The organism is Actinocorallia sp. API 0066 (assembly GCF_020991275.1).
Classification (GTDB): Bacteria; Actinomycetota; Actinomycetes; order Streptosporangiales; family Streptosporangiaceae; genus Actinocorallia.
On the sequence record NZ_JAJLQY010000007.1, the window covers coordinates 172444 to 227940 of the forward strand.

60 protein-coding genes and 1 tRNA gene are annotated in these 55497 nt (G+C 71.0%); 42 read left to right on the forward strand and 19 right to left on the reverse strand.

Features of this window, described 5'->3' with window-relative positions:
• Positions 1-4 precede the first annotated feature (4 nt).
• Both nagA and LO762_RS19120 read right to left on the reverse strand, forming a co-directional pair.
• On the reverse strand, positions 5-1114 hold the full coding sequence (nagA, locus tag LO762_RS19115; protein WP_230616940.1) for an N-acetylglucosamine-6-phosphate deacetylase: 1110 nt from the start codon (positions 1112-1114) through the stop codon (positions 5-7).
• Between the two features lie 23 nt (positions 1115-1137).
• Positions 1138-1740, reverse strand: coding sequence for a hypothetical protein (locus LO762_RS19120; protein WP_230616941.1), 603 nt, complete (start codon positions 1738-1740; stop codon positions 1138-1140).
• A 374-nt stretch (positions 1741-2114) separates the two neighbouring features.
• Between LO762_RS19120 and LO762_RS19125 the strand changes: the two genes are divergently transcribed.
• The 9 genes from LO762_RS19125 to LO762_RS19165 all read left to right on the forward strand — a co-directional run bounded on the left by LO762_RS19125 (position 2115) and on the right by LO762_RS19165 (position 13233).
• Positions 2115-2726: a response regulator transcription factor gene (locus tag LO762_RS19125; RefSeq protein ID WP_230616943.1), complete on the forward strand. Its 612-nt coding sequence runs from the start codon at positions 2115-2117 to the stop codon at positions 2724-2726.
• A gap of 82 nt (positions 2727-2808) precedes the next feature.
• Positions 2809-4797: a hypothetical protein gene (locus LO762_RS19130; RefSeq protein WP_230616944.1), complete on the forward strand. Its 1989-nt coding sequence runs from the start codon at positions 2809-2811 to the stop codon at positions 4795-4797.
• Complete coding sequence (gene pelF / locus LO762_RS19135; protein WP_230616946.1) at positions 4794-6257, forward strand: GT4 family glycosyltransferase PelF; 1464 nt, start codon at positions 4794-4796, stop codon at positions 6255-6257. Before LO762_RS19130 ends, pelF begins: the two co-directional genes overlap by 4 nt.
• Positions 6254-7648 (forward strand): hypothetical protein, encoded by a 1395-nt coding sequence (locus tag LO762_RS19140; RefSeq protein WP_230616948.1) that lies wholly within the window; start codon positions 6254-6256, stop codon positions 7646-7648. The genes pelF and LO762_RS19140 overlap by 4 nt, the downstream gene beginning before the upstream one ends.
• 35 nt (positions 7649-7683) lie before the next feature.
• Positions 7684-8670 (forward strand): GDP-mannose 4,6-dehydratase, encoded by a 987-nt coding sequence (locus tag LO762_RS19145; RefSeq protein ID WP_230616950.1) that lies wholly within the window; start codon positions 7684-7686, stop codon positions 8668-8670.
• A gap of 29 nt (positions 8671-8699) precedes the next feature.
• The gene (locus LO762_RS19150) at positions 8700-9413 is read left to right on the forward strand and encodes a sugar phosphate nucleotidyltransferase (protein WP_230616952.1); all 714 of its coding nucleotides are present in this window, start codon (positions 8700-8702) and stop codon (positions 9411-9413) included.
• Positions 9410-10276, forward strand: coding sequence for an NAD(P)-dependent oxidoreductase (locus LO762_RS19155; protein ID WP_230616954.1), 867 nt, complete (start codon positions 9410-9412; stop codon positions 10274-10276). Before LO762_RS19150 ends, LO762_RS19155 begins: the two co-directional genes overlap by 4 nt.
• Complete coding sequence (locus LO762_RS19160; protein WP_230616956.1) at positions 10270-10995, forward strand: spherulation-specific family 4 protein; 726 nt, start codon at positions 10270-10272, stop codon at positions 10993-10995. Before LO762_RS19155 ends, LO762_RS19160 begins: the two co-directional genes overlap by 7 nt.
• A gap of 30 nt (positions 10996-11025) precedes the next feature.
• Positions 11026-13233 (forward strand): hypothetical protein, encoded by a 2208-nt coding sequence (locus LO762_RS19165; protein ID WP_230616958.1) that lies wholly within the window; start codon positions 11026-11028, stop codon positions 13231-13233.
• 9 nt (positions 13234-13242) lie between these two features.
• On the opposite strand, the gene LO762_RS19170 is transcribed toward LO762_RS19165, so the two are convergent.
• The 5 genes from LO762_RS19170 to LO762_RS19190 form a co-directional block, all read right to left on the reverse strand.
• Positions 13243-13764 carry a hypothetical protein gene (locus LO762_RS19170; protein ID WP_230616961.1) on the reverse strand — a complete coding sequence of 174 codons (522 nt, stop codon included), beginning with the start codon at positions 13762-13764 and terminating at the stop codon, positions 13243-13245.
• 336 nt (positions 13765-14100) lie between these two features.
• Complete coding sequence (locus LO762_RS19175; RefSeq protein WP_230616963.1) at positions 14101-14700, reverse strand: hypothetical protein; 600 nt, start codon at positions 14698-14700, stop codon at positions 14101-14103.
• A 369-nt stretch (positions 14701-15069) separates the two neighbouring features.
• On the reverse strand, positions 15070-15378 hold the full coding sequence (gene mihF, locus LO762_RS19180; protein ID WP_230616965.1) for an integration host factor, actinobacterial type: 309 nt from the start codon (positions 15376-15378) through the stop codon (positions 15070-15072).
• 225 nt (positions 15379-15603) lie between these two features.
• Positions 15604-16152, reverse strand: coding sequence for a DUF4232 domain-containing protein (locus tag LO762_RS19185; RefSeq protein ID WP_230616967.1), 549 nt, complete (start codon positions 16150-16152; stop codon positions 15604-15606).
• A gap of 210 nt (positions 16153-16362) precedes the next feature.
• Positions 16363-16434: transfer RNA gene (locus tag LO762_RS19190), tRNA-Arg, on the reverse strand.
• Between the two features lie 126 nt (positions 16435-16560).
• On the opposite strand from LO762_RS19190, the gene LO762_RS19195 reads away from it, so the two are divergent.
• The 13 genes from LO762_RS19195 (at position 16561) to LO762_RS19255 (ending at position 30183) form a co-directional block, all read left to right on the forward strand.
• Positions 16561-16980 carry a response regulator transcription factor gene (locus LO762_RS19195; protein ID WP_230617394.1) on the forward strand — a complete coding sequence of 140 codons (420 nt, stop codon included), beginning with the start codon at positions 16561-16563 and terminating at the stop codon, positions 16978-16980.
• A 99-nt stretch (positions 16981-17079) separates the two neighbouring features.
• Positions 17080-17730, forward strand: coding sequence for an anticodon-binding protein (locus LO762_RS19200; protein ID WP_230616969.1), 651 nt, complete (start codon positions 17080-17082; stop codon positions 17728-17730).
• Complete coding sequence (gene lysA / locus LO762_RS19205) at positions 17727-19121, forward strand: diaminopimelate decarboxylase (RefSeq protein ID WP_230616971.1); 1395 nt, start codon at positions 17727-17729, stop codon at positions 19119-19121. Before LO762_RS19200 ends, lysA begins: the two co-directional genes overlap by 4 nt.
• The gene (locus LO762_RS19210) at positions 19118-20401 is read left to right on the forward strand and encodes a homoserine dehydrogenase (protein ID WP_230616973.1); all 1284 of its coding nucleotides are present in this window, start codon (positions 19118-19120) and stop codon (positions 20399-20401) included. The genes lysA and LO762_RS19210 overlap by 4 nt, the downstream gene beginning before the upstream one ends.
• 115 nt (positions 20402-20516) lie before the next feature.
• A complete protein-coding gene (gene thrC, locus LO762_RS19215; RefSeq protein ID WP_230616975.1) occupies positions 20517-21572 on the forward strand; it encodes a threonine synthase in 1056 nt (351 codons plus the stop codon).
• 37 nt (positions 21573-21609) lie between these two features.
• Complete coding sequence (gene thrB / locus LO762_RS19220) at positions 21610-22518, forward strand: homoserine kinase (protein ID WP_230616977.1); 909 nt, start codon at positions 21610-21612, stop codon at positions 22516-22518.
• Between the two features lie 284 nt (positions 22519-22802).
• On the forward strand, positions 22803-24701 hold the full coding sequence (gene rho, locus LO762_RS19225) for a transcription termination factor Rho (RefSeq protein WP_230616979.1): 1899 nt from the start codon (positions 22803-22805) through the stop codon (positions 24699-24701).
• 226 nt (positions 24702-24927) lie between these two features.
• Positions 24928-26163, forward strand: a complete 1236-nt coding sequence (locus tag LO762_RS19230) for a sensor histidine kinase (protein WP_230617396.1) — start codon at positions 24928-24930, stop codon at positions 26161-26163.
• 103 nt (positions 26164-26266) lie between these two features.
• Positions 26267-26893 carry a response regulator transcription factor gene (locus LO762_RS19235; protein ID WP_230616981.1) on the forward strand — a complete coding sequence of 209 codons (627 nt, stop codon included), beginning with the start codon at positions 26267-26269 and terminating at the stop codon, positions 26891-26893.
• A 157-nt stretch (positions 26894-27050) separates the two neighbouring features.
• Positions 27051-27272 (forward strand): 50S ribosomal protein L31, encoded by a 222-nt coding sequence (gene rpmE, locus LO762_RS19240; RefSeq protein ID WP_230616983.1) that lies wholly within the window; start codon positions 27051-27053, stop codon positions 27270-27272.
• A gap of 94 nt (positions 27273-27366) precedes the next feature.
• Positions 27367-28416 carry a peptide chain release factor 1 gene (prfA, locus tag LO762_RS19245; RefSeq protein ID WP_230617398.1) on the forward strand — a complete coding sequence of 350 codons (1050 nt, stop codon included), beginning with the start codon at positions 27367-27369 and terminating at the stop codon, positions 28414-28416.
• The gene (prmC, locus tag LO762_RS19250; RefSeq protein ID WP_230616985.1) at positions 28416-29282 is read left to right on the forward strand and encodes a peptide chain release factor N(5)-glutamine methyltransferase; all 867 of its coding nucleotides are present in this window, start codon (positions 28416-28418) and stop codon (positions 29280-29282) included. The genes prfA and prmC overlap by 1 nt, the downstream gene beginning before the upstream one ends.
• Before the next feature lie 7 nt (positions 29283-29289).
• The gene (locus tag LO762_RS19255) at positions 29290-30183 is read left to right on the forward strand and encodes an L-threonylcarbamoyladenylate synthase (protein WP_230616987.1); all 894 of its coding nucleotides are present in this window, start codon (positions 29290-29292) and stop codon (positions 30181-30183) included.
• A gap of 116 nt (positions 30184-30299) precedes the next feature.
• Here the strand turns inward: LO762_RS19255 and LO762_RS19260 are convergent, their stop codons facing one another.
• Positions 30300-31250, reverse strand: coding sequence for a DUF2207 domain-containing protein (locus LO762_RS19260; protein WP_230617400.1), 951 nt, complete (start codon positions 31248-31250; stop codon positions 30300-30302).
• Between the two features lie 348 nt (positions 31251-31598).
• On the opposite strand from LO762_RS19260, the gene LO762_RS19265 reads away from it, so the two are divergent.
• From LO762_RS19265 to LO762_RS19340, 16 genes are all read left to right on the forward strand, one after another.
• Entirely contained in the window at positions 31599-32063 is a 465-nt protein-coding gene (locus LO762_RS19265) for a hypothetical protein (RefSeq protein ID WP_230616989.1), read from the forward strand.
• Between the two features lie 192 nt (positions 32064-32255).
• Positions 32256-32699, forward strand: coding sequence for a hypothetical protein (locus LO762_RS19270; protein ID WP_230616991.1), 444 nt, complete (start codon positions 32256-32258; stop codon positions 32697-32699).
• Between the two features lie 46 nt (positions 32700-32745).
• On the forward strand, positions 32746-33837 hold the full coding sequence (locus LO762_RS19275) for a hypothetical protein (protein ID WP_230616993.1): 1092 nt from the start codon (positions 32746-32748) through the stop codon (positions 33835-33837).
• Positions 33838-34005: 168 nt separating this feature from the next.
• Positions 34006-35184 carry an MraY family glycosyltransferase gene (locus LO762_RS19280; RefSeq protein WP_230616995.1) on the forward strand — a complete coding sequence of 393 codons (1179 nt, stop codon included), beginning with the start codon at positions 34006-34008 and terminating at the stop codon, positions 35182-35184.
• A gap of 110 nt (positions 35185-35294) precedes the next feature.
• Complete coding sequence (locus LO762_RS19285; protein WP_230616997.1) at positions 35295-35750, forward strand: hypothetical protein; 456 nt, start codon at positions 35295-35297, stop codon at positions 35748-35750.
• Positions 35751-35786: 36 nt separating this feature from the next.
• The gene (locus LO762_RS19290) at positions 35787-36002 is read left to right on the forward strand and encodes a hypothetical protein (RefSeq protein ID WP_230616999.1); all 216 of its coding nucleotides are present in this window, start codon (positions 35787-35789) and stop codon (positions 36000-36002) included.
• 111 nt (positions 36003-36113) lie between these two features.
• The gene (gene atpB, locus LO762_RS19295) at positions 36114-36908 is read left to right on the forward strand and encodes a F0F1 ATP synthase subunit A (RefSeq protein ID WP_230617001.1); all 795 of its coding nucleotides are present in this window, start codon (positions 36114-36116) and stop codon (positions 36906-36908) included.
• A gap of 62 nt (positions 36909-36970) precedes the next feature.
• Positions 36971-37210: an ATP synthase F0 subunit C gene (gene atpE / locus LO762_RS19300; protein WP_230617002.1), complete on the forward strand. Its 240-nt coding sequence runs from the start codon at positions 36971-36973 to the stop codon at positions 37208-37210.
• A 39-nt stretch (positions 37211-37249) separates the two neighbouring features.
• Entirely contained in the window at positions 37250-37804 is a 555-nt protein-coding gene (locus tag LO762_RS19305; protein ID WP_230617004.1) for a F0F1 ATP synthase subunit B, read from the forward strand.
• Positions 37804-38613, forward strand: a complete 810-nt coding sequence (locus tag LO762_RS19310) for a F0F1 ATP synthase subunit delta (RefSeq protein ID WP_230617006.1) — start codon at positions 37804-37806, stop codon at positions 38611-38613. Before LO762_RS19305 ends, LO762_RS19310 begins: the two co-directional genes overlap by 1 nt.
• Positions 38614-38630: 17 nt before the next feature.
• Positions 38631-40268, forward strand: a complete 1638-nt coding sequence (atpA, locus tag LO762_RS19315) for a F0F1 ATP synthase subunit alpha (protein WP_230617008.1) — start codon at positions 38631-38633, stop codon at positions 40266-40268.
• Positions 40269-40271: 3 nt separating this feature from the next.
• Positions 40272-41174 (forward strand): F0F1 ATP synthase subunit gamma, encoded by a 903-nt coding sequence (locus tag LO762_RS19320; RefSeq protein ID WP_230617010.1) that lies wholly within the window; start codon positions 40272-40274, stop codon positions 41172-41174.
• Between the two features lie 8 nt (positions 41175-41182).
• Complete coding sequence (gene atpD / locus LO762_RS19325) at positions 41183-42610, forward strand: F0F1 ATP synthase subunit beta (RefSeq protein ID WP_230617012.1); 1428 nt, start codon at positions 41183-41185, stop codon at positions 42608-42610.
• 67 nt (positions 42611-42677) lie between these two features.
• The gene (locus LO762_RS19330) at positions 42678-43067 is read left to right on the forward strand and encodes a F0F1 ATP synthase subunit epsilon (RefSeq protein ID WP_230617014.1); all 390 of its coding nucleotides are present in this window, start codon (positions 42678-42680) and stop codon (positions 43065-43067) included.
• 13 nt (positions 43068-43080) lie between these two features.
• The gene (locus tag LO762_RS19335) at positions 43081-43533 is read left to right on the forward strand and encodes a DUF2550 domain-containing protein (RefSeq protein WP_230617016.1); all 453 of its coding nucleotides are present in this window, start codon (positions 43081-43083) and stop codon (positions 43531-43533) included.
• A gap of 25 nt (positions 43534-43558) precedes the next feature.
• Positions 43559-44140, forward strand: coding sequence for a cob(I)yrinic acid a,c-diamide adenosyltransferase (locus tag LO762_RS19340; protein WP_230617017.1), 582 nt, complete (start codon positions 43559-43561; stop codon positions 44138-44140).
• A gap of 5 nt (positions 44141-44145) precedes the next feature.
• On the opposite strand, the gene LO762_RS19345 is transcribed toward LO762_RS19340, so the two are convergent.
• The 9 genes from LO762_RS19345 to LO762_RS19385 all read right to left on the reverse strand — a co-directional run bounded on the left by LO762_RS19345 (position 44146) and on the right by LO762_RS19385 (position 50643).
• On the reverse strand, positions 44146-44631 hold the full coding sequence (locus LO762_RS19345) for a GNAT family N-acetyltransferase (protein ID WP_230617018.1): 486 nt from the start codon (positions 44629-44631) through the stop codon (positions 44146-44148).
• A gap of 541 nt (positions 44632-45172) precedes the next feature.
• Complete coding sequence (locus LO762_RS19350) at positions 45173-45724, reverse strand: NUDIX hydrolase (protein WP_230617020.1); 552 nt, start codon at positions 45722-45724, stop codon at positions 45173-45175.
• Positions 45721-46848: an adenosylhomocysteinase gene (locus LO762_RS19355; RefSeq protein ID WP_230617022.1), complete on the reverse strand. Its 1128-nt coding sequence runs from the start codon at positions 46846-46848 to the stop codon at positions 45721-45723. The genes LO762_RS19350 and LO762_RS19355 overlap by 4 nt, the downstream gene beginning before the upstream one ends.
• 249 nt (positions 46849-47097) lie before the next feature.
• The gene (locus LO762_RS19360; RefSeq protein WP_230617025.1) at positions 47098-47946 is read right to left on the reverse strand and encodes a helix-turn-helix transcriptional regulator; all 849 of its coding nucleotides are present in this window, start codon (positions 47944-47946) and stop codon (positions 47098-47100) included.
• A gap of 19 nt (positions 47947-47965) precedes the next feature.
• Positions 47966-48532, reverse strand: a complete 567-nt coding sequence (locus LO762_RS19365) for a DUF6879 family protein (RefSeq protein WP_230617027.1) — start codon at positions 48530-48532, stop codon at positions 47966-47968.
• Positions 48480-48773: a hypothetical protein gene (locus tag LO762_RS19370; protein ID WP_230617029.1), complete on the reverse strand. Its 294-nt coding sequence runs from the start codon at positions 48771-48773 to the stop codon at positions 48480-48482. Before LO762_RS19370 ends, LO762_RS19365 begins: the two co-directional genes overlap by 53 nt.
• A 170-nt stretch (positions 48774-48943) precedes the next feature.
• Positions 48944-49414 carry an NUDIX hydrolase gene (locus tag LO762_RS19375; protein WP_230617031.1) on the reverse strand — a complete coding sequence of 157 codons (471 nt, stop codon included), beginning with the start codon at positions 49412-49414 and terminating at the stop codon, positions 48944-48946.
• An 87-nt stretch (positions 49415-49501) separates the two neighbouring features.
• Complete coding sequence (locus tag LO762_RS19380) at positions 49502-49759, reverse strand: DUF397 domain-containing protein (protein WP_230617033.1); 258 nt, start codon at positions 49757-49759, stop codon at positions 49502-49504.
• A complete protein-coding gene (locus LO762_RS19385; protein WP_308104188.1) occupies positions 49756-50643 on the reverse strand; it encodes a helix-turn-helix transcriptional regulator in 888 nt (295 codons plus the stop codon). The genes LO762_RS19380 and LO762_RS19385 overlap by 4 nt, the downstream gene beginning before the upstream one ends.
• Before the next feature lie 160 nt (positions 50644-50803).
• Here LO762_RS19385 and LO762_RS19390 point away from each other — a divergent pair, with 160 nt between their 5' ends.
• Positions 50804-51445: a hypothetical protein gene (locus LO762_RS19390; protein ID WP_230617037.1), complete on the forward strand. Its 642-nt coding sequence runs from the start codon at positions 50804-50806 to the stop codon at positions 51443-51445.
• 51 nt (positions 51446-51496) lie between these two features.
• Positions 51497-52177 (forward strand): endonuclease NucS, encoded by a 681-nt coding sequence (nucS, locus tag LO762_RS19395; protein WP_230617039.1) that lies wholly within the window; start codon positions 51497-51499, stop codon positions 52175-52177.
• 31 nt (positions 52178-52208) lie between these two features.
• Here the strand turns inward: nucS and LO762_RS19400 are convergent, their stop codons facing one another.
• Both LO762_RS19400 and LO762_RS19405 read right to left on the reverse strand, forming a co-directional pair.
• The gene (locus tag LO762_RS19400; RefSeq protein ID WP_230617041.1) at positions 52209-52733 is read right to left on the reverse strand and encodes a hypothetical protein; all 525 of its coding nucleotides are present in this window, start codon (positions 52731-52733) and stop codon (positions 52209-52211) included.
• A gap of 153 nt (positions 52734-52886) precedes the next feature.
• Positions 52887-53768: an oxygenase MpaB family protein gene (locus LO762_RS19405; RefSeq protein ID WP_230617043.1), complete on the reverse strand. Its 882-nt coding sequence runs from the start codon at positions 53766-53768 to the stop codon at positions 52887-52889.
• A gap of 64 nt (positions 53769-53832) precedes the next feature.
• Between LO762_RS19405 and LO762_RS19410 the strand changes: the two genes are divergently transcribed.
• Together LO762_RS19410 and LO762_RS19415 are read left to right on the forward strand one after the other, a co-directional pair.
• Positions 53833-54450 (forward strand): TetR/AcrR family transcriptional regulator, encoded by a 618-nt coding sequence (locus LO762_RS19410; RefSeq protein ID WP_230617045.1) that lies wholly within the window; start codon positions 53833-53835, stop codon positions 54448-54450.
• Positions 54451-54518: 68 nt separating this feature from the next.
• Positions 54519-55322, forward strand: a complete 804-nt coding sequence (locus tag LO762_RS19415) for a site-2 protease family protein (RefSeq protein ID WP_230617047.1) — start codon at positions 54519-54521, stop codon at positions 55320-55322.
• Positions 55323-55497 lie beyond the last annotated feature (175 nt).

A 55497-nucleotide genomic window follows, 5' to 3' on the forward strand; every position in this document is an offset into this window, starting at 1 on the left:
CCGCTCAGGGGACCTCGACCACGTTGAGGTCCCCGTCGAGGATGACGAGGTCGGCGCGGCGGCCGGGCACGAGCGTGCCACGGTCGCCCAGGCCCAGCACCTTGGCCGGGATCGCCGACGCGTAGCGCGAGGCGGTCTCGATGGGCAGGCCGACCTCCTTGACGGCCCTGCGCAGCGCCGCGTCCATCGTGAGGGTGCTCCCGGCGAGGGATCCGCCTTCGACGAGCCGGGCGACGCCGTCACTGACCCGTACCCGCATCGCGCCGAGCCGGTACTCGCCGTCGCCCATCCCGGTGGCGTCGATCGCGTCGGTGATGAGCGCGAGCCTGTCCGGCGCGAGGCCGTGCGCGAGCCGCATGATCGCCGGGTCGAGGTGGATGCCGTCGTTGATCACTTCGAGGATCACGCCGGGCGACTCGACCGCCGCGACGAACGGGCCGGGCTCGCGGTGGTGCAGCCCGCGCATCCCGTTGAAGGCGTGCGTGACGAGCGCCGCGCCCGCCCTGAACGCCGCGCGCGCCTGCGCGTAGGTGGCGTCGGTGTGGCCGACGGCCGCGATGACGCCGCGTGAGACGAGTTCGCGGACGAGGTCGATGCCGTCGTCGCCGGTGTCGGGGTTGACCAGCTCGGGCGCCACGGTCATCTGCCTTACGGTGCCGCGTCCCGCGTCCAGCAGGAGCCGCAGCTCGGCCAGGCTGGGCGGGCGGAGCGCCGCCGGGTCCTGCGCGCCGCAGCGGGAGTGCGCGAGGAACGGCCCCTCGAAGTGGCAGCCCTCGACCAGGCCCTCCTCGGTGAGGTCGGCGATCCACCCCGCGGCCTTGGCCAGGTGCTCCAGGGGCGCGGTGACAAGGCTGACCAGTGTGGTCGTGGTGCCCCGAGCCCGGTGGAAGGCGACCGCCTCACGGATGGCGTCGGAGGACGTCATGGCCGAGTGGCCGCCTCCGCCGTGGACGTGCAGGTCGACGAATCCGGGCAGCAGCCAGGCTCCGGCGAGGTCGCGGCCGCGCCGGTCGCCGGTGCCGACGCCGGTGATCCGGCCGTGCTCGGCCTCCAGCCAGCCGCGGCCGATGACGCCGGTCGGTGTGACGATACGGGCGTTGGTGTAGACGGTCATGAACGGTGGCGCATCCCGGTTGGCTAGCGGATCCTGGTGAAGACCCGCTCGATGGTGATCTTCCGGCCGTCGAAGGCGAAGCCGGATTTGAGGACCAGCTTGCCACCCGAGCACGAGAACGACGACCTGGCGGGGGCGACGCTCTCCTGGCCGCCCGCCCGGTAGGTGGTGCGCAGCTTCCAGTTCCGCTGGGTGCCGACGTTGGGGCGGGTCACCTTGTGGGTGCCGCGCGCGCCTCCCGCCGCGGTCCTCGGCTTGACGCGGATGGTGCCGGACTTGGCTCCCTTGACGGTCGCGTCGAACGACAGCTTCCCGGTGTACTTCGTCCAGGCGTTCCAGTGGATGCCCTCGACGACGCCGGTGGTCGTCTCCTTCGTGGACTTGGTGAAGTCGTAAGCCACGCCGGTGCGGGTGACCTTCAGCCTGACGCCGTGGGCGCCGCGCAGCTCGGTGCGCGAGTCGTCGGCGATGACGGTGCCGACGTGCGCGGTCTGCTTCCACGTGCCGAGGACGCACGCGCGCGGCGCGGCCTGCGCCGGGGCCGCGACGGCGACCGCCCCCGCCACCGCGCAGGCACCGGCGACGACACCGGGGAGTACTGCGCGAAGCCTGACCACTGCGACCACGGGGACCTCCTCCATCAAGCTCCATCAAGACGGGCAGCCCAACCTATAGGGGATGGGACGGATGGGTCAGGCGAACCCCGGTGAACTCCGTGTGGCGCGACGGATCGGGACATCCAGGTGAAGACCCGTTGTTCTTGGCGCGGCTCCAGGTGACGGGCCTGCCCTCCTCGTGGTGGGTTTCTCGGCGGCGGAACCGGCTTTCTCCAACAAGTCGGGCATTTTTCTTGGTGACCCCTACTGACTTGCCTTGTTACCGGGGGGATCGCCGCCACTTGGGGGACGATGGGTGCCGGTCCGGTGACGTTCGGTGATCCGGGCGCACCGGCGAACCCTTGGGACGAGGGCGTTCGAGGGGACGGGGAGGTGTCTTCGAGGTGTCGGCTGACGTGGTCAGGGTGCAGGTGCGCGAGCGTGACGCCGTCCTGGAACTGGGGGTGGGCGCGCTGCTCCGGGACGTCGAAGGGATCGAACTGGTGGCGGACGCACCGGACGTCGTCGTGGCCGGTGCGGCCGGGACGGAGGGGGTGCGCGAGGTGGAGCGGCTCGCCGCCGCGCACCGGGTGGTGGCGCTGACCTCGGAGGACAGCCCGGCGCTGCTCGTCGGCACGGTCCGGGCCGGGGCGCACGCGGTGCTCGCGCACGGCTGCTTCGGCGCCGCCGAACTCGCCGCCGCGGTGCGGGCCGCCGCGCGCGGCGAGGGCTACCTCTCGCCGCCCGTGGTGACCGCGCTCGTCGGCTGGCTGCACGGCGGCTCGCCGGAGTCGCCGGGCCGCAGCCGGGGCTTCGGGCACAGCCTGACGCCGCGCGAGACCGAGGTCATGGAACTGATGGCGCGCGGCTGGTCGAACCGCCGCATAGCCAGCGAGCTGTACATATCCGAGAAGACCGTGAAGAACCACGTGCACCAGATTTATCGGCGGCTGAAAGCCGACGACAGGGAGCACGCGGTCGCCAGGTGGCGGGTCCTAGGACCGGCCCGTTCCTGAATCGGGACCCCATTCCGTCCCCCGGCCCCCGCCGGATGAAAGACGCTACACACGGCAACAGCCTGATTACTGAGGAGACTCTATGAAAGGTCCCGGCATACGGGCCCTGTCGGTGTTCGCCCTGACGGCCGCCCTCGTGGTCCAGCCGACGGCGGCGCTCGCCGCCCCCGGCCCGCGGATCGACCTGAAGGTCCTCGTGGTGACCGACGGCCAGAGCCCGTCCGTCGCGGCCCTCGCCGCCCGCCTCGACGCCGAGGGCGTGCCGTTCGACCTGGTGGACCTGAGCGCTCCGGGGCGTCCGGCGATCACCCCTGCGTTCCTCCAGGACACCGTCGGCGGCGCCCCCCGCGCCAGGTACCAGGGCGTGATCCTGCCCAACGCGTCGCCCTTCGCCGACCCCGCCGAGCTGACCGCGCTGACGGACTTCGAGAGGCGGTTCGGGATCCGGCAGATCAGTGCGTACGTGTACCCGACCCCCGAAGTCGGCCTGAACTACCCCGAGACGGCGGGCACCCTCGACGGGACGTCCGCGCAACTGTCACCGGCGGCCAAGGCGGGCGCGTTCCGGTACCTCAAGGGGACCATCCCCTTCGAGGACCTCTCTCCGACCGCCCCGGAGACCTACGGCTACCCCGCGACGCCTCTGCCGAACGCCGACGGCACCACCTTCCAGCCCTTCCTGACCACCGGAGGCAGGACCCTCGCCGGGGTGCACACGAAGGACGGCAGGTCGCAGCTCGTGCTGACGTTCAGCGCCAACGAGCACCAGACCCAGTTCCGCGCGCTCGGCCACGGCCTCCTCACGTGGCTCACCAAGGGCGTCCACCTGGGCCTGAACCGGCAGTACCTCAGCGTCCACGTGGACGACGTGTTCGCCCGCGACGCCCGGTGGAGCACCGAGCACGACTGCACGCCCGGCGAGGACTGCGCCGACCCCGAGGTGGCCACCCAGGACATCCGGATGACGCCGGACGACGTCGCCAAGGCCGTCGATTGGCAGTCGCGGCGCGCCTTCCCCCTCGACATGTACTTCAACGGCGGAGGCAGCCAGGACGAGGTCGCCGCCAACGGCTCCGACCCTCTGCTGACGGCCTTCCAACGGCACCGGACGAAGTTCCGGTGGGCCAACCACACGCTCGACCACACCTATCTCGGGTGCGAGCAGAACTACGACGTCAGCCCCTGGGCGTGCAGGAAGGACGCGCAAGGCAGGACGGTGTGGGCGACCCGCGCCTACATCCGCGACCAGTTCCGCGACAACCGCACGTGGGCGGCGACCAGGCTGTTGCCGCTGGAGGCCGACGAGGTCGTCACCGGCGAGCACTCGGGCCTGAAGCTCCTGCCGCAGCAGCCCGAGGACAACCCCAACCTCCCGCTCGCCGCCGCCGACACCGGCGTGAAGTGGCTCGGCGCCGACGCCTCCCGCGACTTCGAGCAGCGCCAGGTGGGCCCCGCGCTGACCGTGCCGCGCTACCCGATGGCCAACTACTTCAACGTCGGCACCGAGGCCGAGATGGCCGACGAGTACAACTGGATCTACACCGCGCGCGCCGACGGCGGCAGCGGCATCTGCGAGGACAACCCGCAGACCGTCACCTGCATCACGCCGCTCGACCCGGCCACCGGCTACCGCCAGCACATCGTGCCGCTGGACGCCCGGATCACGCTCGCGCACATCCTGCGCAACGACCCGCGCCCGCACTACGTGCACCAGTCGAACCTGGCCGAGGACCGCATCCTCTACCCGCTGCTCGACCGCGTCCTCGACGACTACGCGGCGCTCTTCGACCCGGCGAGCCCCCTGGTCAACCAGCGGATGCGCGACAACGGCGCCGAGCTGCGCCGCCAGGCCGCCTGGCGGGCCGCCAGGACGACCGTGACGGCCTATCTCCAGGACGGCAAGGTCAGGATCTCCGGCGCGCCCACGGGCGTCTCCGTGCCCGTCACCGTCCCGGAGGGCACCCGGACGGGCCTGCTGAACCTCGTCGTGTTCGGCGAGAAGTACGCGGGCGAGCGGTCGGCCTACACGACGGGCACGGTCACCCTGACGGTGGGCGCGGCGACGGTATGAACGTCACCCTTGTCACCGAGGGCACCTACCCGCACTCCTACGGCGGCGTGAGCGTGTGGTGCGACCAGCTCGTGCGCGGCATGCCCGAGCACGCGTTCCACGTCGTCGCGCTCACCGGCACCGGGCACGAGCGGCGGGTGTGGGAGCCGCCGGGCCACGTCGCCGTCACCGCGTTCCCGCTGTGGGGGCCGACGCCGCGCGGCGCCCGGCCGTCCCCGGCCGGAGCGCGCCGGTTCGAGGAGGCGTTCCGCGCGCTGCTCGCGCTGACCGCGCGCGGCGCCGAGGAGCCGGGCGCGGACGCCGCCGGGCACGCCGCCGACACCGTGGCGTTCGGCGAGGCGCTGCGGGCGCTGCACGGGCTCGGCCCGAGCCTCGTGCGCCTCCTGGCCGACGAGGGGCCGGTGCGGTGGCTCATGCAGGAATGGGCGCTGCGGACGCTGCCGGAGGGCGTCCACCCGAGCGTCCACGACGCGCTCACCGCCGTCTCCTTGCTGGAGCACGCGCTACGGCCGCTCGCCCTGACGCCCCCGAAGGGCGATGTCACGCACGCGGTGTCGAACGGGGTGGCCGTCCTACCGGCGCTCGCCTCCAAGTGGACGCACGGCACCCCGCTCTGCCTCACCGAGCACGGCATCTACCTGCGCGAGCGCTACCTGGGCTACGCGCACGGCTACACGTGGCCGGTGAAGGCGGTCATGCTGCGCTTCCTGCGGCTGCTGTGCGCCGAGGGCTACCGCGCCGCCGATCTCATCACTCCCGGCAACCGCTACAACCAACGGTGGGAGACGCGGTGCGGGGCGCGCGAGGAGCGGATCAGGACCGTCTACAACGGGGTGGACCCCGAGGCGTTCCCCCCGGCCGGGCCCGAGCCGGTGCGGCCCACCCTGAGCTGGGCGGGCCGGATCGACCCCATCAAGGACCTGGAGACGCTCATCCGGGCGTTCGCGCTCGTGCGCGCACGGGTGCCCGGCACCACGCTGCGCCTGTTCGGCGGCGGGGACGCCGGATACCGGACCCGCTGCGAGGCGCTCGCCGCGAGGCTGGGCGTGGAGGGGCAGGTGACGTTCGAGGGCCGCGTCGCCGACATCAGGGACGCCTACACGGCGGGCACGGTGGTGATGCTCTCCAGCATCTCCGAGGGGTTCCCCTACACGCTCATCGAGGCGATGACGTGTGGCCGTCCCACGGTCTCCACGGACGTGGGGGGCGTGGCGGAGGCCGTCCGGCCGGACGCGGGCGGCGAGGAGTGCGGGCTCGTCGTGCCGCCCCGCGATCCGGAGGCGATGGCCGAGGCCGCCGTCCGGCTGCTGCGCGACCGGGCAGGGCGCAGCCGCATGGGCGAGGCGGCCCGGCGCAGGGCCCTTGAGCTGTTCACCGTGGACAAGGCGGTGTCCTCCTTCCGTGAGGTCTACCACCGCCTCGTCTACGAGGGACGGCGCGGGGAGCGGGTGGTCGCGTGACGGAGCTGCTCACCCGTCCCGGCGCACAGGGCGACGACGCCGACGAGGCCGACCTCGCGGGCGCGCTCGTCCCCGACGAGACGGAACTCCCCGAACGGCTCCCCGGCCTGCTGGCGGGCGCGGTGGACCCGCTGGAGGTGGCCGCCGCCCTGGAGGCCGAGGGGTTCGGCGACAGGGCGGCCCGCCGCTACGGGTTCCCGGATGTGTTCACCCTGGGCGAGCGGCTCTACGCGGGCTCGATCCGCCGCCCGCCCCGGCCGGTCGCCTTCACCAACCCGTGGGCGGCGCAGGCACCCGTGTGGAGGACGGCCCTGCGGTACGTGCTGCGCGGCGCGCTGTTCGGCATGCCGGGCCTGGGCTACGTCGCGGCCGGGCCGCTGCTGGCCAGGGACGCGGGCGGCCTGGTCCTCACCCTGTCGCTCGTGCTGTGCTGGCCGGTCGCGCAGGGCGTCGCCGCCCTCGCCTACACCAGGACGGACGGGGCGCGCCGCCGCGTGCTCGCGCTCGGCGTCCTGCTGGGCACGCCCGCGCTGGCGCTGGTGGCCGCCGCGCTCGGCCTCGCGCTCGGCGCGGGCTGGGCCGTCGTCGCCGTCGCCTGCGCGCAGAGCTTCTACCTGCTCGCGGCGACGGCGGCGCTCGTCACCGGCGCCGAGGTGTGGCTCCTGGCCTGCCTGCTGCCCGGAGCGGCCACGACGGCGGCGGGCCTGGCCTGGCAGCTCCAGGTGGCCGGTTGGGCCGTCACGGGCCTTTCCGTGGCCGCGCTGGCGCACGAGCGGACGCGCGAGGGGACGGCTCCGGGCGTCAGTTGGATCATGGTCCGGCGGGCCGTCCCGTATGCGGCGTTCGGCCTGGTCGCTGGTGGTCTGCTCACGTTCACCATCGTCGCGTCCTACGCGGGCCACGGGCCGCCCGCCCCGGCCACCAGCGCCGCGATGGTCGCGCTTTCGGTCGCGATGGGCCCTGCCGAATGGCTGCTCACCGCCTACCGGGCGCGCGGGCACGCGCTGCTGCACACCGCGCGCACCCCGAGCGCGTTCGCAAAAGCGGCGCGCACCGCCTTCGGCGACCTCCTCGCCCGGTTCCTGCTGGTGCTCGCGGTGCTGCTCGGCCTCGCCGTCGGCGCGGCGGGCCCGACACCGGGCGAGGGCGCCGTCGTCGCCTGCTTCCTGCTGCTGGGCGGCGCCCTGGTCGTCGCGCTGATGCTCCAGTCCTTCGGCGAGACCGCCGCCCCCGTCGGGCTGTGCGGGACGGTCCTGGCCGCCGAGACGGCCGTCCTGCTCGCCGCCGCGCCCGACCCCGGCGCGGTCCAGCTCTCCGGCGCGGCGGTGCTGTTCGCCGCGCTGCTCGGCCACGCGGTCGTGGTGCTCGGGCGCGCCACGACCCACCGCTGACACCCCACCCACGAACACACACGAACGGAAGACTCATGCAGACGCTCATCGCGGTGACCGGGGCCGACGGGTTCATCGGCTCCCACCTCGTGGAACTGCTCGTCGAGCGCGGCCACCGGGTCCGCGCGATGGCCCAGTACACCTCGCAGGGCACCTGGGGCTGGCTGGACGCGCTCGCCCCCGACGTGCTCGCCAACGTCGAGGTCCAACTCGGCGACGTGCGCGACCCCGGCAGCGTCGGCGCCCTCGTGGACGGCGCCGACGGCGTGTGCCACCTCGCCGCCCTCATCGCGATCCCCTACAGCTACCGGGCGCCGCGCAGCTACGTCGACACCAACGTCACCGGCACCCTGAACGTGCTGGAGGCGGCCAAGGAGCACCGGACGCCGCGCCTCGTGCACACCTCGACCAGCGAGACCTACGGGACGGCCCGGACGGTCCCCATCGCCGAGAGCCATCCGCTCCAGGCACAGAGCCCGTACGCGGCGTCCAAGGCGGCCGCCGACAAGCTGGTGGAGAGCTACCACGCCTCCTTCGGGCTGCCCGCCGTCACGCTCCGCCCGTTCAACACCTTCGGGCCCCGGCAGTCCGCCCGCGCCTTCATCCCGACCGTCATCTCCCAGATCGCGGCCGGAATGGAGGAGATCAAGGTCGGCTCGCTCACCCCGACCCGCGATTTCACGTTCGTGAAAGACACGGCCGCCGCTTTCGCCGCCGCGCTCACGACGCCGGGCCTGGAGGGCGGCCTGTACAACGCGGGCGTCGGCGGCGAGATCTCCATGGGCGACCTCGCGCGCACGATCGCCGAGGTGATGGGCAGGCCGCACGTCAGGTTCGTCACCGAGGCGCAACGCACGCGTCCGGACGCCTCCGAGGTGATGCGGCTGGTCTGCGACAGCACACGGCTGCGCGAAGCCACCGGATGGAAGCCCGAGTACACCCTCGAAAGCGGCCTCGCCGAGACGGCCTCGTGGCTCACCGGCAACCTCGACCGCTACCGCCCCGGCGCCTACGCCGTCTGACCCCTCCCCACCACCCTGAAAGGACCACCATGCACGCTGTGATCCTCGCCGGAGGCAAGGGCGTCCGCCTGCGGCCGTACACCACGACGCTGCCGAAGCCGCTCGTCCCGATCGGCGACAGGTACTCGATCCTGGAGATCGTCCTCCACCAACTGGCCGCGCAGGGCTTCACCTCGGTCACCCTGGCCATCGGGCACCTCGGCCACCTGATCCGCTCCTATGTCGGCGACGGGACACGCTGGGGCCTGCGGATCGGCTACGCCCCCGAGGACTCCCCGCTGGGCACCATCGGCCCCCTGCTGCGCATGGACGGCCTGCCCGACGACTTCCTGGTGATGAACGGGGACATCCTCACCGACCTCTGCTACGCCGAACTGCTCGCCCACCACCGGACGGCCGGGGCCGCGCTCTCCGTCGCCACCTACCGGCGCGAGGTCAAGATCGACTTCGGGGTCCTCACCACCGCGGGCGGCCGCATCACCGAGTTCGCCGAGAAGCCCAGCTACGACTACCGCGTCAGCATGGGCGTGTACGCGCTCAACAAGGCGGTGCTCGCCAAGTACACACCAGGGCTGCCGCTCGGCTTCGACGAACTCGTCCTGGACCTGCTCGCGGAAGGGCGCGAGCCCCTCGACTTCGCCTTCGACGGCTACTGGCTGGACATCGGCCGTCCCGACGACTACGACCGCGCGAACGCCGAGTTCGACGCGCTGCGCCCCGCGCTGCTCGGGAGCGCGGGATGAGCGGCACCGGACGGCGCGCGCTCGTGCTCGGCGCCACGGGCTTCCTCGGCCGCCACGTCGCCGCGCGCGCCGCCGTCCTGGACGGCTGGGAGGTCGTCACCGCCTCCCGCACGCCCGACGCCGCCGACCTCCACCTCGACCCCTCCCACGAGGGCCTGCGCGACCTCCTGAGGCGGCTGCGGCCCAGCGCCGTCGTCAACTGCGCGGGGGCCGTCGCGGGCGGCCCGGCCGACCTCGTCGCCGGGAACGTGACGCTGGTCGCGGCGCTGGCCGACGCCGTCAGGGCGGAGGGCGGAAGGCTGGTCCATCTAGGGTCGGCCGCCGAGTACGGGCGGGTGCCCGAGGGCGTCCCGGTGGCCGAGTCCGCGCCGCCAAGGCCGGTCGGCGCCTACGGCATGACCAAGCTCGCCGGTACGGAACTCGCCCTGCGCGCGCCCGGCGCCGTCGTGCTACGGGTGTTCAACCCCGTCGGGCCCGGCGCGCCCCGCGCGTCGCTGCTCGGCGGCGTCGCGGGCCAGCTCGCCGACGGCGCCCCCGAGATCCGCACCGGGCCGCTGGGCGCCGTCCGCGACTACGTGGACGTCCGGGACGTCGCCGACGCGGTGCTGGCGGCCGTCACCCGGGACGTCACAGGGGTCATCAACGTGGGCAGCGGCACCGCCACGCGTTCCCGCGACCTCGTGCGGGCCCTGCTCACGCTGGTGCCCGGCCGGGCCCTCACCGAGGACGGGGAGGGCCCGGCCAGGTCGGCCGCGGTGCCGTGGCAGCGCGCCGACATCGGGACCGCGGCCGCCGCGCTCGGCTGGACGCCCGCGACCCCGCTGGACGCCTCGGTGCGCGACCTGTGGGAGACGGCGTGCTGAGCCGCCGCAACATGCTCTGCGCGCTCTCCACGGCGGCCGTGCCGCCCCCGGCTCCGCCGCCCGCGCGGGTCCTCGTGCCCGCCTACTTCGCCCCGCACGTGCGCCCCGGCCTGTGGGAGCGGATCTCCGACCCCCGGCTCCGCTGCGTCGTCCTCAACGTCGCCAGCGGGCCGGGGGCCAACCCCGACCCGGTGTACGTGCGGGCGGCCCGCCGGGTCACCGCGCGCGGAGGCACCCTGGCCGCCTACGTGGACGTCTCCTATGGACGGCGTGAGGCGGGCCTCGTCCTTGCCGACCTCAAGAAGTACCGGCGCTGGTACGGCGTCAACGACGTCTTCTTCGATCAAGTGCCTTCCGAGGCCGAGGGCGTCGCCTACATGCGCGGCCTCGTAGACCGCGCACGGGTGGCCGGAGCGCGGCTCACGGTGTTCAACCACGGGACGCACCCCGACCCCGCCTACCTGGACCTCGCGGACGTCCTCGTGACGTTCGAGGGGCCCGTCACCCGCTACGCCGCCGCCGAGCCGCCCGCGTGGGCGCTCGCCGCCGATTCCGCGCGTCTGTGCCATCTCGTGTACGGCTGCCGCTCCGAGGACATGGAAGTGGTCGCCGCCCTAGCCCGCCGCCGCAACGCGGGCGTCCGCTACATCACCGACAGGGCGGGAGCCAATCCCTATGACGGCCTGCCCTCCTACTTCGCGCGGCTCGTCGGCGGCTGACCGCCGACACCGCCCGATCGGAGCCGGGAAATGCTCGATCTGCGACTACGTGACACCCTCGCCTCCCCGCTGCTCGTCGTCCGGCGCGGCCTCGTCGGCCGGGACACCGAGCTGCGGGAACTGGCAGGGCTGCTGCCCGCCTACGGCGCGCTGACGCTCGTCGGACCGGCGGGCGTGGGCAAGACGGCCCTGGCCAAGGGCCTCGCGGGGCTCCTGGGGCCGCGCTACCCCGACGGCTGCGCCTACGCCGACTGCGCGGCGCTGCCCCCGGACGCGCCCTCCGGGGCCGCCGCCGACCTCATCCTCGACGCGCTCCGGCTGTGGCGTGGGCCGTCCGGCTCCCTGGCGACGGTCCTGGGCGCGGTAAGGGAGAGGCGCGCCCTCCTCGTCCTGGACCACACCGGCCACCTGACGGCCGGGGCGCGCCGTGCCGTCGAGGACGTCGTGCGCGCCGTCAGGCACGGGGGAGGGGAGACGTGCCATCTGCTCGTCGCCTCACGCACGCCCCTGGACGTCGTGGAGGAGCGGGTGTGGGGGGTGCCGCCGCTGGCGGGCGGCGCGGCCGTCCGGCTGCTCATGCCCCGGCCCGTGCCGCGCTCCCTGGCGCTGCTCGGCTCGCCGGTGCCGCCGCGCGCGCGAGGAGTCCGGGGGGAGCCCGACGTGCGGGCCGACCTCGCCGAACTGCTCGGCGGGGTGCCGCTGGCGCTGGAGTTGGCCGGGGCGCTGCTCGGCAGGGTGCCCGCGCTGCGGCTGCGCGACCACCTGCGCCGCCGCCGCGACCTGCACGCCGCGTTCGGGCTGCCCTGGCCGTCGCCCGAGCACGTCGCGGACTGGGTGGCCGACGTGCTGCCGGGCGCCGAAGCGCTGCTGCTCGCCCGGATGACGGTCTTCCCCGGCCCCGCCGCGCCCGAGGCCGTCGCGGCGGTCTGCGGGCATCCGCCGCTCAGCCCGGCCGAGGTGCCCGACCTGCTCGCCTCGCTCACCGCCGCCGGGCTCGTCACCGAGGCGGGCACACTGCGGCAGGGGCTCGCCGAATCCTGCGCCGCCCGCTGCGACGACCCCGGCACGCTCAGGGACAGGCTGCTGGCTTACTGCCTGCTCACCGCGCTCGAAGGCCGCCGTCCGGCTCCCGCCGACGTCCTGGCCGCGCTGCGCTGGGCGCTGCGTCCCGGCGCGGGCCAGGAGCCGGTCAGGGCCGCCGCCGCGCTCATCGACGCGGTAGGCGAGGACCTGCCCGACGGCGTCGGGCCCGACGAGGCGCTCTCCTGGGCGTTGCGCGCGCTCCACCACCCCGTCGGGCTGCCGCCGCACGAGACCGGCGTCATGCACGCGCGCGCGGGCACGCTCAGAGCCCGCATCGGCGAGGAGGGCGAGGCACGCGCCCACTACGAGACGGCGCTCGGCCTCTTCGGCGTCGGAAGGCGCGGGCTGCGGCGGCGCGCGGAGGTGCACGGGCGGCTCGTCCGGCTCGACCTGCTCGCCGTCCACCCGAGCACCGCCGCGCTCGTGGCGGGGGCCGCAGCCGAGGCCCGCGCCTCGGGCGACCCGCGCGCGGTGACGGCCGTGCTGCCCTCCCTGGCCGTCGCCCTCGCCTGGCTCGGCCGCACCGACGACGCGCTCGCGCTGGTCGCCGAGGCGGAGGCGGCCGGGCCGCTCCCGCACCCCGAGGAGGCGGCCTTCGTGCACCTCAGGGCGGGCGATCCGCTGGAGTGCCTGGCCCGCACCGCGCCGCTGACCGCGCGCGACGGGCTCGTGGGCGCCCGCGCCCTGCTCACCCGTGGGTGGGCGCTGATGGTCGGCGGCGACCTCGCCGGGGCGGGCGCGGCGCTCACCAGGGGCGAGGAGCGGGCCCGCGCGGCCGGGGCCCCTGCCGTCCGCACCGCGTTCGACGAGGCGGCGGCGCACGCGGCGAGGCTCGGCGGCGACCACGCGGCGGCGGCCCGCCGCTGCGCCCGCATGCTCAGGGCCGCCGCCGCCCGCCGCGACGCGCTCACCGGCGCGCGGGCCGCCTGCCTCGCCCTCGCCCTGCACGCCGACACCCACCCGGCGGCGGACCGGATAGCCGCGCTCGCCCGCGAGTGCCGCCTGCGGACCGCGCTGCCCGCCTGGCCGTTCTCCGACGCCGAGGCCGACGCCCGCGAACGCGCCCTGGGCGCCACCGGGACCCCGCCGCCCGGCTGGTACCCCGACACCGTCCCGGCGCTCCTGACGGCCCTCCTGGACGTCCTGGAGCCCTGACGTGCCCCGTCAGGCCGGGACGAGGATGAGGCGCGGCGCGACCAGGGTGCCGTCGGTCAGGGGGACGATCCACTGGTCGCGGTACAGCGCGTGCAGGGCGAGGTGCAGGTCGTCGACCCCGGCGAACGCGTTGACGTGCGACTCGTGCACGAAGCTCGCCTCGTGGCCGACCGTCTCGATGCCCTGGAAGTCGATCGCGACGGCCTCCAGCACCGCGAGGTCGGCGGGGATGAAGTCGCCGTACCGGGTGAGGATCATCGTGCAGAAGTACTCGCCGTCGTCCCAGTCGGCCATCCAGTCGCCGACCCAGGGCTGGTCGAGGAACTCGCGGCGGTCCCAGACCAGGCCGGTCGCGGGCACCCAGGCGTCGGCGCCTTCGGGGTCGGCCGCGCGCGCGAGCTCCGCCAGCGTCAGGAACGGCTCGGCCGGGGCGAGGCGGTAGCGCGCCGGATCGTAGTCCCGGCTCGCGTAGGAACGCCCTGTGCAGCGCCACAGCGGCCGGACCCGCCGCCCGACCCGCGATCTGCCCATCGCAACCCCCGACCGTGTTTGTGGTGGCTGAGTCCGCCAAGGACGCTGCGATCCTAAGCACCAGCCCCGCCCACCACCGACCGCGTCGTCCGCCTAAGGAGAATGCGCACCCCCGCTTTACCAGCTGTGTTCGATGGGCCCGGAGGCGGCCGCTTCGCGAGCCCGACTTCGTCGGGAGCGGCCGCCTCCGGGCGTGTTCGATGGGCCCGGGGCCGGCCGCTTTGCGGCCCCGACTTCGTCGGGAGCGGCCGCCCCCGGGCCGGAAAACAGACCGACCGGCCGCGGTCGAGGGTCGCCGCGCCGGTCGGGGTCCAAAGGGGTCGAAGGGGAAGGGGGTCAGGGGAGGAGGATGCTCACCGGGGCGTCCGGGCGGGCGCGCTGGGCGCGCGATCCGGGGGAGTGCGGGCCGGGCTCGGCCGTCCTCGGGTGCTGCCCGGCGGTGTGCGCGTCGTCGGGCGCCTCGTTCGGCCGCGGCACGGGGCCTGAGGACTCCTGGACGGTCGGGGCGGCGCTCTCCTGGGTCAACGGGTGGCCCTGCGGCGGCGCGGCCGGTGCGGACTCCTCAGCCGCCTCCTGCGCCATGTCGGCCTCCGTCCACGGGAGCTGGCCGAGGGAGAGGCGCGGCTTGACCGGCTCGGCCTCGACGGCGGCGGGCGGCGCGGCGACGGGCGGCGCGGAGGTGTCGGCCGACTCGACGGGCTCGGTCCTGCGCGGCACGGCGACCTTGGACGGCGTCGGCGCGCTCACCCACACGGTGGTGCGCTCCGGCCGCGGTGCCGAGAGCGGCACCTCCGAGGGCGGCGCGGAACCGGTGGACAGCATCGCGAGCCCGACGACGGCCCAGGCGGCCAGGGCGATGACGGGAATGAGGGAAAAGGCGACAACCCGGCCCGGGGAGGAGTTGTGCGCGGCGTGCGACCCTGAGTATCTGCTCACGGGGCGAGAGTTGCACAGTCCCGGGTAATCGGCTGGGCTTTTTCCGGAATTCGTTATGGTTCCTCGAAATGCCGACAGACCCTCTGACCTGCGTGATAGTGCGCGGGGTAATGGAGTGAATATCGGTCTTATCTTGAACGATAGCCGCCGATGTGGTCCGATCGTGGCCAATTAATTTCGAATCATCCCTGATCATGTCGGACCATTTCCTATGTGTTCCTATGTGGTCCAACCCGCCCCAACCTCCCCCAACCCGGCGCAACCCGGCTCAACCCGCCCCAAGGTGGGCAGAAGTCCCCCGTAGGCGGCCGGACATGAAGGAACCCCGCCATGCCGGGCATGACGGGGTTCCGGGGCAGACGCGGCGGGTCAGCCGCCGATCTCGGCCCGCAGCTTGGCGCGCTGCTGCTCGCCGAGGCCGCCGACGCGGCGGTTCTCGTCGATGCCGAGCTTCTCGATCAGGGCGGAGACCTTGGCCGGGCCGTAACCGGGCAGCGCCTTCAGGACCTGCGTGACCTTGGTCTTCTTGGCCACGGCGTCCTCGCGGTCGAGCACGTCGCCCAGGCTGAGCGTCCCGGCCTTCAGCGCCGCCAGCAGCTCACTGCGGGCCTTGCGGGCCTCCTGGGCCTTGGCGAGAGCTTCGGCCCGCTGCTCGGGGGTCAGCGTCGGCAGAGCCATCGTTTCTCCTCGTCGTTCGTGGAACCGCCCGTGCCGTCGGCGCGGGCGTAGGGACCATCATGGCGAAGAGGACCGGCTGATGCCCACTTGAGCAGCGGATTAGTTCGATCTGACGATGGCCGGTGACCCATCGTGATCGTTTTCGGCCCTGCGGACGGCCGGAGCACGCCCCGGCCGGAAGTCTCCGGGCCCGTCAACCGGCCGCAGGGCCCATCAGAACGCGGCTCAGAAATTCGAGCTCGGCGGGAAGATCGCGGACACCGCGATGGTGCCACACGGCGTCCAGTCCCAGGCGACCTGGACCGGCGCGACGCCGTCCCCGGTGCCCGGCGCGTTGAAGGCCAGGCCGGACGCCTTGGCGCACTCGCCGCCGCCTCCGCTGCTCATCAGGTAGAAGACCGCGCTTCCGCCCTTGGGCAGCGTGGTGGCGGGCGGGACGCCCCCGATGCCGCCGAAGCCCTCGGGGATCTCGGCGGCGCCGACGCCCGCGACGCGCTGGCCGTCGCCGGTGTAGGGGTAGACCTCGGCCCGTCCCTCCAGCGTGCAGGGCGCGCCGCCGTTGACGATCTCGATGCGGCGCACGTGGGTGCCCGCGCCGCCCTGGCCCTCGCCGAGCTTGAGCGACAGGTCGGGGTTGGCGCATTTGGCCGTCGCGCCGTCCCCGCTCCCGTCCTTGTCCGTGCCGTCGCCGCCGGAGCAGCCCGCCGCGCACAGGGCGGCCAGGGCGGTCAGGGCGAGCGCGGCCGGGACGCGTGCTCGTGTGCCGAACATCATGGACCTCCGAAGTCTCGTCGGTTTCGCCCAGGATGAGACCGTAGTGCCCGACACCTCCGCAACCCGCCCGTCCCGACGCTGTGCCGCCGCCGCGCCCCGCCCGCCCCGCGCACAACCGCCCGGCGCCGGGTGCTCAGCGGCCTGACAAGAGACGCGCGGCGCCATGACAAAGGGCGCGGATCTCGATGATCCGCGCCCTTGTGCCCACTGCGCTCCCGGCAGGATTCGAACCTGCGCTTTTGCCTCCGGAGGGCAACGCTCTGTCCCCTGAGCTACGGGAGCATGTCGCTTGTCGCAACGGGAGACAAGGCTACCAGGGTTCACGCCGGGGCGCGCACGCGATCGTTTCGAGTGCGCGCCCCGTGTGCTCCGGCTAGCCTCGGTCCCGTGGTCGAGAAGCTCGGGCGGGTGCTGGTCGTCGATGACGACGAGGTGATTCGGCAGCTCATCGCGGTCAACCTCCAGCTTGAGGGGTTCGAGGTGGCCACCGCGGTGGACGGCCGCGACTGTCTCGACCGGGTCCGCGAGGTCGCGCCGGACGTGATCACGCTGGACGTGATGATGCCGCGCCTCGACGGCTGGATCACCGCCGTCCGGCTCCGCGAGAACCCTGAGACGGCGCACATCAGGGTGGTGATGATCACCGCCCGCGCGCAGGAGCGCGACCTGGACCGGGGCATCGAGATCGGCGTCGACGCCTACGTCACCAAACCCTTCGACCCAGCCGAGTTGATCCGCACCGTCCGCCGCCTGTCAGCACACGGCCCGGGACCGGGGGGCCGCCAGGCCCCCCGCCCGGGGCCGGGCGCTCCCGGGGCTGCCCCGTAGGCCGCCAAGGCCGGAGGGGTAGCGCCGGGCTCGCAAAGCGCCCGGCCCCCAATAAACACAGTTCGGCTGTCCACATTCTGGTCGGCTACCCTCGGTGGCGTGACTCCCGGTGAGCTTGACGCGGTGATCGTCACGGCGGTCCGTGCCGTGACCGGTGTCGTCGTGTCCGGCGCCGCGATCACCTGGGAGGACACCTATGTCTCGCCGGTCGCGGTGCGCCACCGGCTGCCCGCGCAGGCGATCGCCGAAGAGGTCGCGGCGCACCCCGGCGTCTCACATGTCGAGACGAGAGGTCCGGGCCTGCTCGCGGTGCACCTCGCGGTGCCCGGCCGGATCGCCGAGGCGATCACGCGCGACGAGCGCTACGGCACGGGTGCGACAATCAAGGCGTGCTGGGCGGATTTCCCCAGAACGTTCGACAATCCCGGCTTCCGGGTCAGGTTCGCGCATGAGCGCGCCTGCGCCGTGCTGCGCCGCGCGCCCGAGCTGGGCGTGCCGCGGGGCGACGCCGCCGCGCTGACCACGCCTGCCGAACGGAAGCTGCTCGGGCTGCTGGCGGGGTTCGACGGGCACCGAAAACCGGTGCTCCAACTGGAACGGATCGCGGACGCCTACCACGACGTCCACGAGGCGTTCCGCGAGGAGCCGACCCCGCAGCACGGCGCCCGCGTCCTTCTCGCCGGAGCCGTGCGCGTCACGTTGAGCAACGGGCTGCGCAGGCTCGGAGAGACCCCGAGAGAGAGATTGTGAGCAGAGTTCACCCGGCGGGCGGCAGGCACGAGAACGTCCTGCCCGAGGACCACCCGTCACCCGCACCGGCCGACCTGAACGCGCTGGCCGCCGAGGTGTGGCCGCGCACCGCCACCCGCGCCGGGGGCGCCGTCACCGTCGGCGGCGTCGACGTGCGCGACCTGGCCCGCGACTTCGGCACCCCCCTGTACGTCGTCGACGAAGAGGACTTCCGCCAGCGCGCGCGCGAGTACGCGGCGGCCTTCTCCGACGGAAGCGTGCACTACGCGGGCAAGGCGTTCCTCAGCGGCGCCGTCGTGCGCTGGCTGCACGAGGAGGGCCTCGGCCTTGACGTGTGCACGGGCGGCGAGCTGGCCCTGGCCCTCGCGGCGGACTTCCCGCCCGAGCGGATCACCATGCACGGCAACAACAAGTCCGCCGACGAGCTCGTCATGGGCCTGGAGGCGGGCGTAGGCAGGATCGTCCTGGACTCCTACGAGGAGATCGCCCGGCTCGGCTTCCACGCCGAACGGCTCGGCGTCCGGCCCAAGGTCATGATCCGCGTCACCACCGGCGTCGAGGCGCACACCCACGAGTTCATCGCCACCGCGCACGACGACCAGAAGTTCGGGTTCTCCCGTGGCTCGGGCGCCGCGCTGGAGGCCGTCCGGCGGGTGCTGGCGCTGCCGCGGCTGGAGCTGGTCGGGCTGCACTCGCACATCGGCTCGCAGATCTTCGAGACCGACGGGTTCGAGGTCGCCGCGCACCGCGTCGCCGAGCTGCTCGTCGCCATCCGGGACGAGCACGGCGTCGTCCTGCCCGAGCTGGACCTCGGCGGCGGCTTCGGCATCGCCTACGTCGAGGGCGACGAGCCCATCGACGCCAAGCTCATCGCCGACAACATGCGCGACATCGTGGCCCGCGAGTGCAAGGCGTACGACCTGCCCGTCCCGAAGCTGACGGTCGAGCCGGGCCGCGCCATCGTGGGTCCGGGCGGGATCACCCTGTACGAGGTCGGCACGATCAAGGACGTCGAGGGCATCCGCACGTACGTCAGCGTGGACGGAGGCATGAGCGACAACCTCCGCACCGCCCTGTACGGCGCCGAGTACACCGCGAAGCTCGTCAGCCGGGAGTCGACCGCCGAGCCCCTCCTGTGCAGACTTGTCGGCAAGCACTGCGAAAGCGGGGACATCGTCGTGCGTGACCTATGGTTGCCCGAAGATGTTGCGCCCGGAGACCTGGTGGCCGTGGCCGCCACGGGCGCCTACTGTCGGTCGATGGCCAGCAACTACAACCACGTGACCAAGCCCGCCGTGGTGGCGGTCCGTGAGGGCGCCGCGCGCGTCATCGTCCGTCGGGAGACGGTCGCCGATCTGTTGAGGCTCGACATGGAGGTGGGACAGCCGTGAAACCGGTGCGGGTGGCTTTGCTCGGATGCGGTGTCGTGGGCACCGAGGTGGTCAGGCTGCTGCTGGAGCAGTCCGATGACCTGGCGGCGCGGGTCGGCGCCCCGGTGGAGCTGGCGGGCATCGCCGTCCGCCGCCCCGACCGGGTGCGCGCGGGCGTCCCCGCCGACCTCCTGACGACCGACGCCATGGGCCTCGCCACCCGCCCGGACGTGGACATCGTGGTCGAGGTGATCGGCGGGATCGAGCCCGCCAGGTCCCTCATCCTGGGCGCGCTGAAATCCGGCAAGTCCGTCGTGTCGGCCAACAAGGCGCTGCTCGCCGAGGACGGGCAGACCCTCTTCGGCGCGGCCCGCGAGTTCGGCGTCGACCTCTACTACGAGGCGTCCGTGGCCGGGGCCATCCCGCTGCTGCGCCCGCTGCGCGAGTCCCTCGTCGGCGACAGCATCCACCGGGTGCTCGGCATCGTGAACGGCACCACGAACTACATCCTCGACCAGATGGACACGCACGGCGCCGGGTTCGCCGACGCGCTCGCCGAGGCGCAGGACCTCGGGTACGCCGAAGCCGACCCCACCGCTGACGTCGAGGCGTTCGACGCCGCCGCCAAGGCCGCGATCCTCGCCCAGCTCGCGTTCCACACCCCCGTCACCACCGCCGACGTGCACCGCGAGGGCATCACCGCGGTCACCGCGCAGGACGTCGCGGGCGCCAAGGCGATGGACTGCGTCGTCAAGCTGCTGGCGATCTGCGAGCGCGGCGGCGACCGGGGCGTCTCGGTCCGGGTCCACCCGGCGATGATCCCCAGGTCGCACCCGCTCGGCTCGGTGCGCGGCGCCTACAACGCGGTGTTCGTCGAGGCGGAGTCGGCCGGGAGCCTCATGTTCTACGGCGCGGGCGCGGGCGGCGCCCCGACGGCGTCGGCGGTGCTCGGCGACATCGTGGCCGTCGCCCGCAACCGGGTCAGCGGCGCGTCCGGCCCCGTGGAGACCACCTACGCGGCGCTGCCCATCCTCCCGATGGGCGACACCGTCACCCGCTACTACGTGCAGCTCGACGTCGCCGACCAGGCGGGCGTGCTCGCCCAGGTCGCCGAGGAGTTCGCCCGGCACGGGGTGTCCATCCAGGCCGTCAGGCAGGAGGGCAGGGGCGACGACGCCCAGCTCGTCATCGTCACCCACCGCGCCCCCGACGCGGCGCTGGACGCCACGGTGGAGTCCCTGCGCTCACACCCGTCGGTGCGCGAGGTGGCGTCGGTGATGCGGGTCGAGGGCGACATCTGATCTCGTCTAGACTCGCTCCCCATAAAGGCAGGTCACTCCCCGGTTCGGGTTTGCCCTACGGGCAGCCGGCTCTGATGCCGTCCCTTCGACGGCACGCATCCAGAGAGGAAAAGCCGTGAGCGCTTGGCGCGGGCTGATAGAGGAATACCGTGACCGGCTCCCGGTCACCGACAAGACCCCCGTCGTCACGCTGCTTGAGGGCAACACCCCCCTGGTGCCGGCGCACCGCGTCTCGGCCCAGACCGGCTGCGAGGTCTACCTCAAGGTAGAGGGCCTGAACCCCACCGGTTCCTTCAAGGACCGGGGCATGACGATGGCGATCTCCAAGGCGGCCGAGGAGGGCGCGCAGGCCGTCATCTGCGCGTCCACCGGCAACACCTCGGCGTCGGCAGCCGCCTACGCGGTGCGCGCGGGCATGACCTGCGCGGTGCTCGTGCCGCGCGGCAAGATCGCGATGGGCAAGCTGGCGCAGGCGCTCGTGCACGGCTCCAAGCTGCTCCAGGTGGACGGCAACTTCGACGACTGCCTGGAACTGGCCCGCAAGCTCGCGGTGGACTACCCGGTCGCGCTGGTCAACTCGGTGAACCCCTACCGGCTCCAGGGCCAGAAGACGGCCGCGTTCGAGATCGTCGACGCGCTCGGCGACGCCCCTGACGTGCACTGTCTCCCCGTCGGCAACGCGGGCAACATCTCGGCCTACTGGATGGGCTACAAGGAGTTCCACACCGACGGGGTGTCCACGAAGAAGCCCCGGATGATGGGCTTCCAGGCCAGCGGCGCCGCCCCGTTCGTCTCGGGCGCGCCGGTGAGCAACCCGCAGACCATCGCCACCGCCATCCGCATCGGCAACCCCGCGTCCTGGGACCTCGCCTCGGCCGCCCGCGACGAGTCGGGCGGCGCCATCGGCTCGGTCACCGACCGGCAGATCCTCGCCGCCTACCGGCTGCTCGCCCGTGAGGAGGGCGTGTTCGTCGAGCCCGCCTCCGCCGCGTCCGTCGCGGGGCTGCTCCAGGCGAGCGAGCAGGGCGCCATCCAGCCCGGTCTGAAGGTCGTGTGCACCGTGACGGGCAACGGCCTCAAGGACCCCGACTGGGCCATCTCGGGCGCGCCCAAGCCCACCACGGTCCGGGTTGACGCGCACGAGGCGGCCACCGCGCTCGGCCTTGCCTGAGCCGTAGCACCCCCGCACCCTTAGCTGAGCGGAGAGCATGAGCGACAGCGTCACCGTCGAGGTTCCGGCGACCAGCGCCAACCTGGGTCCCGGCTTCGACTCCCTGGGCCTCGCCCTGACCTACCACGACGAGGTGACCGTCGAGACGGCCTCCTCCGGCGTCGAGATCTCCATCGAGGGGGAGGGGCAGGAACTCGCCTCCCTCGGCGAGGAACACCTCATCGTGCAGGTGTTCCGCCGCGCGTGGGAGCGGATCGGCCCGGCCGCCGCGCCCGGCGGGGTGCGGCTGCACTGCGTCAACCGGATCCCGCACAGCCGCGGCATGGGCTCGTCGTCCGCCGCGATCGTCGCGGGGATCACCGCCGCGCGCGCGCTTCACCCGGCCGGAGGCGCGTTCTCCGACGACGCCGCCTTCGCGCTCGCCACCGAGATCGAAGGCCATCCCGACAACGTCGCGCCGTGCCTGGCGGGCGGCCTCACCATCGCGTGGACGCGGCACGACGGGCCCCGGCTCGTCCGGCTCGACCTCGACGCCCCCGTCACCGTGTTCGTGCCCGACCAGCGGCTCGCCACGGAGCGTGCGCGCGGGCTGCTGCCCGCGTCGGTGAGCCACGCGGACGCCGCGGCGAATTCTGCCCGCGCGGCCTTGCTCATCGCCGCACTGACCAGCAAACTGGGCTACGACGTGCTGTTGGACGCGACCGAGGACCGCCTGCACCAGTCCTACCGTGCGCCCGCGATGCCGGGCTCGGCGGCGCTGGTGGAGCGGCTCCGCCGGGCGGGAGTGCCGGCCGTGGTCTCCGGGGCCGGGCCTACGGTTCTGGCATTCGGGTGGCCTACCGTCGGTTGGCCGCAAATCGAGGCGGGTAAAGGCTGGGATATGCACCAGCTGAACGTCAGCCCCTTCGGTGCCCGCGTTCAGCCGCGCGACTCGCGAACACGCTGACCTCAGGGAATACAAGTGCGCCATGGTGGTGTTAGGCTGGAAGCCGCACCAGATGCCCCGCTCGGGGCCGTTGGCCCATCGGCATCACCACCGCCGATGCGCCCGTGCACCTGGCTCTCCACTTCTGATTCCCTTCGGCTTGGGGACGAGTACGCGATCATCTGGCTGTCTTCGGAAATTCCGCATGGCGAACTGATCGCCGGATTCGGCGCCCCCGCCGAGTCGAACCATCGGGTAGATCGGCCTCCTATCGGCCCACACCCGCTCCCTGGGAAGGACCCTTTGTGAGCGAATCCAGCGAACTGCTGAACGAAGCGCCGGCCGAGGCGCCCGCGCCCAAGCGCGCCCGTCGTGGCACCGGGCTGTCCGCCATGGTGCTCCCCGAGCTCAAGACCCTCGCGGCCCAGCTCGGCATCAGCGGAACCACCGGGATGCGCAAGAGCCAGCTCATCGCTGCCATTCAGGAGAAGCAGGGCGGCCCGGCCGCGGGGGCCACGTCGGGTGCCGCGACCAAGACCGAGACCGTCAAGGCCGAGGGGAAGGCGGAGACGAGGTCCGAGAGCGCCGAGCAGGCGCCGACCCGCACCCGTCGCCGCGCCGCGCCGCGCGAGGACGTCGAGCAGGCGGAGGCGAAGGTGGAGCCCAAGGCCGAGGCCAGGGCCGCCGAGAGCAGGACCGAGAGCAGGACGGAGCGGTCCATCGACGAGCAGGGCGAGGGCGGCGAGAACCGGCGTGAGGGCCGGCAGCGCACCCGCAGCGGCCGCGACCGGGGCGAGCGCGGCGAACGCCAGCGTGAGCGCGGTGAGCGCGGTGAGCGCGGTGAGCGCGGGGACCGTGGCGAGCGCGGCGGCCGTGAGGACCGCGGCGGACGTGACGACAGGGGCGACCGCGGCGGCCGTGAGGAGCGGCAGAGCGGCGGCGGCCAGCAGGGCGGAGAGCACGAGGAGGAGCGCGCCTCGCGGCGCGGCCGCCGGTTCCGCGAGCGCAACCGGGGCCGGGGCACCGGCGGCGGACGCGACCGCTACGAGGCCGAGCCCGTGGTCGCCGACGACGACGTGCTGATCCCCGTCGCGGGCATCCTCGACATCCTCGACAACTACGCGTTCGTCAGGACCACCGGCTACCTCCCCGGCCCGAACGACGTGTACGTCTCGCTCGCGCAGGTCCGCAAGAACGGGCTGCGCAAGGGCGACGTCGTCACCGGCGCGGTCCGGCAGGCGCGCGAGGGCGAGCGGCGCGAGAAGTTCAACGCGCTGGTCCGCCTCGACACCGTCAACGGCATGGAGCCCGACCAGGCGCGCGGCCGCGTCGAGTTCTCCAAGCTGACCCCCCTGTACCCGCAGGAGCGGCTGCGCCTGGAGACGGACGCGAACATCCTGACGACCCGGATCATCGACCTGGTGAGCCCGATCGGCAAGGGCCAGCGCGGTCTGATCGTCTCCCCGCCGAAGGCCGGCAAGACGATGGTGATGCAGTCGATCGCCAACGCCATCACGAAGAACAACCCCGAGTGCCACCTGATGGTCGTGCTGGTGGACGAGCGGCCCGAAGAGGTCACCGACATGCAGCGGTCGGTGAAGGGCGAGGTCATCCACTCGACCTTCGACCGTCCGGCCGAGGACCACACGACCGTCGCGGAACTCGCCATCGAGCGGGCCAAGCGGCTGGTGGAGCTGGGCCACGACGTGGTGGTGCTGCTGGACTCGATCACCCGTCTGGGCCGCGCCTACAACCTGGCGGCGCCCGCCTCGGGCCGCATCCTCTCCGGTGGTGTCGACTCGACGGCGCTGTACCCGCCCAAGCGGTTCTTCGGCGCGGCCCGCAACATCGAGAACGGCGGCTCGCTGACGATTCTCGCCACCGCTCTCGTGGAGACGGGCTCCCGGATGGACGAGGTCATCTTCGAGGAGTTCAAGGGCACCGGCAACATGGAGCTGAAGCTCTCCCGCCAGCTCGCCGACAAGCGCATCTTCCCGGCGGTGGACGTCGACGCGTCCAGCACCCGCAAGGAGGAGATCCTCATGGCCCCCGAGGAACTCCGCGTCGTCTGGCAGCTCCGCCGCGTCCTGCACGCCCTCGACACCCAGCAGGCCCTGGAACTCCTTCTCGAGAAGATGAAGGAGACCAAGTCCAACGCCGAATTCCTGCTCCAGGTCCAGAAGACCACGGTCGCCCACGACTGACCGTCACCCCACGCGAAGGGCCCGCCCGGTTCGTCCGAGCGGGCCCTTTCCCGTGCCCACGGGTCGCGGTTCGGGGGTTATCCCCACTCTGGGGACGGTGGGTCGCCGGATGGTGTGGGGCTGGGCGGTTCGGGAGGCTGGGGGTGTCGAGAGAGAGGGAGGCATGATGGAAGGTTCTGGAGGGCGTGGCCCTGGGATTCCGGCCATTCCCACGCCGTTGGAGTTGGTGCGGGACGTCTCGGTGTGGAAGGCGGCGTTGTATTTTCCGCTTTCGTCGCCGCTCGGGTTTGTCTGGCTTGTGGTTCTGGCGGGTGGGGTGCCGTTGGCGGCGGCCACGACGATCATCTGGGTCGGGTTGCCGCTGTGGGCGTTGTTGCTGGTGCTGCTGCGGGCGGGGTCGATGCTTGATCGGCGGCTTATCAGGATCGCCTTCGGGGTGCGGATACCTGATCCGTACAGGCAGACCCCGCAGGGGTCGTTGTTCCAGAAGGGCAAGACGATCCTCGGGGATCCGGCCACGTGGAAGGACCTCGCCTTCCAGGTCGTGCGGATTCCGCTGGCCTTCGGGTACTGGGTGAGCTCCATGGTGATGTGGGGGCTCACGTTCGCGCTGGTCTTCGCGCCGGTCGGAGGCCAGATCAACGAGGGCTTTGTACCGGACTTCGGAAGGTACGAGCCCCGGGTCGACTCCTGGTACGACGGGCTGCCCTTCACCGTCCTCGGGCTCGGCTGCTTCATCGGGTGCCTCTACGTCGTCAAGGTGCTGAGCATCGGGCACGTCGCGCTGTCGCGGGCGCTGCTCGGGCCGTCGGAGAAGCAGGCGCTGCGGGTGCGCGCCACCCAGTTGCAGGCCAGCAGGGCGCGCGGGGTGGACGCGGCCGAGGCCGAACGGCGCAGGATCGAACGGGACCTGCACGACGGCGCACAACAGCGCCTCCTCGGCGTCGCGCTGGACATCGGGCGTGCCCGCGCCAAGATCAACGACGATCCGGAGCAGGCCCGGCTGCTCATCGACCAGGCGCACGAGGGGGCCCGCGCCGCGATCGCCGAACTGCGCGACCTGGCGCGCGGCATCTACCCGGCGATCCTCACCGACCGGGGCCTGGAGGCGGCGCTGTCGGCGCTGGCCGGGCGCTCACCGGTGCCGGTGCGGATCAGCGTCGCGCTGCCCGAGCGGCCGCCCGCCGCCGTCGAGTCGATCGCCTACTTCACCGTCGCCGAGGCGCTGACGAACGTCGCCAAGCACGCGCGGGCCGACCAGGCGGCCGTCGAGGTGCGGCGGGACGGCGACCGGGTCGTCGTGGAGATCCGCGACGACGGCGGGGGCGGCGCCGTCCTCGCGCCGCACGGCGGCCTCGCCGGGCTCGCCGACCGCGCCGCGACGATCGACGGCACCCTCTCCCTGGACAGCCCCGAAGGCGGCCCGACCGTCGTCCGCGCCATCCTGCCCTGCACCTGGTGACAGCCCCTCCCGACACGATGGAATGACGACGTGAGCGCGGGGCCGCCCTGGTGACGGCCCCTCGCAGTCGCTGGAGGACCGGGATCAACGAAGAGGGGGAAGCGTGCGTGTCGTGATCGCCGAGGATTCGGTGCTGCTGCGGGAGGGGCTGATCCGGCTGCTCACGGATGAGGGCGTCGAGACGGTCGCGGCCTGCGGCGACGGGGACGCGCTCGTCGCCCTGGTCGCCGAGCACCGGCCCGACCTGGCGATCACCGACGTCCGGATGCCGCCCGGATTCGGTGACGAAGGGCTGCGGGCCGCCCTGACGATCCGGCCTACGCCCGTCCTGGTGCTCTCCCAGTACGTCGAGGAGCAGTACGCCGCCGAACTGATCGGGGGAGGGGCGCGTGGCGTGGGCTACCTGTTGAAGGAGCGGATCTCGGACGTCGCGGAGTTCGCCGACGCGGTCCGGACGGTCGCGGGGGGCGGCACCGTGATCGACCCCGAGGTCGTCGGCCAGCTTCTGGGCCGCAACCCGCTGCGCGGCCTCACCCCGCGCGAGCGCGAGGTGCTGGCGCTGATGGCCGGGGGCCTGTCCAACGCGGGGATCGCGCGCTCACTCGTCGTCGGGGAGGGCGCGGTGGAGAAGCACATCTCGTCGATCTTCGGCAAGCTCGGCCTCGCCCCCTCCCCGGACGCCCACCGCCGGGTCCAGGCGGTCCTCGCCCACCTGCGCGACAACCGCTAGCGGCGGTTCCCCGCCCCACGGCGACCGTGGGCCCACGGGATAAGCGCTGGTCCTCGCACGGCGCGGCATCCGTCATACTGGGAGGGCCCACAGGTTCCGGTTCCCAGGTGCGGTGATCCGCATTCCTGACCCGGAGCCGTCTCGAAGGAGATCCACCATGAAGCCCGAGATCCACCCCGCCTACGTCGTCACCGAGGTGACCTGCACGTGTGGGGCGACCTTCACGACCCGCAGCACCGTGGAGAGCGGCCAGATCCGCTCCGACGTCTGCTCGCAGTGCCACCCGTTCTACACGGGCAAGCAGAAGCTGCTCGACACCGGCGGCCGCGTCGCCCGGTTCGAGGCCCGCTTCGGCAAGAAGAAGGCAGCGGACAAGTAGGGGTGCGGGGAGCCCGGCCGCGGCGTGCGCCGCGTGCCGGGCTCCACTGCTCACCCGCCCCGCCGTGCCGAGCCGAAAGAACAGACCCGTGAACCTGGACCTCGACGACTTCCTGCGCGAGTACGCCGACATCGAACTGGCGCTCGGCGACCCCGCCGTGCACGCCGACCAGAAGAAGGCGCGCGAGCTGGGCAAGCGCTACGCGCACCTGCGGCCGATCGTCGAGACCTACCGGGAGCTGACGCAGGCCGAGGACGACCTGGGCACGGCCCGCGAGTTGGCCGCCGAGGACAAGGCGTTCGCCGAGGAGGCGACGGCCCTGGAGGCGCGGATCGGGGAGCTGAACGAGCGGCTGAAGCGCCTGCTCGTCCCGCGCGACCCCAACGACGACAAGGACGTGATCGTCGAGATCAAGGCGGGCGAGGGCGGCGAGGAGTCCGCGCTGTTCGCGGGCGACCTGCTGCGGATGTACACGCGGTACGCCGAGCGGGTCGGCTGGAAGACCGAGATCATCGACTCGCAGCTGTCGGACCTGGGCGGCTACAAGAGCGTCACCATGGCCGTGAAGGCCAAGGAGGGCGCCTGGTCGCAGCTCAAGTGGGAAGGCGGCGTGCACCGGGTGCAGCGGGTGCCCGTCACCGAGTCGCAGGGCCGTATCCACACCTCCGCCGCGGGCGTGCTCGTCACCCCCGAGGCCGAGGACATCGACATCCAGATCGACCCGAACGACCTGCGGATCGACGTGTTCCGCTCGGGCGGGCCCGGCGGGCAGTCGGTGAACACGACGGACTCGGCGGTCCGGATCACGCACGTGCCGACGGGCGTCGTCGTGCAGTGCCAGAACGAGAAGAGCCAGTTGCAGAACAAGGAGTCGGCGCTGCGGGTGCTGCGCTCCAGGCTGCTGGCCGCCGCGCAGGAGGAGGCCGACGCCGCCGCTTCCGCCGAACGTAAGGCGCAGGTCCGTACTGTCGACCGCTCCGAGCGCATCCGCACCTACAACTTCCCGGAGAACCGCATCTCCGACCACCGCGTCGGCTTCAAGGCGTATAACCTCGACCAGGTGATGGACGGAGACCTGCACGCCGTCATCAAGGCGCTGGTGGACGCCGACATGGAACGCAGGCTGGACGAAATTCAGCAGTAATGAACTTGCTTCTCGACGAGATCGCGCGGGCCACGGCCCGGCTGGCCGAGGCCGGTGTCGCCTCCCCGCGTGCCGACGCCGAGGAGCTTGCCGCCTATGTGCACGGCGTCGGCCGCGGCGAGCTGCACACGCTGCCCGACAGCGCCTTCGACGCCCGGTACTGGGAGGGTGTGGCGCGGCGTGAGGCGGGCGAGCCCCTCCAGCACATCACCGGCCGCGCCTACTTCCGGTACCTGGAGCTGACGGTCGGCCCCGGCGTTTTTGTGCCGAGGCCGGAGACCGAGGTGGTGGCGGGCTGGGCGATCGACAGGCTGCGCGAGATGGACGTCGCCGACCCCGTCGTCGTCGATCTCGGCACCGGCTCCGGGGCGATCGCGCTGTCGGTCGCGCAGGAGGTGCCGCAGGCGCGGGTGCACGCCGTCGAACTCGACGCCGACGCGCACCGGCACGCCGCCCGCAACATCGCCGACCTCGACGTGCGCGGGCAGGTCACGCTGCACCAGGGCGACCTCGCGGGCGCGCTGCCCGAACTGAACGGGCGCGTCGACCTTGTGGTCAGCAATCCGCCTTACATCCCCATGAGCGAGTGGGAGTACGTGCCGGTCGACGTGCGCGAGCACGACCCGGCGCCCGCGCTGTGGGGGGGCGGCGACGACGGCCTCGACGCCGTCCGCGCGGTGGAGCGGACGGCCCGTAGGCTGCTGCGTCCGGGCGGGTTCGTGGCCGTCGAACACAGCGACCTGCAGGGCGCGTCCGTCTACTGGATCTTCGCTGAGGAACGCGGCTGGCGCGACGTGCGCAACCGCCGCGACCTCACCGACCGGGACAGGTTCGTGACCGCGCGCCTGACGACCTCGATGGAGTAAGCCCCTCATGAGCCGACACTACGACTGCTCTGACCCGATCCAGCGGGCGCGGGGCATCGCGGACGCCGCGTCCTGCCTACGCCGTGGCGAGGTCGTCGTCTTCCCTACCGACACCGTGTACGGGATCGCGGCCGACGCGTTCACCCCGGCCGCCGTCCGGGCGCTGCTCGAAGCCAAGGGGCGCGGGCGGGACATGCCGCCGCCGGTGCTCGTCGGCTCGGTGCGGGCGGCGACGGCGCTCATCGACGACCTCGGGCCCTACGGGCAGGACCTCATCGACGAGTTCTGGCCGGGCGCGCTCACCGTGGTGTGCCACGCGAACCCGAGCCTCGCCTGGGACCTCGGCGACACCAAGGGCACCGTCGCGGTGCGGATGCCGCTGCACGACCTCGCCCTCGAACTGCTGCGGGAGACGGGTCCGCTCGCGGTGTCCAGCGCGAACCTGAGCGGAAGCCCGGCCGCCCGGACGGCCGTGGAGGCACAGGAGATGCTCGGCGACTCCGTTTCGGTGTACCTCGACGGGGGGCCGTCGAGCGCCGGGGCCGCCTCCAGCATCGTGGACCTGACCGGGACGCTGCCGAAGCTGCTGCGCCGCGGCGCGATCTCCGAAGCGCGGCTGCGGACCGTCAGCGGGGTGCTGCTGCGCGACGAGTTCCTCGGTGACGAGGAGGAGGACGACGCGCTCACGTCGGCGGAGCTCGCCGAGGAGGAGGCCGCGGCGGCGCTCTCCCTCCAGAAGGACCTCGCCGACGACGACGTCGACAAGCCCGCCGACGTGAAGCTCACCAAGGACACCGGGACCGGCTCCGACGTCAGGCTCACGAAGGACGCGCCGGACGAGAAGCCCGACGTGGACCTGACGAAGGACACCGGCGCCGGGCCCGACCTCAAGAAGGACTGACGGCCGCCGACGAGCCCCGCGCGGATCCGGAGACGGGCTGACGGCGGGGCCCGGACGGGTCAGGGGACGGTCAGGCCGGAATGCTCCCGTGCGGCGCTGAGGCCGCCGTGCGGGGCCTAGCGGGCGCGCCGGGTGGCAAGGTACCCCAGGGTCAGCAGCATCAGCCCGGACAGCAGCTTGTCGTCCACGGCGGCGCGCCACACCCCGCCGTCGATGACGTCGTCCAGGACGTCCCAGACGACGAGGACGGCGCCTCCGGCCAGCATCGCGCCACGCAGCCACACCGGGCTGCGGCCGTGCACGACCATGCCGAGCGGCGCCGCGGCCAGCAGCACGAGCCAGCCCCACGGGGTGAACCCGAAGTGGGCGGGCGCCCGCGTCGGCACCGGCACGCTGAGGGCGCCGGGCGTGAACGCGGCGCGCACCACCATCCCCTCGCGCGGCAGCAGCGCGGACTGGCGGAACTCGGCGGTGCCGGGCGTGCCGGGGCCGCCCGCGCACGGCGTGTGCGCGCGGGCCCGTCCAGCGAGGCAGCCCGCCGCGAAGACGACGGGGGCGCGCAGCCGTACCGTCGCGTCCGCTATCGGGTGCGGCCAGCCGGGGCCCAGCACGTCCCAGAGCAGTTCGTCGTGGGCGCCGCCCTCGCGCAGCACGCCGACGAGGTCGTAGGAGAGCACGTAGGTGTGGCGGCCGGAGACGGGACGGTCCGCGCCGATCCGTAGCTGGCGCTCGTGCATGAAGTCGCGGACCGTCAGGTTGACCGGCGCGAACGTGGGGCTGGCGACCTCCACCGACGTCACCCGGTAGACGCGGTCTCCGTCGCGCTGCCTGACCCGACGCAGCAGGCCCGTCGAGCTCTCCTCCGCGTAATCGACGGTGAACGTCTCGCGAACGTTGACCGTGCCGTCCGCGCCGATCGTGAGCAGCGCCTCGTAGGACGGCACCGTCGCCTCGGCCGACTGCTGATCCCGGAACAGGATGGGCAGCGCGGCGAGGAACAGCAGTGTGAGGGCCGTCATGAGGCCGGTGGGGGAGGGGCGCCGGGTGGGGGAGGAGAATCGGGTCATCACCGGGTGCAGTCTTTCGCGAACGCAGCGCAGCGCGCAGCCGGTTCGCGCCAACCGGGCCATGCCATGGGACGGGAAAAGTGAGGAAGCTCACATGCAACCGGTGTGTTAGTGGTGATTCACCTGTGACCCATGGTATTCCAGCAGCTCAGAGTGGTCAGTGGGGATCGTCCGGCGTCCGGCCCGACCGCCGGACATCCCTTCTTGGACGCCGCCGTCCGTCCGCTGGTTCTCAAAAACGCCCCTATTTCGGTCACCGGCACAGACGGCATATGCGGCGCATAAACGTGATCTTTCCTTTACCGCTACAGTCCCGACCCGAGTAGGCAGAGATCAAGGAGTGATCACATGCGGCGAATCGCTGCGGTAACCGTCACCACCGTCGCCCTGAGCGTCGGCATGGCCCTGGCCGCGGCCCCCGCCGGAGCCGCCCCCGCCGACACCGCCAAGAAGGTCACCAAGAGCTGGGTGACCAACAAGGGCAAGACCGCGATCTTCAAGTCGATCAAGGCCGACGGGACGTACACGCGCACCGGCAAGTCGATCAAGACGAGGGGCTACGTCCAGGACTACGCCCGCAACGGCTGGTCCCCGGGCGTGCAGTTCCGGGTCTGGAACAAGGGTGAGTGGCGGTACTCGGCCGTCTACTTCGCCAAGCTGAGCACCACCGGCAAGCCCGCGGACCAGAAGTTCCGCTACAACTACGGCGCCTTCTGGAGCGCCACCGGCACCAAGCTCCAGGTGCGCGAGGTCGCGCTCAAGGCGACCAACAGCAAGAGCCGCAAGTACGGGGCCTGGAAGAAGCTGTTCTAGGCGGTCGCGCCCCCAGGGCGGATCCGGGCCCGGCACCCCGTGGAGGGGGCCGGGCTCGGTGCTTTTCGGGTGCTGTGCCCGGCTATTCGGTCGGTGTGGCAAAGGTCACATGCAACCGGTTTGGGGGTTTTGGGGGCTGGTTGTCGGTACAGTCCGTGCGGAAATTCTTGCGGGCGATCAAGGGGTGGGGACATGCGGCGGATCGCCGCGGCGGCCTTGGGGGTCGCCCTTCTTGTGGGGGTAGGGGCCGGGGCGGCGCAGGCGGCGCCCGGTGACACGGTGACGCGCAAGTGGACGGCTCCGGCGGGCAAGACCAAGATCCTCAAGGCGGTGAGGCCGTACGGGGTGTACACCCGCGAGGGTGATGTTGTGTGGACGCGGGGGTACCTGAAGGACCTCAAGCGGGACGGGTGGTCGCCCGGCGTCCAGTTCCGCGCCTGGGACAAGGGGAAGTGGAAGCAGTCCGACGTGTACTTCCGGGTCAAACCCAACGGGAAGCCCTACGACCAGAAGTTCACCATGCACTACGGGCTGTTCTGGGCGACGTCGGCCAAGCACCTCCAGGTGCGGAAGGTCGCGCTGAAGGCGACCAACAGCAAGAGCCGCAAGTACGGGGCCTGGAAGAAGCTCTTCTGAGTACGATGCGGCACCGAGCCAGCGACCACCCACGGGAGCCCTCCGGATGCCACGCGTCACCCTGACCGTCACGGGCGCGCTGCTGACGGGCGCCGCCCTCCTCGCCGCGCCGGGCAGTGCCGCCCCGCCGGAGGCCAAGCCGAAGCCGCCCAGGCCGGAGGCGCCCCCCGCGGTGCTGGCCGAGGGCCGCTTCCGCACCGCTGACGGCGCGGCCGCCGCCTTCAGGTCGATCGGCGCGAGCGGCAGGTACACCATCACGGAGGAGGCCGTCACCGTCTCCTTCACGCTCACCGACCGGCGCCGCGACGGCTGGACGGCCGGTGTCCAGTTCGCGACGGCCGAGGCGTGGGACGAGCACCACTCGCCCGTCTACCACCCCGTCGGACGGGCCGGGGAGCCACGTCCCGGCACGGTGCGCGGAGGCCGGGTGGAGGGGATCGAGCCGGTGGACCGCCCGCGCTGCCATGGGTGCGTCGTCCGGGAGCCCCGTAAGGCGGCGAACCGGGAGCGGCCCGTGGACGGGAAGATCACCTACCGGTTCCCCAGGGCGTTCACCTCAGAGTTCACCGAGGGCCTGTGGGTCCGGGAGGTCCTGGTGAAGCGGCAAGGCCGCCGTACCGTGGTGCGTCCAGGGCCCGTCACCCGCCTGTACCGGGCTTCTGTCGGCACGGTCCACCCGGGTCCGCGCGCCGCCCGGCTCGCCCCCGGCGCCCCCTTCACCGGCGGCCTCCCGGCGGCGGAGCGCAGGGCCGTCCCGGCGGGGACCACGCCGTTCGCAGGCAAGCAGTTCCCCGACGCGGCGGCCGAGGGCGTCCCGGCGGAGGTGTGGGGCACCTTCGGGAGGGTCCGCGAGCGGGGCGAACCCGCCGCCCGGCTGCTGCTCCGGATCAGGGACCTCGCCGCCGACCGCCGCCACGCGGGGGTGATCGTCACCTTCACCGACGAGGACGGCACCACCACCGACACCTGGACCTTCTGGAACGCCAGGGACAGCGCCGGACGTTGGACCAGTCGGCTCGCGGTCAACAAGCTGTCAGGACACCTCTTCTACCGGCCCTGCGCGGGTACTCAGAAGTACACGGAAGCAGGATGGACGTACACGCCGACCGTGTGCGGCACCACCAGGCAGCTCTACTGATCCGGCCGACGGCGAGCGGAGCCGCAGAGGGGACGAAGGCCGTGGAAAGCGCATCCGGGACGGCCGGAAGGCGTAAGGTGTCCTGATCGTGGGACGTCGCCCGGTGCCAACCGACGGGCTGCCGCGGCCGTCTCAACAGTAGGGCCGACGGGGAACGGGGGTGGGGGCGTGCGGGAGTACCTGCTGGTGATCCTCACCGGCATCACCGTGACCTACCTGCTCGTCTCCCCGGTGAAGAGCCTGGCGATCGCCATGGGCGCCCAGGCCGCCGTCCGCGACCGCGACGTGCACAAGGTCCCCACCCCGCGCATCGGCGGCCTCGCCATGTTCGGCGGGCTGCTCGGCGCGCTGGTGATGGCCCGCGCCCTCCCGCACATGACCGAGGTCTTCATCGAGACCAAGACGGCCAACGCGGTGATCCTCTCCGGCGCACTGATCGTCATGCTCGGCATCGCCGACGACCTGTGGGACATCGACGCGCTCACCAAGCTGGCCGGGCAGATCGCCGCCTCGGGCATCCTCATCATGAACGGCGTCCAGCTGAGCGCGCTGCCCCGCCCGGACGGCGGATCGCTGGCCCTGGCCCCGCTGTACGGGGTGCCGCTCACCATCTTCATCGTCGTCGCGACGATCAACGCGGTGAACTTCATCGACGGCCTGGACGGCCTGGCCGCGGGCGTCGTCGGGATCGCCGCGTTCGCGCTGTTCCTGCTGTCCTACCGGCTCGCGGACGTCATCGACATCCCGCTGCTCATCGGCCCGACGATGATCGCGGGGGTGCTCGTCGCGATCTGCGTGGGGTTCCTGGCGCACAACTTCCACCCGGCCCGCATCTTCATGGGCGACACCGGCTCGATGCTCATCGGCCTGCTGCTCTCGGCGGCGACGATCCAGCTCATCGCGCTGTTCGACACGGCGCTCGCGCAGAAGTACTCGATCTTCCCGCTGTGGCTGCCGCTGCTGCTGGTGCCGATGGTGGTGGTCGTCCCGTTCGCGGACATGCTGCTCGCGGTGTGGCGGCGCACCAACCAGGGCCTGTCGCCGTTCGCGCCGGACAAGCACCACCTGCACCACCGGCTTCTCCGTCTGGGACACTCCCACCGGCGTTCGGTCCTCATCATGTACGGGTGGGTCGGCCTGGTCGGCGCCTGCATGGTCGCGCTGTCGTTCGTCCCGCCGAACTCGCCCACCTGGCAGGCGGCCGTGCTGTTCGTCACGCTCTGTGTAGCGGCTCTGGGTGCCGCCCTTATGGTCGGGGTGCCGCGCCTCATCGCCCGGAGGGCCTTCCAGGCCGAAGTCGAGGCCGCCGCGGCCGGACCCGGTGACCGAACCCGGCAACCCGTGTAACGCTCCGTTCGCCTTGCCGTCGCCCGGGGGTAATTGCCGGAGTTCCCTAGGCTTGTGATAGCTTTCACTAAGTAGAGACGAACACGTAACGTAACCACCCCGGAGCCCTCATGGACTCGTCAGGCACGCGCCTCCTACTCGGCGCCGCCCTTCCCGTCTCCCTCGCCGGAGTCGTCGCCGTCGCTGTCGGAACCTTCGTCAGCGGGCTGGAAGGCGCCCTCGGCGCGGCACTGGCCGCCGCAGCGGTGATCGCGTTCTTCTCTCTCAGCGCGTACGTCGTGAACTGGGCTTCGAAGATCTCCCCGCAGACCGTCATCATCGCCGGGCTGACGAGCTACGTGCTCAAGGTGCTCGCCATGATGATCCTGGTCTCGGCGGTGAAGGGTGTCACGGTTTTCGACACCGCCGTTTTCGGCTGGACGGTCGTCGGCCTCGCGGTCGCCTGGATCGTCGCCGAGTTCCGGATCACCCTCAACACACGGAAGCCCTATATCGATGAACCCGCCGGTGAAGCCCGCAGCGACGACGCGCGTGAGCGCGCCTCGCACAGGGCCACTCCGATATGACCAGTCCGCGTCTAGCCTGCTATTGTCCGGAACGCGATGAGCGAGCACGAGGCACCCTCCAGAGGGGCGGGCCCCAGCTTCGCAGACGCCATGTGGTCGGTCCCGAGCTACATCCTCTCGGGAATGGTCATCTGGGGCGGCGCGGGTTGGTTGCTGACCAGTCTGACCGGGTGGGAGCTGTTCAAGCCGGTCGGGTTGGTGATCGGTGTGGTGCTCGCCGTCTACCTGGTCTACGTGAAATACGGTCGCTGACCGCCGGTCCCCGTGCCCGGTCAGCCGGTTCTTGATCCGATATCAGCTTGAAGGGAACGCCACAGTGCGCGAGTGCAGCGAGCGGACCACCGTGCCCACAGAGGTGAAGAAGTGAGTACACCGATCGTGCTCGCATCCTCGGGGGCTGAGTTCACCCCGCCCGGCGCCGAACTGTTCGACTTCCCCCCGCTGTTCGCGGGCGGCCCCGAATGGCTGACGAAGCCGGTCGTGCTGGCCCTGCTCGGCTCCCTCATCACCATCGCCTTCGCGTGGAGCGCGTTCGCCAAGCCCAAGCTCGTGCCGCGCGGCATGCAGAACATCGGCGAGGTCGGCTACGTCTTCGTCCGCGACCAGGTGGCCCGCCCGTTCCTGGGCAAGGACGCCGAGCGCTGGATGCCGCTCCTGCTGTCGATGTTCATGCTCATCTGGTTCTGGAACATCTTCGCCGTCATCCCGGTCATCCAGTTCCCGGTCGCGTCGCACATCGCGTTCCCCGCGGTTCTCGCGCTGAGCGTGTACATCCTCAAGATCTACCTGGGCATGAAGCACCAGGGGCCGGTGAAGTACTTCACCAACCTCATTCCCCCCGGCCTGCCCAAGCCGATCTACGTGCTGCTCGTCCCGATCGAGTACCTCTCGACGTTCGTGCTCGCGCCCTTCACCCACGCGGTCCGACTTTTTGCGAACATGTTCGCGGGCCACATCATCCTGGCCTTCTTCAGCCTCGTGGGCTACTGGTTCCTCATCGAGAACCCGTCGTGGCTGGGCGCTCCCGTCGGCGTGCTCGGCGTGGTCATGACCATTCTCATGACCGCCTTCGAGATGTTCATCCAGTTCCTCCAGGCATTCCTGTTCACGATGCTGGCCGCCATGTACATCGGCAGCGGCCTGCACGCGGACCACTAACGCCTCCTATCCCCAAGGACCAGACCGGCGGAACGTCCGTCGGCCAACTGAAGGAGTAAGTAATGAGCGTTGTCGCCCAGTCGGCCATCGCCGCCGTCGAAGGCAACGTCGGTGCGATCGGCTACGGCCTCGCCGCCATCGGCCCGGGTGTGGGCGTCGGCATCATCTTCGGTCAGGGCGTCAACGCGATCGCCCGCCAGCCGGAGCTGACCGGTGTCATCCGCCAGAACATGATGCTGGGCTTCGTTCTCACCGAGGCGCTCGCGCTCATCGGTCTGGTCGCGCCGTTCATCTACGGCTGATCGGCCGCTGAAAACCCCTGACGAAAGGCTGCGAACACCATGATCACAGCAGCTTCACTGCTCGCTGCGGAGGGGGGCAACAACCCCCTCATTCCGCACACCTATGAGCTGGTCGTCGGAATCTTCGCCTTCTTCGTCGTCGTCCTGGTCGTCGGCAAGATCCTGACTCCCCGGATCCAGAAGACGCTCGCCGAGCGGACCGAGCTGATCGAGGGCGGGCTCAAGAAGGCCGAGGACGCGCAGGCCGAGGCCAAGCAGACCCTCGACGCTTACAAGAGCCAGCTCTCGGAGGCCCGCCAGGAAGCGGCGCGCCTGCGCGAGGAGGCCCGCGAGCAGGGCGCCCAGATCATCGCGGAGATGAAGGAACAGGCCCAGGTCGAGGCCCGCCGGATCGTCGAGAACGCCCAGGCGCAGATCGAGCAGGAGCGGGCCCAGGCCCTCGCCTCGCTGCGCGCCGAGGTCGGCGCGCTCTCGGTCGACCTGGCCGGACGCGTCGTCGGCGAGTCCCTTGAGGACGAGGCACGCCAGCGCCGCATCGTCGACCGCTTCCTGGAGGAGCTCGAGTCCTCCAACGCCGCCGGTAAGGCCCTCTGATGGCGGGTGCTGTCAGCAGGGCCGCACTGGCCGCGGTCGAGGAGCGGTTCCCGGCGATCCTCGGCACCGCCGACGCGTCCGCGCTGGGCGCCGAGCTGTTCGAGGTCCTGCGCCTGCTGGACCGCGAGCACGGCCTGCGCCGCACCCTGTCCGACCCCTCGGCTCCGGCCGAGGCCAAGGCGGGGATCGTCGGCGCGCTGCTCGACGGCAAGGTCGGCGACGCGACGGTCACGCTGGTCCAGGAGGTCGTCCGGCGCCGCTGGAGCACCTCCGGCGAGCTGACCGACGCGATCGAGCTCTACGCGGTGGCCGCCGAGGCCGCCGCCGCCGAGCAGGCCGGCCAGCTCGACCAGCTCGAGGAGGACCTCTTCCGGTTCGGCCGGATCATCGAGGGCGACCCCGAGCTGCGCAACGCGCTCGCGGGCGAGCGCCTCCCGGCCGAGCGCAAGGCCGAGCTCGTGCGGTCCCTGCTGGAAGGCAAGGTCGGTGGGCCGACCCTGGCCCTCGTGCTCGAGGTCGTCACCCATCCCCGGGGACGTAGCCTGGAGCGTGGGCTCGACGCCTACGGCAAGATCGTCGCCGCTCGGCGCAACCGGCTCGTCGCGCTCGTGCGCAGCGCTGTCGCGCTGACCGGCGAGCAGCAGAACCGTCTGGCGGCCGCGCTCGGCGCGTCCTACGGCCGCGAGGTACACCTGAACATCGAAATCGACCCCGCGGTGCTCGGCGGAATCGCCGTCCAGCTCGGGGACGAGGCAATCGACGGCACGATCGCCGGACGCCTTGACGGCGTGCGCCGGCGGATCGCCTGAAGGGCAAGAGAGGAATCATGGCGGAGCTGACGATCCGTCCGGATGAGATCCGGAACGCGCTGGAGCGTTTCGTCCAGTCGTACGAGCCCGACGCGGCCGCGCGCGAGGAGGTCGGCACTGTCACCGAGTCCGGCGACGGTATCGCTCGTGTCTCGGGCCTCCCCTCGGCGATGGCCAACGAGCTCCTTGAGTTCGACGGCGGTATCCGCGGTCTGGCGCTGAACCTCGACACGCGCGAGATCGGCGCTGTTGTACTGGGCGACTTCACAAAGATCGAAGAGGGCCAGGCCGTGCGTCGCACGGGCGAGGTCCTCTCCACCCCGGTCGGTGACGACTTCCTGGGCCGCGTCGTGGACGCCCTGGGCAACCCGATCGACGGCAAGGGCCCGATCGACTCGACCGAGCGCCGCGCGCTGGAGCTGCAGGCTCCGACCGTCGTGCAGCGCCAGTCGGTGAGCGAGCCGCTGCAGACCGGCATCAAGGCCATCGACGCGATGACGCCGATCGGCCGTGGCCAGCGCCAGTTGATCATCGGCGACCGGCAGACCGGCAAGACGACGGTCGCGGTCGACACGATCATCAACCAGAGGGAGAACTGGCTCTCCGGCGACCCGGAGAAGCAGGTCCGCTGCATCTACGTCGCCATCGGCCAGAAGGGCTCCACCATCGCGGCCGTGCGCGGCACGCTGGAGGAGGCCGGCGCGCTGGAGTACACGACCATCGTGGCCGCTCCCGCGTCCGACCCCGCCGGCTACAAGTACATCGCGCCCTACACGGGTTCCGCGATCGGCCAGCACTGGATGTACCAGGGCAAGCACGTCCTGATCGTCTTCGACGACCTGTCCAAGCAGGCCGAGGCGTACCGCGCCGTGTCGCTGCTGCTGCGCCGTCCGCCGGGCCGTGAGGCGTACCCCGGTGACGTCTTCTACCTGCACTCCCGCCTGCTGGAGCGCTGCGCGAAGCTGTCCGACGACCTGGGCGCCGGCTCGATGACGGGCCTCCCGATCATCGAGACCAAGGGCAACGACGTGTCGGCGTTCATCCCGACCAACGTCATCTCCATCACCGACGGCCAGTGCTTCCTGGAGACGGACCTGTTCAACCAGGGCGTCCGGCCTGCCATCAACGTCGGTGTCTCGGTCTCCCGGGTCGGTGGCTCGGCGCAGATCAAGGCGATGCGCAAGGTCGCCGGCACGCTGCGGCTGTCCCTGTCGCAGTACCGCGACCTGGAGGCGTTCGCCGCCTTCGCGTCCGACCTCGACGCGGCGTCCAAGGCCCAGCTGGAGCGCGGCTCCCGTCTGGTCGAGCTGCTCAAGCAGCCCCAGTACAGCCCGTTCCCGGTCGAGAAGCAGGTCGTCTCGGTGTGGGCCGGCACGTCCGGTGAGCTGGACGACGTCCCGCTTGAGGACATCCGCCGCTTCGAGGCCGAGTTCCTCGACCACGTGGAGCACAACGCCAAGGGCGTGCTGCCCGGCATCCGCGAGACCCGCCAGCTGTCCGACGACGCGCTGACCACCCTGAAGGACTCGATCACCGAGTTCAAGAAGGGCTTCACCACCAGCGCGGGCACCCTGCTGGGCGCCGACGAGCCCGTCGAGCCCCTGGACGCCGAGGACGTCGAGCAGGAGACCATCAAGCGCGTCAAGAAGGTTTGATCCATGGGAGCTCAGCTTCGAGTCCTGCGCGGCAAGATCAAGTCGGTCACGTCGACCGCGAAGATCACGCGCGCGCAGGAGCTGATCGCCACCTCCAGGATCACCAAGGCACAGGAGCGGGTCGCCCTCTCCAAGCCGTACTCCGACAAGATCACCAGGGCGCTGACCGCGCTGGTCAGCCACCGTCCGGGCATCAACCACCCGCTGCTCAACGAGCAGCCGGAGGACAAGCGCTCGGCGGTCGTGGTCATCACCTCGGACCGCGGTTTCTGCGGCGGCTACAACTCCAACGTGATCCGCGAGGCCGAGGCGCTGCAGGCCCTGCTGCGTGAGCAGGGGCGCGAGCCCGTGCCGTACGTCATCGGGACCAAGGGCGTCACCTGGTACACGTTCCGTGACCGCGAGCTCGGCGGCGAGTGGGTCGGCTTCTCCGGCCAGCCCGACTTCGCCAGCGCCGAGCGGGTGGGCCGCAAGCTGGTCGAGGACTTCCTGAAGACGGACGCGGAGGGCGGTGTCGGTGAGATCCACGTGGTCTACACCGAGTTCGTCTCGATGCTCACGCAGGAGGTCCAGGTCAAGCGGCTGCTGCCGCTCCAGCTTGAGGACGTCGAGCGGGTCGATGGCCCGCTGCCGTCCTACGACTTCGAGCCGTCGGCCGAGACAGCGCTGGACCTGCTGCTGCCCAACTACCTCGAAAGCCGCATCTTCCACATGCTGCTCCAGGGCGCGGCGTCCGAGCACGCGGCGCGGCGGCGGGCCATGAAGTCGGCGACGGACAACGCCAACGATCTGATCGGCCTCTACTCGCGCCAGGCCAACCAGGCGCGGCAGGCCGAGATCACCCAGGAAATCAGCGAGATCGTCGGTGGCGCGGACGCGCTCGCCGACGCCGGTCGCGGGGAGTGAAAAGGAACATGTCTTCAACTGCGGTAGCGATCGGCACCGGCCGCGTCGTCCGGGTCATCGGCCCGGTCGTCGACGTCGAGTTCCCCGCCGACGCGATGCCCGAGATCAACAACGCGCTCAACGTCGACGTGACACTCGGCGCGGAGACCAAGACCCTGACCCTCGAGGTCGCCCAGCACCTGGGTGACAACGTGGTCAAGACCATCTCCATGCAGCCCACCGACGGCCTGGTGCGCGGCGCGGCGGTCACCAACCTGGGCACGCCCATCCTGGTGCCGGTCGGCGACGTCACCAAGGGCCACGTGTGGAACGCGCTGGGCCAGTGCCTGGACGCCCCCACCGCGTCGCTGGAGATCACCGAGCGCTGGGGCATCCACCGCAGCGCTCCGCCCTTCGACCAGCTTGAGTCGAAGACCGAGATCCTGGAGACGGGCATCAAGGTCATCGACCTCCTCACCCCGTACGTCAAGGGTGGGAAGATCGGTCTGTTCGGTGGCGCCGGTGTGGGCAAGACGGTGCTCATCCAGGAGATGATCACCCGTGTCGCCCGTAACTTCGGTGGCACCTCGGTGTTCGCCGGTGTCGGCGAGCGCACCCGTGAGGGCAACGACCTCTGGGTGGAGATGGACGAGGCGAACGTCCTCAAGGACACCGCCCTCGTGTTCGGCCAGATGGACGAGCCCCCGGGCACCCGTCTGCGGGTCGCGCTGTCCGCGCTGACGATGGCGGAGTACTTCCGCGACGTGCAGAAGCAGGACGTGCTGCTGTTCATCGACAACATCTTCCGGTTCACCCAGGCCGGTTCCGAGGTCTCCACGCTGCTGGGCCGCATGCCGTCCGCGGTGGGCTACCAGCCGACCCTGGCCGACGAGATGGGCCAGCTGCAGGAGCGGATCACCTCGACCCGCGGTCACTCGATCACCTCGATGCAGGCGATCTACGTCCCCGCGGACGACATCACCGACCCGGCGCCGCACACCACGTTCGCCCACCTGGACGCGCGTACCGTGCTCTCCCGGGCCATCACCGAGAAGGGCATCTACCCGGCGGTCGACCCGCTGGACAGCTCCTCCCGGATCATGGACCCGGCGATCATCGGCCGCGAGCACTACGACGTGGCCCAGAACGTCATCGGGATCCTGCAGAAGTACAAGGAACTCCAGGACATCATCGCGATCCTCGGTATCGACGAGCTGTCCGAGGACGACAAGGTCACCGTCCAGCGCGCCCGGCGCATCGAGCGGTTCCTGTCGCACCCGATGTACGTCGCCGAGCAGTTCACCGGCCAGCCCGGTGTGACCGTTCCGCTCGACGAGACCGTGGCCTCGTTCAAGGCCCTCACCGAGGGCAAGTACGACCACATCCCCGAGCAGGCGTTCTTCATGTGCGGTGGCGTTGACGACGTCGAGAAGAAGGCGAAGGAGCTCGCCAAGTAAGGCGGTCTCCGGCCGCCGGGGCCGGGTGTCCGGGCCCGGCGGCCCTTCTTGAAGAGGAGAGAGCACTATGGCGATCAGAGTCGCCCTCGTCTCGCCCGAGCGCGAGGTGTGGGCGGGCCAGGCCGAGATGGTGGTCGCGCAGACCATCGAGGGTGAGATCGGTATCCGTACCGGCCACGCCCCGGTGCTGGGCGTCCTCGTCGACGGCAGCGTCGTGAAGATCTTCCCCGAGGGCGGCGAGGTCATCGTCGCCGCGGTCGGCAGCGGGTTCTTCTCCGTGGCCGACAACGAGGTGTCGGTGCTGGCCGAGCAGGCCGAGCTGGGCGCCGAGATCGACCTGGCCGAGGCACGTGAGGCCCTCGCCACGGCGCAGGCCGCGGGCGACGGGGACAACCCGCAGGCCGTGGCCGAGCGCCGGGCCCGGGCCCGGCTCCGCGCGGCCGGCGCGGACGTCTGAGAGCAGACCGGCAGTGGGCGAGCACCTGGCAGAGATCACCGGCTGGGTGCTCGTCGCCGTCGTACTGGTCGTTGTCGCCCTTTTTGCGGTGATGACGCTGCGGCGGTGGCTGCTCGAGCTGGGCGGCGGCACCGTCGAGTGCAGCCTGCGGGATCTGGCGGGCACGGGCGTGTGGCGGCTGGGGATCGGCCGCTACCAGGGTGACGAGTTGCAGTGGCACCGGGTCTTCGGGTTCCGGCGTCGGCCCCGGATGGTGATCCAGCGGCGCGGCCTTGTGGTGCTGGGGCGGCGGACCCCGTCCGAGGAGGAGGCCGAGGCGCTGGCGGGCGACGCGGCCATCATCGAGGTGCGCAGCGGCGACGCGAAGGTGGAGCTGGCGATGTCGCTGGGGGCGCTCACCGGGTTCCTCGCCTGGCTGGAGTCCTCGCCGCCCGGCTGGCCCGTGGACCTGCCTTCGGGCGCGTGAGGCGGCGGGCTCTACGCTTGCGCGTATGAGCCGTGAAGACGAACCCGTCGTCCTTTCCCAGATCTACACCCGGACCGGTGACGACGGCACCACCGGGCTCGGCGACATGAGCCGGACGGCCAAGACCGACCCGCGCCTCGCCGCCTACGCGGATGTCGAGGAGGCGAACGCGTTCCTCGGGGTGGCGCTGGCTTCCGGGGGGCTGGCCCCGGACGTCGCGGCGGTGCTGCGACGCGTCCAGAACGACCTGTTCGACGTCGGGGCGGATCTGTCCACTCCCGTCGTCCCGGATCTCGGCTACGAGCCGCTACGCGTCACTGAGGCTTACGTGGAGCGTCTTGAGGCGTGGTGCGACGAGTACAACGCGCCCCTTCCGACGCTGCGGAGCTTCATCCTCCCCGGCGGCGACCTCACGACCGCCCACCTGCACGTGGCCCGCACCGTTTCCCGCCGCGCGGAACGCTCCGTCTGGGTCGCGATCGAGGCACACGGCGACTCCATGAACGGCCTGACGGCCCGCTACCTCAACCGCCTCTCCGACCTCCTGTTCATCCTGTGCCGGACGGCCTCCGGCGGCGACGACATCCTCTGGAAGCCAGGCGGCTGACGGGCTTACACGGACCGGGCCATCAGCACGTCGTCCACATACCGCCCGTCAATATAGAACTCCTCCCGGAGAATCCCTTCGATGTGGAACCCGGCCTTCGCGTAGAGCCGCCGCGCCCCGGTGTTCACCGACAACACCCGCAACGTGACCCGCCGAGCCCCCTGCCGCCGCGCCTCGGCACAGGCCGCCTCCACCAACGCCAGCCCCACCCCCGTCCGCCGCACGTCATGATCCACCCCAAGCCCCTGGATCTGCCGCACATGCGCCGCACTGGCCACCAACACCGGCTGCACCAGCCGCAGATACCCCACCACCCTCCCCCCAAGCTCCGCCACCAGAAAATGCTCCGGCAGATGAAACCTGTCAAAAAAGTGCGGCCCCACCCCGGGCCGAGGCCCCGCCGAACTCTCCCCCGACCACGTCCGCCGATCGAGGTCCGCCAGCACCCTCTCGTCCTGCGGCCGCGCCTTCCTGATCACCACTCCACTCACCCCCCCAGTCTGCCGCCCCCACCCACCCCACACACACCAGACGAAAGGACCACCCGACCCTCACAGACAGATCGCGATGCCACCGCGCAAGCCATCCGGCGGGTGCGTCCAGGCGAGGAAAGATCGCGGACGGGGGTCGCCGCCTCGTAGGAGGTTCGCGTTGGGGTGTCATACGTGACGCCGACGGTGGACGGCGAGTATCTCCCGCACGGCCTCGGTCACGAGGGTTGCCGCTGGAGCAGCAGCACCCGCCCGTCACGCTGGACGCCCGCCCCGACGACGACCCGCTGAACCCCGTCCCGCCCGGCGAACCCGACGAGCCGATCCAGACCAAAGAACCTCAGCCACGCCGTCCCTCCAGAAGATCACGATGATTCCCGGTCACCTTGCGGAACGCTTCGACATAGCCTTTCGCCTGCTGGAACTCATCCTGCCTGCACCACACGGAAAGCCTTAGCGTGTCGCGATGGAACCCCTCAGCCTGCGGGAAATCCCCTTGCCCGTAGGAGAACGCCCCCGGCGGTCGGGGCAGGATAGGCGCTTAAAGGTTCGTGAGCTTCGCGGCGAGTTTGGGGGTGGGGGCATCGGAGTGGTCGCGCCAGGCGAAGCCGGAGACTTCTTCGTATTGGAGGGAGACTTTGGGTTCGTTGACGTGGAAGGCGTAACGGAAGTCGGCGTGCCAGTGTTCGGGTTCGCCTTTGGCCGGGTTGGCGGGGATGGTGTGGACGTCGATGTCCATCGGGGTGACGTCGTGTCCGGGCGGCGAGATGGCGCTGTGCCAGGAGATGCCGGTCTCTTCCTCCAGTTCTCGGAGCGCGGCCTGGATCAGGCTGCCGTCTTCGGGTTCAAGGTGGCCGCCGGGTAGGAGCCATTTGCCGAGTGCGTTGTGTTCGATGAGCAGGAGTCGCCGGTCGTCGTCGATGACCACGGCGCCGCAGGTGACATGGCCGCCCTCGAAGGTGTGACGGCTGGTCAGGTCCCCGGCGTCGCCGTTCAGCGCGTCCAGGAGGCGCGCGAGGTGTTCGGCCTCACCGGGGTGGGCCGCCAGGTAGCGAGTGACGATGGCGCGGATCTCTTTGTGCTTGACGGTCATGTCGTCCTGTCGAAGTGGTGGAGCCACAGTTCGGCGATGCGGCTTCGTCCGGTTTTGTCCAGCTCATGCAGCCCTGGTTCCAGGCGCTCGCTCCCAGCCAGTACGGCGAGCGCGGCCAGGATTTCGGCTTGGACCAGGAAGATGAAAGCACCGACGGATGCGCCGTGCAGGAAGTTGACGGCGTTGCCTCCGGCCAGCACGTAGAAGTAGTGGCCTGTCCGGGAGTATCGGGTGATGTGGTCGCCGTTGGGGGTCCGTGTGTAGAGGGTGTTCAGGGTGTCGAGTTCCAGTTCGTCGTCCGAGCTGGTCACCGAGGCGATGTAGGCGCCGTTGGCGATGGAGGCGAAGTCGTCCTCGCGGAGCGAGAGGTTTCCGGTCGCGCAGATGACGAGGCCGGCTCCGGTCAAGGCGGTGCGGAGGGTGTGGGTGGTCCGGAAGCCTTGGGAGAGTGCCTGGGTGCGTTTGACGGGGTCGTGGTCGTAGATGGTGGCGGTGACGTGTTTGGCGTGGAGCATGGCGGCGATGGAGCGGCCGATTTTTCCGTAGCCGATGACGGTGGCGTTTCGGCCGTTCAGGATGTCGCCTCGGGTTCGGATGAGGGCTTCGGTGCTGAAGGTGATGGATTGGCCGACGAGGAAGTCTTCGGGGTCTTTGAGTGGGGAGCGGGCGACGCTGAAGACTGGGCATGGCAGTTTCTCCAGGCTCGCGTACCGCTGGTGGCCGTTCTCGGTGTCCTCGACCACGCCGATCAGTTCGCCGGAGAACCGGGCGCACACGTGTGTGAGTGTGGGGGCGAAGTAGCCTCCGACGTCCAGGAGGATGAGTCGGCGGCCGGCGGCACGGGACTCCAGGAACTGCAGAACCGCGTCAGGGTCGCTGAACCGTTGCCGGTCGAGCGGATCGACCTTCATCAGGTTCGCCACGACGGCTTGGGCGGTGTGGTCGATGGACTTGGGTTTGGGGAGCACGGACGCGATGTCACAGACCCGGCCGACCGCGCGGAGGAACGTCGGCCGCTCCGCCAGCAGATGCGTGATGACCACGCCCGACACATCGTCGTTGGGGGTGGGGGCGACCTTGCCGAAGAATGATTCGACGCGGCTCACCTCGAAGTCTTCGAGCACCGTGCGGCCTCCTAGGCACACGCAGGGGGAGGGGACATTCACCGGTCCGCGCTTCGAGGGGTCAGCACGTAGGCGACGCGTTCGGCGGCGGCAGCATCCATCGCCATGCCAGCGACGGTAAGAAGGCCGTGGCCCAGGAGGCCATGGGTAAGGACGGCATCGAGTCTCCAGTGGGGTCGTTGTCTGTGACGACTCTGCCGAGAGCACCCGCTCCGGCTCCACTGGTGTGACCAGGTGTGGCGGGGGTCGTTACAGTTCGTCGCGTGCGGATGCGATCAGGGCTTGGGCCTGGTTTCCGACGACCGTCATCTGTGCGAGTCGTTCGAAGGTCCGCCCGTAGACGGCGATCTCTGTGGGGTTGGTGACGGTGATGAGGGCTGTGACGGACTCGATGGAGACTTGGGCGTCGTCGTAGATCCAGAACGACTCGGGTGGCCAGATGACGCGCTCGGTGTTCGCGGGGATCACGCCGAGGGACACGTTCGGGAGGCGGGACGCCTTGATGAGCCTGTCGAGTTGTTCGGCCATCACGGCGGGGTCACCGTAGCGGGCTCGGAGTGTGCTCTCTTCGAGCACGAACGCGAACGTCCGGCCTGTGGACAGGACCCGTTGCCGGTCCATCCGGGCGGCGACGGCTTCGGCCAGGTCGTCCGTCGGGGTTCCCCGGAACTCGGCGATGAGCCGCAATAGGTGCTCGGCGTAGGCGGGCGTCTGCAACAGGCCGGGGATGATGCCGGGCTCGTAGATCCGGAATCGTCGTGTTCGCTCCCACAGGGGCACCCACGCCTGCTGGAGCTGCCGCAGACCGCCCCGGTGCAGGCGCGTCCACTCCAGGTACGCGCCCTTGACGTTCCGTAGCACCGCCAGCAGTTCGGGGACCTGCTCGGCGGCGCCGCAGGCGGTACACCAGGCTCTGATGTCGGCGGCGCTGGGCAGCCTGGCCCCGTGCTCGATCTTCGATACCTTCGTGTGCCCGCGCCAGCCGATCACGGCGGCCAGCGCGGACGCGGTCAGCCCGGCGTCGAGGCGGAGTTCGCGGAGCCGGTCGGAGAGGTCCTGGAGGGCGCGCTGCGCGGATGAGGACGGGGAAGCGGCCATGGTGGGGAGTGCTCGGCGGTCAGGTGCTGGACCTGGTGTACTCCGCGTTGTCGATGCCGCGTTTCCAGGCGGCCTCGAACGACTCGGCGCAGAACGCGATCACCTCGGCGTCGGTGCACCATTCCATCGAGACGGGGACCCCGTCCCCGCTGAAGTGGTTCCAGATGAGCACCTCGTCGTCGAAGATCCAGAAGTCGTTCGCCGGGAACTTCAGATCGCACGCTTGCGCCCTCGGTAGCCAGCGGGTGGCTTCGCCCGCGTGCACGTTCGTGAAAGCCGTGTCGAGCAGGAACCGGGTGTACTCGCTCAGCGGCTCCGACACCACGCGCAGGCGGCGCACCTCGACGCCGCGTGCCGTCGCCTCCTGGATGACGGTCAGCCACGGCCGCCACCAGGACGCGGGGTCGGCGGGGTCGTCCCGGTGTCCGGCCTTCCACGCCGTGTAGCCCTTGTCCTCGCGGGAGACCGCGTAGCCGTCCCTCAGCTCCAGGTGGATCGCCGACCTGGTCGAGGCGGCGAACAGGGGCGGGAACTCAGGCTTCGCCGGATCGGTCGCCGTCAGCAGCGGCGCGGCGTTCGTAGGCATTCACGATCTCCTTGAGAACAGGCAGCATCTCCGGCGGCCAGGCGATCACCGTCTCATGCGCCGGGGGCACCGCCCCGTGGTCCGCCGCGCACACCGCCGCCAACCCCTCAAGGACGGCCCGGTCGAGGACGGTCGGGCCCTGCAACATCAGCCGCCCCGTTCCTTCCTCTAGCCATGCCGTCGGAGACTGGCCATCCTGCGATCCGGGCAGATGCCCGATCAGACGGAACGGTACAGACATACTGCCCTCCAGGAGGGGGACACGATCGGATATGCCTCCCCTGGCCTCGGCAGGTTGCGTCATCCCCAAACTCCAACGGGCCGGAGACGGCCATCCCGACCCCTCGGGACAGCGGTGCCACTTTCGGCTTCAGCGGCGACCGGGCGACGTTGAACGCCGGGGAGGTTTGTTTACGGCTTGGGGGTGCCGTGTTCTAGGTAGAGGGTGGTGTTGTTGGTGCGGGCGGTGGTGGCGTGGTGGAGGCGGCGGGCTAGGCGGTCGATGGTGAGGGTGGTGGCGTGTTCGACGGGGTGGAATTCGATGGTGGCGATCTCGGCGGGGTCGAGGTGGATATTGGTGAGGTGGGTGTTGGTTAGGGTGCCGCCGTCGAAGATGTAGAGGAGTTTGTCGCCTTCGGTGGGGTTGGGGGCCCAGTCGGTGAGGAGTAGGCGGCCGATTGGGGGGGTGATGCCGAGTTCTTCGTGGACTTCGCGGATGGCGGCCTCGTGGGGGGTCTCGCCTTGTTCGACGTAGCCGCCGGGGATGTCTCGGTAGTCCTTGTAGGTGGGGACTACTAGGAGTATCCGGTCTTGGTGGTCGAAGAAGAGGACTCCGGCGGCTACGACGGGCCGGGCGAAACTTGCGGTGGGGTCGCTGGTCACGGCTTGGCTTTAGGGGTGGTTGTTTCGTTGGGTGGAGATGCGGCGGCCCCGGCTGGTGGAGCTGCCGGGGCCGGTGGGGAGGGGTATTTACAGTTCCAGGGTGCCTGACTTCACGTGGTTGATGAGGCCGGTGAAGGAGGTGCGGGTGAGTGTCAGGTGTCCGGCGTTCGGGTGCTTGCTGTCCCGGATGCCGATCTGCGTGGAGACGTCGCCGACTTCTACGCACTGGCCCGTTTGGCCGCCGCTGTGGCTGGACTTGCGCCAGGCGACTTCCACGCACATGCCGCTGTCGCCGCCGCTGTAGCTGGACTTGCGCCACTGGGTGAACGTCGTCGTCGTGTTCACAGTTCCTCCAACGCCTTTCGGATCGCGGCTCCGGAGTCCTCGGCGGTGAGCGCGTTGGACCGGATCAGCTCGAACAATATGCCAAGTTCCGCGACGTAGTTCGCGTCGTCGACGAGTTGCCCCTTGCCGCCCGCCATCTCCGCGTAGCCGAGGTCCGCCTCGCCCGGCGACGATAGCAGCGTGAACGAGCCCTCCGGGCAGATTTCAGCGGCCTCCGGCACGATGTGGACGTGCACGTGGGGCAGCTCGGCGAGTTCGAGCAGCCGTTCGAGCTGCCCGCGCACCACGTCCCGTCCACCGAACGGACGGCGCAGCACCGAGGCGTCCAGGAGGGCGACGACTGCGGGCGGCTGCTCCCGCGCCAGGAGTTCCTGCCGCCCTACCCGCTTCTCGATGAGTTCTTCCAGCCTGGTCGGCTGCGCGCCGGGGGCGAGGACCGCCCGTGCGTACTCCGGCGTCTGGAGCAAGCCCGCCACCACGAAGTTCTGGTAGATCCGGATCATGCCCGCTTCGGACTCGGCGTCCGTGTACTCCTCGAATCCTGCGGGGAGGCCGGGCTCTTTCAGGATGAGCGGGAAGAGGGGGGCGAAGGTGTGGTCGAGGCTGAACGCGCCGTCGAGTGCTTCGAGGTTCTTGAGGGTCGGGCGTCGCTGCATGGTCTCGAAGCCGCTTACGAGGCTCTTGCTCACGTGGATTCTTCGCCCGAGGAAAGCCTGAGACCAGCCTCTCGCCTCTCGCAGCCTTTTCAGGTGATAGGCGAGGTAAGCGCGGGCCGATTCTGACGGGTCGATCGTCGGCATCTGGGGGGTCCTCTCGGGTTCCACACCGGGTTGTGGACACGCGCCGTCACTCGTGTTCACGTCTCTGTGGCGAACTTTAGCCATGCGGCCGGAGGCTTGAGGCGAAGACGGGAAATCCCGACCTCTGGAGATGGCGGTGGCTTTCGACCGGCCAAGACGCCACAGGGCAGAGGCCGTCACGGATGTTCCTTTTGTGATTCAAGAAAGGGAGTGCGTGCATATGTCGATGCGTGGGTTTTCCGCCGTGAATCTGGCGCGTTGGGGTGTTGTGCCGTACATCACGGCGTGGTCGTCGGAGGAGACGTCGCCGGTCGCGGTGGTGGTTCGTGGTGGGCGGATCGCGTATGCCGACGAGAGGGCGGAGGACCGTGATGGTTCGGGGGTGTTGTGGACGCGGATCGGGTTCAGCCCCGGCGTCGGGGTTCCGGAGTTCAAGTCCGTCCATTTCTTCCGGCAGCGGGAGGCGATGCGCCGTCTGCTGTGCCAGGTGTGCGGCACGCCCTGCGGTAAGAGCGGGTTGTGGATGCTGTCGCAGGAGGAGTACGAGAGCGCGGACGGCCCGTGGCCCGCGCCCGTCATGACGGCGCATCCGCCGGTGTGTCCGGGGTGTGTGGAGCGGTCGGCGCGGCTGTGCCCGCACCTGCGTCGGGGGTACGTGGTGCTGCGTCCCCGGCGCGTCGCCCCGGCCGGGTTCTCGGGCATGCTCTACCGGCCCACCCGGGCCGGTCTGGCACCCAGCGACGCCACCATCGCCCACAACGACCCCCGCACCCGCTGGCTACGCGCGACCCAACTCCACGTCCAACTGGAGGACTACGACGTCATCAGCCTCGGCAACATGATCATCACCGACCCCAGAAGCGCGACGCTGCGTTCGACCGGGTGAGTGTGGTGGATCGGGCGTGGGCCGGGGGGAGGGGGTGGGAGACTGGGGGGTATGCGTTTGGTGATTGCTCGGTGTTCGGTGGACTACGTGGGGCGGCTTACGGCGCATCTGCCGTTGGCTACTCGGCTGGTGTTGATGAAGGCCGACGGGAGTGTGTCGATTCACGCGGATGATCGGGCGTTCAAGCCGTTGAACTGGATGAATCCGCCGTGCAGTGTGCGGGAGGAGGGGTTTGAGGAGAACGGGGCCATCGCTCGGTGGACGGTGACGCACGGGAAGTCGGGGGAGCAGCTCATTCTGACGATCTTCGAGATCCTGCATGATCATCGGCATGAGCTCGGGGTGGATCCGGGGCTGCAGAAGGACGGGGTGGAGGCGCACCTGCAGGAGCTGCTGGCCGAGCACATCACGACCTTGGGGGACGGGTACCGGCTGATTCGGCGGGAGTACCCCACGGCGATCGGGCCGGTGGACATCCTCTGCAAGGACGCCGGGGGCGGGACGGTCGCGGTCGAGATCAAGCGGCGCGGGGAGATCGACGGGGTGGAGCAGCTCACGCGGTATCTGGAGCTGCTGAACCGGGATCCGCTGCTGGCGCCGGTGCGGGGGGTGTTCGCGGCGCAGGAGATCAAGCCGCAGGCGCGGGTGCTGGCGCACGACAGGGGAATCGACACCGTCACGCTGGACTACGACGCGCTGCGCGGGATCGAACGGGACGGGACGCTGTTCTGAGCGTTCCGCTCGATCCCGCGCTTCGCGTCTGTCACAGGTCGGGCGTGAAGGAGTAGGTGTACTTCGCGTAGTGGGACCGGGTGCCCGGCACGTACACCCGGTAGGTGCGGTTGTCGCGCAGCACCCAGCCGGTCTGGCCGAACCGGTCGGTGGTGCGGCACGAGGTGGTGCGGAAACGGCGTTGGCCGCCGCTGCGGTACTGGCGCTGCTGGAGACAGACGGTGGCACGCCGCAGCACCTTGTTGGTGCCGTCGCGTTTCAGGGTGACCTCGAGGACGGAGCGGTCGCGGCGGTAGTCGCGCAGGTCCAGGTCGACCGCGACGCGGTAGCGGCGGTAGTTGGGCAGCGCGGGCGCGGCCGCGCGGTTCATCGGGACGGCGAGGGCGCCGACGGTCTGCGGCGCTGTCTCGACCGTCGCGGTGCTCTCGACCGTGGCCGCGGTGTCGGCGGCCGTGGGCGGCGGGGCCGCGGGGATGGTGGAGGTGGACGCGAAGGCCGTCGGGGTCGCCGCCAGCGTCGCCGCGGCCGTTGTCGCGAAGAGCATCTTCTTGATCATGCATCCTCCCGGATAGATCGTTATCGTGTGACCTGTCCGAGAGCGGTGCCGATAAATCGCTGTGTCGCGCTTCTCCTTGGTCAATTATCGGGCAAACACGCGCTTTATCGGAAATGGTATGTCTGGTTTGTCGGGCTTAATGGGAATTGCTGGTCAGGGCCGGGTGTAGGGGACGCCGACCCGCGCGTGCGCCTCCTCGATGGCGCGCTGCCGCACCCCCCACCGCAGCGTCCGGGTGAGCACCTGCCCCGCCGCGCGCGCGGCGAGCGGGTCGAGCGGGGTGCGCGGCTGGAGGCCCAGTAGGCGCTTCGCCCAGGGCGGCAGCAGGTCGGTCGCGGCCCTGCTGACGAGCCGGGTCGCCGCGCGCGACTGCGCGTCGCCGCCGACGGGCGAGCGCAGGAACCGGATCGTCTCCAGCGTCTCCTCCGAGACGGTGAGGCGCGGCCGCATGTCGGCGAAGTAGTCGGCAACGTCGGCGCGCGATTTGGGTACGTCGGTCGCCCCGAGCATCTCCGAGACGACGGAGTACTGCCCGAAGTACTCGTCGACGCCCTTCCCGTCCAGCGGCTTCGGGTGGTAGCGCAGGTGCGCCCGGACGGCCTGGGCCGACTGGGTGACGCCGGTCCAGATGATGTCGGCGGAGCTCGTCGCCGAGTAGGGGCGGCCGTCGGGCATGGTGCCGTGGACGCGCTTGTGCATCGCGCGCACGATCCCGACGAGTTTCTCGGCGACCGGGGTCGCGCCGAACGACACGCCGCGCACGAAGCTGCTGGTGAACCCCAGGCGGCGCAGGGGATCCTCCAGGTAGTTCGAGTGCTGGTTGGTGCCGTGCGTGACGGGTTCGTTGAGCGCGCCGAGCAGCAGGCCCGACACGCCGCCGAGGACGCCGGAGGGGTCGGCGTGCAGGTACCAGACGGCGGAGCCGGGGCCGAAGAGCCCGGGGTCGCCGACGGGCTCGGTGTACTGCTCGCCGGGCAGGTGGGCGGCGGCCAGGGTGGCCCAGTAGGAGTCGTCGATCCGCTTCCGCAGGTTCATAAGCACATACTTACGGATCGTTGAGACAAATAGCAAGCGTTGTCTCACGGCTAGGCTGGGGGACATGACCTCCCCGTCCGCCGCCCCCGCCGCCCCGGCCGCGCGCGCCTCCACCGAGCAGCGGATCATCGACGCCGCCGAGGAGTGCTTCGCCAGGGTCGGGGTCGCCAGGACGACGGTAGAGGACGTGGCCCAGGCGGCAGGGATGTCCCGGGCCACGCTCTACCGGAACTTCTCCGGCGGCCGCGACGAACTGATCCTCGCCGTGTTCCTGCGCGACGTCGGCCGCTTCCTGGACGGGCTCACCGCCCGGGTGCCCGAGCGGTTCGACCCCGCCGACGCGGTGGTGGCCGGGGTGCTGGACGCCGTCCGGTTCGTCCGCGACGAGCCGAAGTTCGCCGCCCTGTTCGTCCCGGACGCGGTCGGGCACACGCACAAGGCCGTCTCGCACGCCTCACAGCGGGCGCTCGACCTGTGCGCGGAGAAGGTCGAGCCGTACTTCCGCGCGGCGCGCGACGCGGGCCTGTTGCGGGCCGAACTCGACGTGTTCGGCACCGTCGAGTTCCTGTTCCGGCTCATCGCCTCGCTCAGCCTCGCCCCGCTGGACCGGCCGGACGCCGAGACCGCGAAGTTCCTGCGCACGTACGTGGTGCCCGCGCTCGTCCCGGCCGCGACGCTCTGACGTGCGGGTCCCCGAGTTATCCACAGGGCCGGATCCGGAACGCGCGCGGGACGGGTAGCGTTCGGCTCGTGAGTCAGACACAGCGCCGCTCGAACCGGGGGATCAGCCCGGTGTTCCTCGGCATCGCGGCCTTCACCGTCCTGTGCGGCATGCTCGCCTGGGGCGCGGGCGACGAGGCCAGCCAGCCCGCGCGCCTGGCCGTCTTCGGGTTCGTGCTGGGCGGCTGGATCGTGTCGCTGTGCCTGCACGAGTTCGGGCACGCCGCGCTCGCGCACCGCTTCGGCGACCACTCGGTGGCCTCGCGCGGCTACCTGACGCTGAACCCCCTCAAGTACACCGACATGACCCTCAGCATCGTGCTCCCGGTGCTGTTCCTGCTGCTCGGCGGCATCGGCCTGCCGGGCGGCGCCGTCTGGATCGACAGGGGCGCCATCGCGGGCAGGATCCGGCACAGCCTCATCTCCTTCGCCGGGCCGGCGGCGAACCTGCTGTTCGCGGCGCTGTGCGGGGTGGCCCTCCAGCAGTGGGCGGGCGCCGACGACCTGCTGGAGGTGCTCAGCGGCGAGCACGGGGTGTTCTGGACGGCGGTCGCCTACCTCGGCTTCCTCCAGGTGACGGCCGCGGTGCTCAACCTGCTCCCGGTGCCGGGGCTCGACGGGTTCGGCATCTGGGAGCCGTATCTGCCACGGCGGTTCGTGCAGAGGGTCGCGCCTTACGGCATGTACCTGTTCCTCGGCCTCATCGCGCTGCTCTGGATCCCACCGATCAACCGGGCGTTCTTCTCGCTCGTCTACGGCATCACCGGCTGGTTCGGCATTCCGGGCGACCTCGCCCGGATCGGGCACTCCCTCTTCCTCTTCTGGAATCTTTGACGCCTCCGCCCCCGCCCGTCCCGCTTATCCCTCCCGTCCTATCCGCCCCACCCGCCCTGTCCACCCCATCTGTCACATATGTCCCGCTCGTCCCATCCGGCACGGGGGTTTCGGCCCGGGCGGGTTGGTCATGCCAAGGTTACGGGCGGGTAAGCGAAAGGTCTCGTTCCGTGGC

Bases quoted from the DNA above. Each gene is read 5' to 3' on its own strand.
- LO762_RS19285 (WP_230616997.1), top strand. From the start codon at position 35,295: ATGGACTCGTCAGGCACGCGCCTCCTACTCGGCGCCGCCCTTCCCGTC.
- rpmE (WP_230616983.1), top strand. From the start codon at position 27,051: ATGAAGCCCGAGATCCACCCCGCCTACGTCGTCACCGAGGTGACCTGC.
- LO762_RS19150 (WP_230616952.1), top strand. From the start codon at position 8,700: ATGCACGCTGTGATCCTCGCCGGAGGCAAGGGCGTCCGCCTGCGGCCG.
- LO762_RS19255 (WP_230616987.1), top strand. From the start codon at position 29,290: ATGAGCCGACACTACGACTGCTCTGACCCGATCCAGCGGGCGCGGGGC.
- LO762_RS19330 (WP_230617014.1), top strand. From the start codon at position 42,678: ATGGCGATCAGAGTCGCCCTCGTCTCGCCCGAGCGCGAGGTGTGGGCG.
- LO762_RS19260 (WP_230617400.1), bottom strand. From the start codon at position 31,250: ATGACCCGATTCTCCTCCCCCACCCGGCGCCCCTCCCCCACCGGCCTC.
- LO762_RS19405 (WP_230617043.1), bottom strand. From the start codon at position 53,768: ATGAACCTGCGGAAGCGGATCGACGACTCCTACTGGGCCACCCTGGCC.
- atpE (WP_230617002.1), top strand. From the start codon at position 36,971: ATGAGCGTTGTCGCCCAGTCGGCCATCGCCGCCGTCGAAGGCAACGTC.
- LO762_RS19130 (WP_230616944.1), top strand. From the start codon at position 2,809: ATGAAAGGTCCCGGCATACGGGCCCTGTCGGTGTTCGCCCTGACGGCC.
- LO762_RS19320 (WP_230617010.1), top strand. From the start codon at position 40,272: ATGGGAGCTCAGCTTCGAGTCCTGCGCGGCAAGATCAAGTCGGTCACG.
- LO762_RS19185 (WP_230616967.1), bottom strand. From the start codon at position 16,152: ATGATGTTCGGCACACGAGCACGCGTCCCGGCCGCGCTCGCCCTGACC.
- LO762_RS19410 (WP_230617045.1), top strand. From the start codon at position 53,833: ATGACCTCCCCGTCCGCCGCCCCCGCCGCCCCGGCCGCGCGCGCCTCC.
- LO762_RS19170 (WP_230616961.1), bottom strand. From the start codon at position 13,764: ATGGGCAGATCGCGGGTCGGGCGGCGGGTCCGGCCGCTGTGGCGCTGC.
- LO762_RS19155 (WP_230616954.1), top strand. From the start codon at position 9,410: ATGAGCGGCACCGGACGGCGCGCGCTCGTGCTCGGCGCCACGGGCTTC.
- LO762_RS19305 (WP_230617004.1), top strand. From the start codon at position 37,250: ATGATCACAGCAGCTTCACTGCTCGCTGCGGAGGGGGGCAACAACCCC.
- LO762_RS19365 (WP_230617027.1), bottom strand. From the start codon at position 48,532: ATGCCTACGAACGCCGCGCCGCTGCTGACGGCGACCGATCCGGCGAAG.
- prmC (WP_230616985.1), top strand. From the start codon at position 28,416: ATGAACTTGCTTCTCGACGAGATCGCGCGGGCCACGGCCCGGCTGGCC.
- LO762_RS19145 (WP_230616950.1), top strand. From the start codon at position 7,684: ATGCAGACGCTCATCGCGGTGACCGGGGCCGACGGGTTCATCGGCTCC.
- LO762_RS19370 (WP_230617029.1), bottom strand. From the start codon at position 48,773: ATGTCTGTACCGTTCCGTCTGATCGGGCATCTGCCCGGATCGCAGGAT.
- LO762_RS19270 (WP_230616991.1), top strand. From the start codon at position 32,256: ATGCGGCGGATCGCCGCGGCGGCCTTGGGGGTCGCCCTTCTTGTGGGG.
- LO762_RS19340 (WP_230617017.1), top strand. From the start codon at position 43,559: ATGAGCCGTGAAGACGAACCCGTCGTCCTTTCCCAGATCTACACCCGG.
- atpD (WP_230617012.1), top strand. From the start codon at position 41,183: ATGTCTTCAACTGCGGTAGCGATCGGCACCGGCCGCGTCGTCCGGGTC.
- LO762_RS19165 (WP_230616958.1), top strand. From the start codon at position 11,026: ATGCTCGATCTGCGACTACGTGACACCCTCGCCTCCCCGCTGCTCGTC.
- atpA (WP_230617008.1), top strand. From the start codon at position 38,631: ATGGCGGAGCTGACGATCCGTCCGGATGAGATCCGGAACGCGCTGGAG.
- LO762_RS19310 (WP_230617006.1), top strand. From the start codon at position 37,804: ATGGCGGGTGCTGTCAGCAGGGCCGCACTGGCCGCGGTCGAGGAGCGG.
- LO762_RS19350 (WP_230617020.1), bottom strand. From the start codon at position 45,724: ATGACCGTCAAGCACAAAGAGATCCGCGCCATCGTCACTCGCTACCTG.
- nucS (WP_230617039.1), top strand. From the start codon at position 51,497: ATGCGTTTGGTGATTGCTCGGTGTTCGGTGGACTACGTGGGGCGGCTT.
- LO762_RS19290 (WP_230616999.1), top strand. From the start codon at position 35,787: ATGAGCGAGCACGAGGCACCCTCCAGAGGGGCGGGCCCCAGCTTCGCA.
- LO762_RS19400 (WP_230617041.1), bottom strand. From the start codon at position 52,733: ATGATCAAGAAGATGCTCTTCGCGACAACGGCCGCGGCGACGCTGGCG.
- thrB (WP_230616977.1), top strand. From the start codon at position 21,610: ATGAGCGACAGCGTCACCGTCGAGGTTCCGGCGACCAGCGCCAACCTG.
- nagA (WP_230616940.1), bottom strand. From the start codon at position 1,114: ATGACCGTCTACACCAACGCCCGTATCGTCACACCGACCGGCGTCATC.
- LO762_RS19265 (WP_230616989.1), top strand. From the start codon at position 31,599: ATGCGGCGAATCGCTGCGGTAACCGTCACCACCGTCGCCCTGAGCGTC.
- mihF (WP_230616965.1), bottom strand. From the start codon at position 15,378: ATGGCTCTGCCGACGCTGACCCCCGAGCAGCGGGCCGAAGCTCTCGCC.
- LO762_RS19275 (WP_230616993.1), top strand. From the start codon at position 32,746: ATGCCACGCGTCACCCTGACCGTCACGGGCGCGCTGCTGACGGGCGCC.
- pelF (WP_230616946.1), top strand. From the start codon at position 4,794: ATGAACGTCACCCTTGTCACCGAGGGCACCTACCCGCACTCCTACGGC.
- LO762_RS19385 (WP_308104188.1), bottom strand. From the start codon at position 50,643: ATGGCTAAAGTTCGCCACAGAGACGTGAACACGAGTGACGGCGCGTGT.
- LO762_RS19360 (WP_230617025.1), bottom strand. From the start codon at position 47,946: ATGGCCGCTTCCCCGTCCTCATCCGCGCAGCGCGCCCTCCAGGACCTC.